At 68.8% G+C, this 57,671-nt stretch carries 53 protein-coding genes (2 of these 53 cut by a window edge); 38 read left to right on the top strand and 15 right to left on the bottom strand.

Features of this window, described 5'->3' with window-relative positions:
* Window positions 1-90, top strand: partial view of an ATP-dependent Clp protease ATP-binding subunit ClpX gene (gene clpX, locus H5393_RS13605; protein ID WP_182767112.1) — the 3' end only. It extends 1,191 nt beyond the left edge of the window; 90 of the gene's 1,281 nt are visible here — the last part of the coding sequence; the start codon falls outside the window, past its left edge; it ends in the stop codon at window positions 88-90.
* Window positions 91-143: 53 nt separating this feature from the next.
* Entirely contained in the window at window positions 144-3,371 is a 3,228-nt protein-coding gene (locus H5393_RS13600) for a S41 family peptidase (RefSeq protein ID WP_182767111.1), read from the top strand.
* A gap of 62 nt (window positions 3,372-3,433) precedes the next feature.
* Here the strand turns inward: H5393_RS13600 and valS are convergent, their stop codons facing one another.
* Together valS and H5393_RS13590 are read right to left on the bottom strand one after the other, a co-directional pair.
* Window positions 3,434-5,992 (bottom strand): valine--tRNA ligase, encoded by a 2,559-nt coding sequence (valS, locus tag H5393_RS13595; protein ID WP_182767110.1) that lies wholly within the window; start codon window positions 5,990-5,992, stop codon window positions 3,434-3,436.
* Between the two features lie 109 nt (window positions 5,993-6,101).
* Window positions 6,102-6,905 carry a thioredoxin domain-containing protein gene (locus tag H5393_RS13590; protein ID WP_182767109.1) on the bottom strand — a complete coding sequence of 268 codons (804 nt, stop codon included), beginning with the start codon at window positions 6,903-6,905 and terminating at the stop codon, window positions 6,102-6,104.
* 159 nt (window positions 6,906-7,064) lie between these two features.
* On the opposite strand from H5393_RS13590, the gene H5393_RS13585 reads away from it, so the two are divergent.
* The 5 genes from H5393_RS13585 to H5393_RS13565 are packed head-to-tail and all read left to right on the top strand — an operon-like array spanning window position 7,065 to window position 12,208.
* Complete coding sequence (locus H5393_RS13585; RefSeq protein ID WP_182767108.1) at window positions 7,065-8,399, top strand: folylpolyglutamate synthase/dihydrofolate synthase family protein; 1,335 nt, start codon at window positions 7,065-7,067, stop codon at window positions 8,397-8,399.
* Entirely contained in the window at window positions 8,396-8,749 is a 354-nt protein-coding gene (locus H5393_RS13580) for a DUF4233 domain-containing protein (protein ID WP_182767107.1), read from the top strand. Before H5393_RS13585 ends, H5393_RS13580 begins: the two co-directional genes overlap by 4 nt.
* The gene (gene ndk, locus H5393_RS13575) at window positions 8,746-9,153 is read left to right on the top strand and encodes a nucleoside-diphosphate kinase (RefSeq protein ID WP_182767106.1); all 408 of its coding nucleotides are present in this window, start codon (window positions 8,746-8,748) and stop codon (window positions 9,151-9,153) included. Before H5393_RS13580 ends, ndk begins: the two co-directional genes overlap by 4 nt.
* 28 nt (window positions 9,154-9,181) lie before the next feature.
* Window positions 9,182-10,216, top strand: a complete 1,035-nt coding sequence (locus H5393_RS14950; RefSeq protein ID WP_182767105.1) for a CPBP family intramembrane glutamic endopeptidase — start codon at window positions 9,182-9,184, stop codon at window positions 10,214-10,216.
* A 45-nt stretch (window positions 10,217-10,261) separates the two neighbouring features.
* The gene (locus tag H5393_RS13565; RefSeq protein WP_182767125.1) at window positions 10,262-12,208 is read left to right on the top strand and encodes a TIGR03960 family B12-binding radical SAM protein; all 1,947 of its coding nucleotides are present in this window, start codon (window positions 10,262-10,264) and stop codon (window positions 12,206-12,208) included.
* 33 nt (window positions 12,209-12,241) lie between these two features.
* On the opposite strand, the gene H5393_RS13560 is transcribed toward H5393_RS13565, so the two are convergent.
* Window positions 12,242-13,000, bottom strand: a complete 759-nt coding sequence (locus H5393_RS13560) for an alpha/beta fold hydrolase (protein WP_182767104.1) — start codon at window positions 12,998-13,000, stop codon at window positions 12,242-12,244.
* Between the two features lie 61 nt (window positions 13,001-13,061).
* On the opposite strand from H5393_RS13560, the gene H5393_RS13555 reads away from it, so the two are divergent.
* Complete coding sequence (locus tag H5393_RS13555) at window positions 13,062-14,564, top strand: DUF1846 domain-containing protein (protein ID WP_370585997.1); 1,503 nt, start codon at window positions 13,062-13,064, stop codon at window positions 14,562-14,564.
* Between the two features lie 14 nt (window positions 14,565-14,578).
* On the opposite strand, the gene H5393_RS13550 is transcribed toward H5393_RS13555, so the two are convergent.
* The 6 genes from H5393_RS13550 to H5393_RS13525 all read right to left on the bottom strand — a co-directional run bounded on the left by H5393_RS13550 (window position 14,579) and on the right by H5393_RS13525 (window position 20,922).
* Window positions 14,579-15,406: a glycosyltransferase family 2 protein gene (locus tag H5393_RS13550; protein ID WP_182767124.1), complete on the bottom strand. Its 828-nt coding sequence runs from the start codon at window positions 15,404-15,406 to the stop codon at window positions 14,579-14,581.
* Window positions 15,406-16,380, bottom strand: coding sequence for a glycosyltransferase (locus H5393_RS13545; RefSeq protein WP_182767102.1), 975 nt, complete (start codon window positions 16,378-16,380; stop codon window positions 15,406-15,408). Before H5393_RS13545 ends, H5393_RS13550 begins: the two co-directional genes overlap by 1 nt.
* Window positions 16,377-17,420 carry a glycosyltransferase gene (locus tag H5393_RS13540; RefSeq protein WP_182767101.1) on the bottom strand — a complete coding sequence of 348 codons (1,044 nt, stop codon included), beginning with the start codon at window positions 17,418-17,420 and terminating at the stop codon, window positions 16,377-16,379. The genes H5393_RS13545 and H5393_RS13540 overlap by 4 nt, the downstream gene beginning before the upstream one ends.
* Window positions 17,417-18,457, bottom strand: a complete 1,041-nt coding sequence (locus H5393_RS13535; RefSeq protein ID WP_182767100.1) for a glycosyltransferase family 1 protein — start codon at window positions 18,455-18,457, stop codon at window positions 17,417-17,419. The genes H5393_RS13540 and H5393_RS13535 overlap by 4 nt, the downstream gene beginning before the upstream one ends.
* Before the next feature lie 72 nt (window positions 18,458-18,529).
* On the bottom strand, window positions 18,530-19,717 hold the full coding sequence (locus tag H5393_RS13530) for an MFS transporter (protein WP_182767099.1): 1,188 nt from the start codon (window positions 19,715-19,717) through the stop codon (window positions 18,530-18,532).
* A complete protein-coding gene (locus tag H5393_RS13525) occupies window positions 19,714-20,922 on the bottom strand; it encodes an AGE family epimerase/isomerase (RefSeq protein ID WP_182767098.1) in 1,209 nt (402 codons plus the stop codon). Before H5393_RS13525 ends, H5393_RS13530 begins: the two co-directional genes overlap by 4 nt.
* A 19-nt stretch (window positions 20,923-20,941) precedes the next feature.
* On the opposite strand from H5393_RS13525, the gene H5393_RS13520 reads away from it, so the two are divergent.
* From H5393_RS13520 to rpmB, 3 genes are all read left to right on the top strand, one after another.
* Window positions 20,942-21,646 (top strand): TIGR03936 family radical SAM-associated protein, encoded by a 705-nt coding sequence (locus H5393_RS13520; RefSeq protein ID WP_182767097.1) that lies wholly within the window; start codon window positions 20,942-20,944, stop codon window positions 21,644-21,646.
* Between the two features lie 202 nt (window positions 21,647-21,848).
* Complete coding sequence (locus H5393_RS13515; RefSeq protein ID WP_220488434.1) at window positions 21,849-24,854, top strand: Rne/Rng family ribonuclease; 3,006 nt, start codon at window positions 21,849-21,851, stop codon at window positions 24,852-24,854.
* Between the two features lie 167 nt (window positions 24,855-25,021).
* The gene (rpmB, locus tag H5393_RS13510) at window positions 25,022-25,207 is read left to right on the top strand and encodes a 50S ribosomal protein L28 (protein WP_076062379.1); all 186 of its coding nucleotides are present in this window, start codon (window positions 25,022-25,024) and stop codon (window positions 25,205-25,207) included.
* Between the two features lie 49 nt (window positions 25,208-25,256).
* Here rpmB and H5393_RS13505 read toward each other — a convergent pair whose 3' ends face one another.
* A complete protein-coding gene (locus H5393_RS13505) occupies window positions 25,257-26,456 on the bottom strand; it encodes an MFS transporter (RefSeq protein WP_220488433.1) in 1,200 nt (399 codons plus the stop codon).
* A gap of 38 nt (window positions 26,457-26,494) precedes the next feature.
* Here H5393_RS13505 and H5393_RS13500 point away from each other — a divergent pair, with 38 nt between their 5' ends.
* From H5393_RS13500 to ftsY, 10 genes are all read left to right on the top strand, one after another.
* Window positions 26,495-28,711, top strand: a complete 2,217-nt coding sequence (locus tag H5393_RS13500) for an ATP-dependent DNA helicase RecG (RefSeq protein ID WP_182767096.1) — start codon at window positions 26,495-26,497, stop codon at window positions 28,709-28,711.
* Window positions 28,708-29,283: a 16S rRNA (guanine(966)-N(2))-methyltransferase RsmD gene (gene rsmD / locus H5393_RS13495; RefSeq protein WP_182767095.1), complete on the top strand. Its 576-nt coding sequence runs from the start codon at window positions 28,708-28,710 to the stop codon at window positions 29,281-29,283. The genes H5393_RS13500 and rsmD overlap by 4 nt, the downstream gene beginning before the upstream one ends.
* 30 nt (window positions 29,284-29,313) lie before the next feature.
* Window positions 29,314-29,787, top strand: a complete 474-nt coding sequence (coaD, locus tag H5393_RS13490; protein ID WP_182767094.1) for a pantetheine-phosphate adenylyltransferase — start codon at window positions 29,314-29,316, stop codon at window positions 29,785-29,787.
* 81 nt (window positions 29,788-29,868) lie between these two features.
* The gene (locus H5393_RS13485; RefSeq protein WP_182767093.1) at window positions 29,869-30,417 is read left to right on the top strand and encodes a YceD family protein; all 549 of its coding nucleotides are present in this window, start codon (window positions 29,869-29,871) and stop codon (window positions 30,415-30,417) included.
* A 26-nt stretch (window positions 30,418-30,443) separates the two neighbouring features.
* Window positions 30,444-30,635 (top strand): 50S ribosomal protein L32, encoded by a 192-nt coding sequence (gene rpmF / locus H5393_RS13480; RefSeq protein WP_182767092.1) that lies wholly within the window; start codon window positions 30,444-30,446, stop codon window positions 30,633-30,635.
* 23 nt (window positions 30,636-30,658) lie between these two features.
* On the top strand, window positions 30,659-31,336 hold the full coding sequence (rnc, locus tag H5393_RS13475; protein WP_182767091.1) for a ribonuclease III: 678 nt from the start codon (window positions 30,659-30,661) through the stop codon (window positions 31,334-31,336).
* The gene (mutM, locus tag H5393_RS13470; protein WP_182767090.1) at window positions 31,329-32,168 is read left to right on the top strand and encodes a bifunctional DNA-formamidopyrimidine glycosylase/DNA-(apurinic or apyrimidinic site) lyase; all 840 of its coding nucleotides are present in this window, start codon (window positions 31,329-31,331) and stop codon (window positions 32,166-32,168) included. The genes rnc and mutM overlap by 8 nt, the downstream gene beginning before the upstream one ends.
* The gene (locus tag H5393_RS13465; RefSeq protein WP_182767089.1) at window positions 32,165-32,737 is read left to right on the top strand and encodes a GtrA family protein; all 573 of its coding nucleotides are present in this window, start codon (window positions 32,165-32,167) and stop codon (window positions 32,735-32,737) included. Before mutM ends, H5393_RS13465 begins: the two co-directional genes overlap by 4 nt.
* A 1-nt stretch (window position 32,738) precedes the next feature.
* Complete coding sequence (gene smc, locus H5393_RS13460) at window positions 32,739-36,299, top strand: chromosome segregation protein SMC (protein ID WP_182767088.1); 3,561 nt, start codon at window positions 32,739-32,741, stop codon at window positions 36,297-36,299.
* A 58-nt stretch (window positions 36,300-36,357) separates the two neighbouring features.
* Window positions 36,358-37,521 carry a signal recognition particle-docking protein FtsY gene (ftsY, locus tag H5393_RS13455; protein WP_182767087.1) on the top strand — a complete coding sequence of 388 codons (1,164 nt, stop codon included), beginning with the start codon at window positions 36,358-36,360 and terminating at the stop codon, window positions 37,519-37,521.
* Here the strand turns inward: ftsY and H5393_RS13450 are convergent, their stop codons facing one another.
* The 3 genes from H5393_RS13450 to H5393_RS13440 form a co-directional block, all read right to left on the bottom strand.
* Entirely contained in the window at window positions 37,522-38,940 is a 1,419-nt protein-coding gene (locus H5393_RS13450; RefSeq protein ID WP_182767086.1) for an NAD(P)(+) transhydrogenase (Re/Si-specific) subunit beta, read from the bottom strand.
* Between the two features lies 1 nt (window position 38,941).
* A complete protein-coding gene (locus H5393_RS13445) occupies window positions 38,942-40,477 on the bottom strand; it encodes a Re/Si-specific NAD(P)(+) transhydrogenase subunit alpha (protein ID WP_182767085.1) in 1,536 nt (511 codons plus the stop codon).
* A 118-nt stretch (window positions 40,478-40,595) separates the two neighbouring features.
* The gene (locus H5393_RS13440) at window positions 40,596-42,737 is read right to left on the bottom strand and encodes a RecQ family ATP-dependent DNA helicase (RefSeq protein WP_182767084.1); all 2,142 of its coding nucleotides are present in this window, start codon (window positions 42,735-42,737) and stop codon (window positions 40,596-40,598) included.
* 138 nt (window positions 42,738-42,875) lie between these two features.
* Here H5393_RS13440 and ffh point away from each other — a divergent pair, with 138 nt between their 5' ends.
* Together ffh and H5393_RS13430 are read left to right on the top strand one after the other, a co-directional pair.
* On the top strand, window positions 42,876-44,429 hold the full coding sequence (ffh, locus tag H5393_RS13435) for a signal recognition particle protein (protein WP_182767083.1): 1,554 nt from the start codon (window positions 42,876-42,878) through the stop codon (window positions 44,427-44,429).
* Window positions 44,430-44,463: 34 nt separating this feature from the next.
* Entirely contained in the window at window positions 44,464-45,537 is a 1,074-nt protein-coding gene (locus H5393_RS13430) for an amidohydrolase family protein (RefSeq protein ID WP_370585996.1), read from the top strand.
* Here H5393_RS13430 and H5393_RS13425 read toward each other — a convergent pair.
* Window positions 45,530-46,462, bottom strand: a complete 933-nt coding sequence (locus tag H5393_RS13425; RefSeq protein WP_182767082.1) for a hypothetical protein — start codon at window positions 46,460-46,462, stop codon at window positions 45,530-45,532. The two genes, H5393_RS13430 and H5393_RS13425, sit on opposite strands and share 8 nt — an antisense overlap.
* Before the next feature lie 109 nt (window positions 46,463-46,571).
* Here H5393_RS13425 and H5393_RS13420 point away from each other — a divergent pair, with 109 nt between their 5' ends.
* The gene (locus H5393_RS13420; protein WP_182767081.1) at window positions 46,572-47,783 is read left to right on the top strand and encodes a S49 family peptidase; all 1,212 of its coding nucleotides are present in this window, start codon (window positions 46,572-46,574) and stop codon (window positions 47,781-47,783) included.
* Here the strand turns inward: H5393_RS13420 and H5393_RS13415 are convergent.
* Window positions 47,780-48,127 (bottom strand): metallopeptidase family protein, encoded by a 348-nt coding sequence (locus tag H5393_RS13415; protein WP_370585995.1) that lies wholly within the window; start codon window positions 48,125-48,127, stop codon window positions 47,780-47,782. The genes H5393_RS13420 and H5393_RS13415 overlap by 4 nt on opposite strands.
* A gap of 271 nt (window positions 48,128-48,398) precedes the next feature.
* Between H5393_RS13415 and H5393_RS14350 the strand changes: the two genes are divergently transcribed.
* The 14 genes from H5393_RS14350 to H5393_RS13350 all read left to right on the top strand — a co-directional run.
* Window positions 48,399-48,548 (top strand): hypothetical protein, encoded by a 150-nt coding sequence (locus H5393_RS14350; protein ID WP_220488431.1) that lies wholly within the window; start codon window positions 48,399-48,401, stop codon window positions 48,546-48,548.
* 21 nt (window positions 48,549-48,569) lie between these two features.
* Complete coding sequence (locus tag H5393_RS13410) at window positions 48,570-49,109, top strand: FAD-dependent oxidoreductase (protein ID WP_220488430.1); 540 nt, start codon at window positions 48,570-48,572, stop codon at window positions 49,107-49,109.
* A gap of 214 nt (window positions 49,110-49,323) precedes the next feature.
* Window positions 49,324-49,812, top strand: a complete 489-nt coding sequence (gene rpsP / locus H5393_RS13405) for a 30S ribosomal protein S16 (protein WP_182767080.1) — start codon at window positions 49,324-49,326, stop codon at window positions 49,810-49,812.
* Window positions 49,813-49,814: 2 nt separating this feature from the next.
* Window positions 49,815-50,063, top strand: a complete 249-nt coding sequence (locus tag H5393_RS13400) for an RNA-binding protein (protein ID WP_076062339.1) — start codon at window positions 49,815-49,817, stop codon at window positions 50,061-50,063.
* A gap of 77 nt (window positions 50,064-50,140) precedes the next feature.
* Window positions 50,141-50,659, top strand: a complete 519-nt coding sequence (gene rimM / locus H5393_RS13395) for a ribosome maturation factor RimM (RefSeq protein ID WP_182767079.1) — start codon at window positions 50,141-50,143, stop codon at window positions 50,657-50,659.
* Complete coding sequence (gene trmD / locus H5393_RS13390; protein WP_182767078.1) at window positions 50,656-51,354, top strand: tRNA (guanosine(37)-N1)-methyltransferase TrmD; 699 nt, start codon at window positions 50,656-50,658, stop codon at window positions 51,352-51,354. Before rimM ends, trmD begins: the two co-directional genes overlap by 4 nt.
* 174 nt (window positions 51,355-51,528) lie before the next feature.
* On the top strand, window positions 51,529-52,206 hold the full coding sequence (locus H5393_RS13385) for a succinate dehydrogenase cytochrome b subunit (protein ID WP_370585998.1): 678 nt from the start codon (window positions 51,529-51,531) through the stop codon (window positions 52,204-52,206).
* Window positions 52,207-52,229: 23 nt separating this feature from the next.
* The gene (locus H5393_RS13380; RefSeq protein WP_182767118.1) at window positions 52,230-54,248 is read left to right on the top strand and encodes a fumarate reductase/succinate dehydrogenase flavoprotein subunit; all 2,019 of its coding nucleotides are present in this window, start codon (window positions 52,230-52,232) and stop codon (window positions 54,246-54,248) included.
* On the top strand, window positions 54,245-55,000 hold the full coding sequence (locus H5393_RS13375; RefSeq protein ID WP_182767077.1) for a succinate dehydrogenase/fumarate reductase iron-sulfur subunit: 756 nt from the start codon (window positions 54,245-54,247) through the stop codon (window positions 54,998-55,000). The genes H5393_RS13380 and H5393_RS13375 overlap by 4 nt, the downstream gene beginning before the upstream one ends.
* A gap of 224 nt (window positions 55,001-55,224) precedes the next feature.
* Window positions 55,225-55,572, top strand: coding sequence for a 50S ribosomal protein L19 (gene rplS / locus H5393_RS13370; protein WP_182767076.1), 348 nt, complete (start codon window positions 55,225-55,227; stop codon window positions 55,570-55,572).
* Between the two features lie 122 nt (window positions 55,573-55,694).
* A complete protein-coding gene (gene lepB, locus H5393_RS13365; RefSeq protein ID WP_370585994.1) occupies window positions 55,695-56,504 on the top strand; it encodes a signal peptidase I in 810 nt (269 codons plus the stop codon).
* A complete protein-coding gene (locus tag H5393_RS13360) occupies window positions 56,504-57,154 on the top strand; it encodes a ribonuclease HII (protein WP_182767075.1) in 651 nt (216 codons plus the stop codon). Before lepB ends, H5393_RS13360 begins: the two co-directional genes overlap by 1 nt.
* Window positions 57,155-57,166: 12 nt before the next feature.
* Window positions 57,167-57,481, top strand: a complete 315-nt coding sequence (locus tag H5393_RS13355) for a DUF2469 domain-containing protein (protein ID WP_182764331.1) — start codon at window positions 57,167-57,169, stop codon at window positions 57,479-57,481.
* Between the two features lie 90 nt (window positions 57,482-57,571).
* Window positions 57,572-57,671 carry the beginning of a YraN family protein gene (locus H5393_RS13350; RefSeq protein WP_182764330.1) on the top strand. It continues 269 nt past the right edge of the window, so 100 of the gene's 369 nt are visible here — the first part of the coding sequence; it begins with the start codon at window positions 57,572-57,574; its stop codon lies off the right edge, out of view.

Below are 57,671 nucleotides of genomic sequence, written 5' to 3'. Positions count from 1 at the left end.
ATCGTGACCCGGGAGTCGGTGCTCGGCGAGGAGTCGCCCACGCTCGTCCCGCGTGCCAAGGTCGCGCGTCGTCGGGATCTCTCGGCCTGATCGGCTGCCGCGGAAGCTCTGAAGGATTCCGCGGGGCCAGTAAGGTTGGGCGGGTGAGCCGAGGTTATCGACGTTTCCCGCACCTGCATCAGGACGAGGTCGTCTTCGTCGCAGACGACGACCTGTGGTTGGGGCCGCTTTCGGGCGGCCGCGCCGCACGCATCACCGTGGCGGAAGGCACGCCCCGCAGCCCACGGTTCGCCCCGGACGGGTCGAAGGTCGCCTACGCGGCAACGACCCACGGCCGGTGGGACGCCTACGTCGTCGACCTCGACGGCGGCACCCGCAGGCTCACCTGGCTGGGGACGCGCAGGCTGGTCATCTCAGGGTGGCTGGATGACCAGCACGTCCTCCTCAGCTCGGACCACGAGGGACTCCACCGGGTAGACACCTACCTGTATTCGCTGTCGCTCGACGGTGAGCTGACCCGGTTGCCCTGGGGCGGCGCCACCTCGGCGACCGTGCACAGCAGCGGCAGGGTGGCCGTCGCGTCCATCAACCACCGGGATCCCTCGGGATGGAAGCGCTACCGCGGCGGCATGGCCGCGCGTCTCCACATCGGCGACGGTCAGGGCGACTGGATCCGGGTCCTGCCGGAGGTCGAGGCCGGGCTGCACCACCCCACGTGGGTGGGCGACCGCCTCGTCTTCACCTCGGATCTGGGCGACGCGCCGGACGTGCAGGCCCAGGTGTGGTCGGTGGACCTGAACGGCATGGACCTGCGCAACCACACCGCCCACACCGCTGAGGAGGGTTACGTCCGCGACGCCACCAGCGACGGTCAGGGCGTCGTCTACCACTCGCGCGGCCAACTCTTCCACCTGGCCAGCCTGAAGGCCGAGCCCCAACTGATCGAACTGACCACCGGCATCGGGGCACCGTCGCCGGTGCAGGTGCATCCCACTGACAGGCTCGAGGCGATCGTGCCGGACAACGGCGGCGACGGGTCGCTGCTGGAGTGGCGGGGCGCCGCCTACTACCTCACGCACCGCGGCGGTCCTGCCCGGGCCCTCGCGGACAACGCCGGCGTCCGGGTCAGGGAGCCGCGCTTCCTCGACCACAAGGGCGGCAAGGCGGTGTGGGTGACCGACGCGGAGGGCGAGGACGCCCTCGAGATCCGCCTGCTGGAGGGCGGCGACAAGGCCCGCCGCATCGGAGCGGGCCGCCTCGGCCGCGTCATGACGCTCGAGCCCAATGAGCAGGGCACCCGGATCGCCGTCGGCAGCCACGACGGCACGGTCCACCTCGTCGACGTGGCGCGCGGCAACGTCAAGGAGATCGGCCGGTCCACCGTCGGCGAGGCATCCGGCTTCGCCTGGTCTCCGGACGGCCGCTACCTCGTGTGGCGCAACGCCATCGCGCAGGAGGGCATGCTCGGGCAGCTCGTCGGTTACGACGTCACGGAGAAGCGCACGTTCACCCTGACCAGGGGCCAGTTCAACGACTTCTCGCCGGTGTTCACCGCCGACGGCAAGTACCTCGTGTTCCTGTCGAGCCGCACCATCGACCCCACCTACGACGAACTGACGTTCGACCTCTCCTTCACCAACACCGTGCGTCCGTGGCTGGTGCCACTGAGCGCGGCAGAGCCAGCCCCGTTCGGCCCGTCGCCGGACGGCTGGGCCATCAGCGAAGCCGATGAGGACGACGAGAAGGACGACGACTCCGGGAAGTCGGGCAAGGAAGGCAAGAAGGGCAAGGACGGCAAGGAGTCCGAGCAGGTCTCGGTCGTCTTCGACGTCGGGGGAGTGGAGGACCGGATGGTCCCCTTCCCCGTACCGTCGGGCCGCTACGTGCACCTCCAGGCGACGAAACACGGGTTCGTGTGGCAGTCGCTTCGCTCCGTCGGCGAACTCGGTGCGCTGCGCGCGGGGGTCGAGGGCGAGGTCAAGGATGTCGTCGAGCATTTCTCCCTGAAGACCCGCAAGGTCACCACGGTGGTCGAGGGGTGCGACGGCGCCGGTGTCAGCGGCGACGGCGAGCGTCTGGTCGTCCGCAACGGCGACGAGGTCTGGGTACAGAGTGCCGAGCAGGCCCCCGGCGACGACGAGGACGCCCGGGTCGCCGTCGATCTCGGCCGGCTGCGCCGCGAGATCGATCCCCGCGCCGAGTGGCGGCAGATGTTCGAGGAGAACTCCCGCCTGATGCGCGACCACTTCTGGCGCCCGGATTTCGACGGCACGGACTGGTCTGCCGCGGTGGCGCGCTACCGGCCGCTGCTCGACGTCGTGGCCACGCACGACGACCTCCTGGACGTGCTGTGGGAGACCGTCGGCGAGCTCAACACCTCGCACGCCTATGTGTCGCCTCCTGACGACGACGGTCCCTCTGTCGGCTACCTGGGCGCCACCTTCACCCGCAACGCCAAGGGCGAGGTGGTCATCGCCGACATCCTGCCCGGCGAAACGTCGGACCCCACGGCGCGCTCGCCGCTAAGGGCGGCCGGTGTCGCCGCCGAGCCGGGCGACGTCATCGTCGCCGTCGACGGCAGGCCCACCGCCGACGCGCCGCACATCGGAGCGCTCCTCCAGGGCGCGGCGGAGAAGGTCGTCGAGTTGACGTTGGCCAGGGGGCGCCAGAAGCGCCGGGTCGCCGTCGTACCCACGAGCAACGAGTCGCCGCTGCGCTACCACCAGTGGGTGACCAGCCGCGTGGAGTATGTGCGGGAACGCTCCGGCGGACGCATCGGTTACGTGCACGTACCGGACATGGTGGCCCGCGGCTGGGCGGAGTTCCACCGGCTCATCGACGCCGCGATGGCGTGTGACGGGGTGGTGGTGGACGTGCGCTTCAACGGCGGCGGCCACACCTCAGAACTGGTCATCGAGCGGCTGACGCGCCGGGCCATCGGCTGGGTCGGCGCCCGTCACCACGACGGCGCGAGCACCTACCCCAGCCAGGCCGCGCGCGGCCCCGTGGTGTTCCTCACCAACCCGTTCGCCGGCTCGGACGGCGACATCGTGACCGCCGCCGCGCAGAACCTGGGCCTCGGTCCGGTCGTGGGCGAGCGCAGCTGGGGCGGCGTGGTCGGCATTGACGGCCGGTTCACCCTGGTGGACGGCACCGAGGTGACGCAGCCGCGCTACTGGATCGCGTTCGACCAGCACGGCTTCGGGCTGGAGAACCACGGCGTCGACCCGGACATCGTGGTGGAGGTGGGGCCGGCGGATTGGGAGTCCGACGGCGACAAGCAGCTCGACGCGGCAGTGGATGAGGCGTTGCTGCGCCTGAACGGCACTCCGGCAGCGGTGGCGCCGAGCTTCCCGCCGCCGCGCTTCTGAGCGGGTGAGAGGAAGGCCTCGGAGTCGTGGGACTCCGAGGCCTTCGTCGTTTCAGGGAACTATCACCCGGCGACGGGCGCCAGCTCGATGTCGGCGACGATGTGCTGGCCGTCCTCGACCCACTCCACGTCGCCCACCAGACGGCCCACGGCGCGCAGGTCCGGCTCGATGGTCTTCAACCGCTCGACGGAGCCGGCCGGCCCGCGGAAGACGGCCTTCGCCACCTCTGCCCGCATGGAGACCTTCGCGTTGGACTTCGCGCCGCGGATGGCGATGAGCGCTTCCGCGAGATCTGCCAGCAGCGCGGCGTCGCCGTCGATGGACAACTCCTCCGCGGTGGGCCAGGCGGAGCGGTGCACGGACGAGTCGTTGGTCCAGCGCCACACCTCTTCCGCCACGAACGGCAGGAAGGGTGCGAACAGGCGCACCTGCACGCTCAGCGCGATGGCCAGCGCGGCCTGCGCCGACTTCTTGCCCTCGTCGCTGCCGGTGTAGGCGCGTTCCTTGACCAGTTCCAGGTAGTCGTCGCAGAAAGACCAGAAGAACGTCTCCGTGGCCTCGAGCGCGCCGCTGTAGTCGTAGTCCTCGAACTCCTCAGTGGCCTTCTCCACGACGACGGCCAGGCCGCGTAGCAGAGCCTTGTCCACCGGGTTCGTCACGGCGTCCAGCGTGGCGGGCGCGTCCTGCATCGACAGCACGAACTTGCCGGCGTTGAGGATCTTCATCGCGAGTCGACGGCCCACCTTCATCTGGGTCTCGTCGAACGGTGAATCCTGACCGGGACGGGCCATGGCGGCGCGCCAACGCACCGCGTCGGAGCCGTACTTGACGAGGATGTCGGTGGGCACCACCACGTTGCCCTTCGACTTCGACATCTTCTTGCGGTCCGGGTCCACGACGAAGCCTGAGATGGTGGCGCGCTTCCAGGGGAGCGTGCCGTTCTCGAAGTGCGCGCGCACCACGCGGCTGAACAGCCAGGTGCGGATGATGTCGTGGGCCTGGGGGGCCATGTCCATGGGGAACGTGAGGTTGAACAGCTCCTCATCGCGCTCCCAGCCCGTGGCCAGGTGCGGGGTGAGCGACGACGTGGCCCAGGTGTCCATCACGTCGGGGTCCGCCATGAAGCCGCCGGGCTGGTTGCGCTGCTCCTCGGAGAAGCCCTCTGGGGTGTCGGTCATGGGGTCGATGGGCAGCGAGGCCTCGTCCGCCACGAGGGGGCTCTCGTACCGCGGCTCACCGTCGGCGTCCAGCTCGTACCAGACGGGGAACGGCACGCCGAAGAAGCGCTGGCGCGAGATGAGCCAGTCGCCGTTGAGGCCCGAGACCCAGTTGTCGTAGCGGTGCAACATGTGCTCGGGGGTCCACTCGAGGGCCCGGCCGCGCTCCAGGAGGGTGGCCTTGAGTTCCTCGTCGCGGCCGCCGTTGGTGATGTACCACTGGCGGGTGGCCACGATCTCGAGGGGCTTGTCGCCCTTCTCGTAGAAGTTGGCCATGCGCGTGGTGGGTTTGGGGTCCTCCAGCATGTCGCCCTGCTCGCGCAGCTGGGCGACGGTGGCCTCGCGGGCGGAGAAGGCGGTCTTGCCCGCCAGCCCTTCATAGGCCTCCGTGTTGACGATCCACTCCGGCGTCTCGGCCTGGAAACGGCCGTCGCGGCCGATGACGGTGCGGGTGGGCAGGTTCAGCTCACGCCACCACAGCACGTCGGTGAGGTCGCCGAAGGTACAGCACATGGCGATGCCGGCGCCCTTGTCGGGCTCGGCCGCCGAGTGGGCCAGCACCGGGATCTCGACGCCGAAGATGGGCGAGGTCACCGTCGTGCCGAAGAGGTCCTGGTAGCGCTCGTCGTCCGGGTGGGCGATGAGGGCGCAGACCGACACGATGAGTTCAGGCCTCGTCGTCTCGATCCACACCGGCTCGCCGTCCGGCTTGTGGAAGGCGACGCGGTGGTAGTGGCCGGGGTACTCGCGGGCCTCTAGCTCGGCCTGCGCGACGGCCGTCTGGAACGTCACGTCCCAGAGGGTGGGCGCATGGTCGAGGTAGGCCTCGCCACGGGCGTGGTTGCGCAGGAACGCGCGCTGCGCCACAGACTGGGACTCGGGCGAGATAGTGGTGTAGAGCGTGTTCCAATCCACCGACAGGCCGAGCTGCTTCCACAGGTCCTCGAAGACCTGTTCGTCCACCTGCGTCAGTTCCTGGCACAGCTCGATGAAGTTGCGGCGGCTGATCGGGATCTGCCGCTTCGGGTCCGGCTTCGCGGGCGGCTGGAAGTCGGCGTCGTAGGGCATCGACGGGTCGCAGCGCACGCCGTAGAAGTTCTGCACCCGGCGCTCGGTGGGCAGGCCGTTGTCGTCCCAGCCCATGGGGTAGAAGACTTCTTTCCCCCGCATCCGCTGGTAGCGCGCGATGGTGTCGGTGTGGGTGTAGCTGAAGACGTGTCCCACGTGCAGCGAGCCTGAGACGGTCGGCGGGGGAGTGTCGATGCTGAACACCGCGTCGCGCGACGACGGCCGACGGAAGGCGTAGGTGCCCTCCGTCTGCCATACCTCGCCCCACTTGGCCTCCAGTCCTTCGAGGACGGGCTTGTCGGGCAGGGCACCCTTGGGCGCGGTGGTATCAGTCATGCGCTCGATCTTAGCGAGATTCGCCACGGGTGCCGATCCGGGGAAGGACCGCAAACGGCAGCAGCCCGGACGCTGGACGTCCGGGCCGCTGGTGTCTGTGGTGAGGCGATCAGCGCTGGTAGGGCTCGGGCTTGATGTCGATCTCCTTGCCGCCCTCTTCCCAGGCGGCGGTCACGGCGCTGAGGAAGCCCTCGGCGGTGGGCTCGATGGAGCCGAGGTCCAGGCGCTGGCCGGAGACGACGTAGGCCGGGGTCGCGTCGACGGCGTCGTCGCGGAACTTCTGGTCCGCGTCGTCGACGAACTCCTGGAACGAGCGGGAGTTGTACAGCTCGACGTAGCGGGTCAGGTCTTCACCGGTGATGCCCGCGGCCTGGGGGATGTCGTTGCGGAGCACCTGGTCCGTGTAGCCGGTGTCCTGGAAGTCGAACGCGACACGGTGGAAGTCCTCGAACGCACCCACCTCTGCTGCAGCGGCGGCCGCCACAGCGGTGCGGGACGAGGGGCCGTCCTCGCGGGCCTGATCCAGGAAGTGGGCGGTGCGGATCTCGGTGGTGATGGAGCCATCGGCGACCAGCTGCTCCACGATCGGGCCGAGGGTTGCGTGGGCGCTGGCACACGCGGGGCACTGGTAGTCCTCCCACAGCACGAGGTGCGGCTTGTCCGCGCTGGGGGCATTGCCTTCGAGCGGGATGCCGTAGCCCTCGGTAGCGGCGGGCGGCGTCAGCTGTTCTTCTGCCACCGAGGTGCGGTTGCCGATGGCCTGCACGTTGACGATGGCGAGCACCACGACGACCACCAGGGCCGCCAGGCCGAAACCGAACCCCATGATGCGCTTGTTGCGCTTGTTGCGTTCGTCCATCTCCTGAGCCTGCCGCAGCGCGGCGCGCTTGCTGAGGTTCGAGTTGTTGGCCATGTCGGTGCTCCTTCAGAAATCCAGTGCGGGGCTGCGGGCACCGTGGAGTGCTGCGCGTTCGGAAGTAATGATAACCAGCGCACCCAAGGTGGTTGAATCAGTTACTACACACTGCGGAATCCTACTGGGCGGTGCCCGGCCGAGTAGGCTGGCCCCACCATGACTGAAACCTCACACGCCGCGTTGACGGCGGCCCTGACCAGCCGTTGGCCCGAGCACCGGGTGGCGCCCAGCCTGACCAGGGTCGCCGCACTGATGGACCTCCTCGGTGAACCGCAGCGGGCCTATCCCGTCATCCAGGTGGCCGGCACCAACGGCAAGGGCAGCACCGCCATCATGATCGAGACGCTGCTGCGTTCCGCGGGCCTGCGCACCGGGCGGTTCTCCAGCCCGCACCTGTCGGACGTGCGCGAGCGCATCGTGATCGACGGCGAACCCATCAGCGAGGAACGCTTCGCTGAGGTGTGGGCGGACATCGAACCCTACGTCGGCATGGTCGACGAGCAGCAGCTCGACGGCGTGGCCATGACGTTCTTCGAGGTCATCACCGGCATGGCGTACGCGGCGTTCGCCGATGCCCCCGTCGATGTCGCGGTGATGGAGGTGGGCCTGGGCGGGAGCTGGGACGCCACGTCGGTGGCCGACGCGTCGGTCGCCGTGGTCACGCCCATCGGCATGGACCACACCCACATCCTGGGCAACACGCTGACGGAGATCGCGGGGGAGAAGGCCGGCATCATCAAGCCCGGCGGCACCGCCGTGTTCGCCGGTCAGGCGCCCGAGGCCGCCAAGGTGCTGCTGGCCGCCGCCGTCGAGGCCGGCGCGTCGATGAAGGCCGAGGGTCCGGATTTCGGCCTGCTGGAGCGCGGCCTCGCCGTGGGCGGCCAGTTGCTGCGCATCGAGAGCGTCGGCGGCCCCGTGGCTGATGTCTTCCTGCCTCTCTACGGGGAGCACATGGCGCGCAACGCGGTGCTTGCGGTGGCTGCGGTCGAGGCGTTCCTGGGCGGCAAGCCGCTCAACCCGGAGATCATCGTCGAGGGGCTGGGCGCCGTCGAGGCCCCGGCGCGCCTGGAACTGGTGCGCACCTCGCCGCCGATCGTGATCGACACCGCCCACAACACGCAGGCCGCCCGCGCCACCATCGACGCGGTGGAGGAGAGCTTCGACTTCGCTCCCACCATCGGTGTCGTGGCCATGATGCAGGACAAGGACGCCGCGGAGGTGCTCGAGATCTTCGCGGAGAAGATGGACCAGGTGGTGATCACCCAGGTCTCCTCGACCCCCCGGGCCAGGGGCGTCGACGACCTCGCCGCCGTCGCCGAAACCGTCTGGGAGACCAGCAAGGTGCACCGCGCCGCCAGCATGCGTGAGGCGCTGGACCTGGCTGTCATGTTGGCAGACACCGCCAGCGTCCAGGCCGGTGTGCTCGTCGCGGGGTCCGTCATCGCTGCAGGCGAGGCCCGCGACCTGTTGAAGAAGAAGGACGCCCGGTGACGCTCTCGCCCGACAACCCCATGCGCAGCGCGGCCATGTCGGTGCTGCTCTTCGAGGTGATCATCATCTGGTTGGCCTACATCGGCATGATCCAGGTCTCGGGCATCGATCTCGCGGTCGCGGCCGTCTGGAGCGCCGTGGCCACGCTCCTGTGCATCGGCGGCCTCGCCGGTCTGCGGAAGCGCTGGGGCTATCTCGTGGGATGGGCCGCCCAGGCCGTCCTCATCGGATTGGGCGTTCTCACCCCGTGGATGTACGCCATGGGTATCATCTTCGCGTTGATCTGGGCGACGTGTGTGATCCTCGGCAAGAGGATTGAGGCCCACCGGCATGGAGGTAACCCACAGTGAGCGAAAAGACGCTCGTCATCATCAAACCCGACGTGGTGGAGGCCGGTAACGCAGGCAGGGTACTGGCCCGCTACGAGGAGGCCGGGCTCTCCATCGTCGCGATGGAACTGCGCACCATCGACGGTGCGTTCGCGGACCGGCACTACGAGGAGCACCTCGCGCGGGACTTCTACCCGAACCTGCGCACCTTCATGACCAGCGGCCCCATGATCCCGCTCGTCCTGTGCGGGCCGGACTGCATCTCCCAGGTGCGTGAACTCAACGGGGCCACAGACCCGGCGAAGGCCGAACCGGGCACCATCCGCGCGGATTTCGGCGACAGCGGCCCGCGCAACGCGGTGCACGCCTCTGATTCGGCTGAGTCCGCGGCGCGTGAGATCGCGCTCTGGTTCCCGGCCCTCTGACCCGTAACCCCGAGGTTAGGGTGGGGCTGTGAGCCAGCTTCCCCCGCCCGAACGACAGCCGTCCCCCCAGTGGGGGCCACCCCAGCAGTGGGCGCCGCCGCTGCCTGAGCAGCGACGCGACGTGCCGTTCCCTGCGCCGACGTGGACCCCGGCCCCGCCGTCGATGCCGACGACGCCGGTCGGGTACCACCAGTTCTGGCGCGCGCCGGGGATCGCCCCGTGGCGCCCCCTCGTCGTGGTGCTCATCCTGGCGGTGGCGTTCTTCGGCTTCGCTGTGCTCGCCACGCTGGCCGCCGTGGGCGTCGAGGTGGCCACCGGGGCGGTGGACCCGGACGACCTCATGGGGATGCTCGAGGAGGGCCGTGTCACGCCGGGCCTGGTGCTGGCCAACAGCATCGCCATCGGCCTGTTGCTGCCATTCGCGCTGCTGACCGGCCACCTCGTGAAACAACGCCCCGGCTTCCTGCATTCAGTGGTCGGACGGGTGCGGTGGGGTTGGTTCTGGATCTGCGTCGCCGCGTCGCTGGTGGTGCTCGGGCTCAACATGGGCATCGAACTCTCACTGACGGGGACCGCGGACCTGGAGCTGCAGATCCGGCCACACACCTGGTGGCTGCTCATCGGGCTGATGCTGGTGACGCCGTTCCAGGCAGCGGCAGAGGAGTACCTGCTGCGGGGCGTGGTCTTCCGCACCGTGGGCTCCTGGTTCCGGCCGCCCGTCGTGGGCTTCATCGTCGGCACCGTCCTGAACTCGGCGCTGTTCATGGTGATGCACGGCGCAGCAGACCCGTGGCTCAACGTCTTCTACTTCAGCCTGGGTGCCCTGTTGAGCTGGCTGACGTGGCGCACCGGTGGGCTGGAGGCGGCGGCCGCCGTCCACATCGTCAACAACATGATCGGCTTCTCCATCGTGCCGTTCCAGGACGTCAGCGGCCTGTTCGATCGCTCCGTCGGCGCGGGCGGCCCCGTGATCCTGTGGCAGCTGACCGCCTCGGTGATCCTCGTGGTGCTGCTGGACGTGTTGGCGCGGCGACGTCGACTCGCGACGCTCGGCCGGGGCTAGGCCAAAGTGCACCCCGCAGATATCCTTGACCACGCTATGACTACGATGCCCACTCTGCCCACGCACTCGGTGTTCGACCGCCTCGAGCCGTTGCTGGCGAGCGTCAGCAAGCCCATCCAGTACGTGGGCGGTGAACACAACTCCGTCGTGAAGGACTGGGACAGCGTCAGCGTGCGCTGGTGCCTCTCCTACCCGGACGCCTACGAGGTGGGCCAGCCCAACCAGGGCGTGGCCATCCTCTACGAGATCCTCAACGAACGCGACTGGATCCTCGCGGAGCGCACCTACTCCGTCTGGCCGGACATGGAGAAGGTGCTGCGCGACAACCACATCCCGCAGTTCACGCTCGACGCCCACCGCCCCGTCGGCATGTTCGACCTGCTGGGCGTCTCGTTCTCCACGGAGCTGGGTTACACGAACCTGCTCAACCTCATCGACCTGTCGGGCCTGACGCTGCACGCCGATCAGCGCGGTGAGCATGAGCCGCTCGTCGTCGCCGGCGGGCACGCGGCGTTCAACCCGGAACCCATCGCGGACTTCATCGACGTCGCGGTGCTCGGCGACGGCGAGGAGGCCTCGCTGCACATCTCCGACATCGTGCGGGAATGGAAGGCCGAGGGCCGCGAAGGCGGCCGCGACGGGCTGCTGCTGCGCCTGGCCATGACGGGCGCGTTCTACGTGCCGCGGTTCTACGACGTCGACTACCTCGACGACGGGCGCATCCAACGTGTCGCCCCGAACCGGCCCGAGGTGCCGTTCCAGGTGCGCAAGCACACGCTCATGGATCTCGACGCGTGGCCCTATCCCAAGAAGCCCATCGTCCCCATGGCGGAGACGGTTCACGAGCGCTACTCCGTGGAGATCTTCCGCGGCTGCACCAGGGGCTGCCGCTTCTGCCAGGCCGGCATGATCACGCGCCCCGTCCGCGAACGCAGCATCGAGACCATCGGCGCCATGGTGGAGGGCGGCCTCAAGGCCACCGGCCTGGAGGAGATCGGGCTGCTGTCGCTGTCGTCGGCGGACCACTCCGAGATCGCCGAAGTCACCCGCCAGCTGGCGGACCGGTACGAGGGCAGCAACGTCTCGCTCTCGCTCCCATCCACCCGCGTGGACGCGTTCAATATCGACCTCGCCAACGAACTCTCGCGCAACGGTCGCCGCTCCGGCCTCACGTTCGCCCCCGAGGGCGGCTCGGAGCGCATGCGCAAGGTGATCAACAAGATGGTCAGCGAGGAGGACCTGATCAACACGGTCGCCGCCGCCTTCTCCTCCGGCTGGCGCCAGGTCAAGCTCTATTTCATGTGCGGGCTGCCCACGGAGACCGACGAGGACGTGCTGGCCATCGCAGACCTCGCGCGCCGCGTCATCGAGACCGGCCGCCGGGCCTCCGGCACCAGGGACATCCGCTGCACCGTCTCGATCGGTGGCTTCGTACCGAAGGCCCACACGCCCTTCCAGTGGGCCGGTCAGGCGAGCTCCGAGACCATCAACAGCCGGCTGATGCTCCTCAAGGAGACCATCAAGCAGGACCGCAACTACGGCCGCGCAATCGGTCTTCGCTACCACGAGGGTGAGCCCGGCGTGGTCGAGGGGCTGCTGTCGCGCGGCGACCGCCGCATCGGGCGCGTCATCGAGCGCGTCTGGCGCGAGGGCGGCAAGTTCGACGGTTGGAGCGAGCACTTCTCCTACGAGCGCTGGGTCTCCTCGGCCAACGAGGAGCTGGCGAAATTCGGCATCGACCTGGAGTGGTACACCCAGCGGGAACGCAGCTACGAAGAGGTGCTCCCGTGGGACCACCTGGACGCCGGCCTGGACCGTGACTGGCTCTGGGAGGACTGGCAGGACGCGCTGGACGGCCGCGAGGTCGAGGACTGCCGCTGGACCCCGTGCTTCGACTGCGGCGTGTGCCCGCAGCTGGACACCGAGATCCAGATCGGCCCCACCGGCAAGGTGCTGCTCCCGCTCACCGTCGCCAAGCCCAACCTGGCCTGACCCCCGGCGACCCGCCCCGGGCCGTCGGGTGGCTCAGCGCTCGTGCAGGAACGCTTCCACGAGCTCGTAGAAGACATCGGGACGGTCGCGGCGGATACAGTGCCCGGCACCCGGTACCTCGACGACGCGCACCAGATCGTTGTGGACCTTCGCGGGGTCAGGGGCCATCTCGCCATTGACGGGCACCAGGATCAGCGTCGGCACGCTCAGCCCGGTGAACATCTCCTCCCAGGCGGTGTCGCCCAGGTAGAGACCACGTCGAAGGTATTCACGGTCGACGCGAGCCTTGGATTCCGCCCACGGTTTCAACTCGGTGTCTGTCCACGGCGTCTCCTGCAGCATGCGGGTGACCTCGCCGTCTGGGTCCTCCGTGACCGTCTCCACGAAGGCGAGCTGCTGGCGGGCGAACTCCCGCTCCGCCGCATCCCAGTGCGGGGCGGGCTTGGCCGGGTCCTCCAGCACGAGGCGGCGCACGAGTTCCGGATACTCCTGCGCGACACGAGCGGCGACCAGCCCTCCGAGCGAGTGCCCCACGAGGAACACCGGCCGGCCCAGCTCGCGCAGCACCTCCGTCACGTCGTCGCGCAGCACTTGGGGGACCCGGCCCAACTCCTCGTCGGTGAAGCGGGGGGAGTGGCCGTGCCCGCGCTGGTCGACGGCGAGGATCCGGAAGTCTGATTCCCAGCGGGCGACGGCATCCGGCCAGCAGGTGCCGTCGTCGGTCAGGCCGTGGACGAGGACGAGCGGTGGGCCTGTGGGGTCGCCGTATTCGTGGACGTTGAGCTGCGCCATGACAGGAATCTACCCCCTCCGGTCAGGGCTGAGAGGTCCACAGCGTGTAGGCTGGCGGTCCGTGGCTCAGAGCATTCGTAAACCCGGATTCGACCGTCAGAAGTACCTCGACCTCCAATCGGAGCACATCGACCAGCGACGCAAGCGCTTCGGCGGAAAGCTCTACCTCGAGTTCGGCGGCAAGCTCTTCGACGACCACCACGCGGCACGGGTCCTACCTGGCTTCACCCCCGACAACAAGATCGCGATGCTCAGCACCATCGCCGATGAGGTCGAGATCGTCATGGTCATCTCCTCCCACGACCTCATCCGCAACAAGGTGCGCGCCGACATCGGCATCACTTACGAGGCCGACGTGCTGCGGCTCATCGACGAGTTCCGCACCCACGGGCTCTACGTCGGCTCCGTCGTCATCACGCAGATGGCCGACGACCACCGCCAGGCCCGTAACTTCAAGCGCAAGCTGGAGCGGCTGGGTATCAAGGTGTACCGCCACTACCCGATCAAGGGCTATCCCAACGACATCCCGCTGATCGTGAGCGAGAACGGCTACGGCCGCAACGAGTACATCGAGACCACCCGCGACGTCGTCGTGGTCACCGCCCCGGGCCCGGGCAGCGGCAAGATGGCCACCTGCCTCTCGCAGCTCTACCACGACCACAAGCGCGGCATCGCCTCCGGCTACGCCAAGTACGAGACCTTCCCCATCTGGAACCTGCCCCTCGACCACCCGGTCAACATGGCCTACGAGGCGGCCACGGCAGACCTCGACGACGTCAACATGATCGACCCCTTCCACCTCGCCGCGTACGGCGAGCAGGTCGTCAACTACAACCGCGACGTCGAATCCTTCCCGGTGCTGAAGCTCCTCTTCGAGCAGTTGACGGGAGAGAGCCCCTACCAGTCACCCACGGACATGGGCGTCAACATGGCGGGCATCTGCATCTCCGACGACGCGGTGTGCCGGGAGGCCTCGAAGCAGGAGGTGCTGCGGCGCTATTTCAAGGCGCTCGTGGCCGAACGCCGCGACGAGTCTGAACCCCACCAGTCGGACCGCATCGCCCTGATCATGTCCACCCTCGGCATCACCCGCGACGATCGCCCCGTCGTCGGGCCGGCGCTCGAATTGGAGAAGCGCACCAAGGGCCCGGCCGCCGCCATCCAGCTTCCCGATGGCACCATCGTCACGGGCAAGACCTCGGCGCTGCTCGGGGCCAGTTCCGCCATGCTGCTCAATGCGCTGAAGATGCTCGCCGGCCTCCCAGATGAGGTGCGCCTCCTTGACCCGGAGACCATCGAGCCCATCCAGACCCTCAAGACCCGCCACCTGGGCAGCGCCAACCCGCGCCTCCATACCGACGAGGTGCTCATCGCGTTGTCCGTCGGCGCCCGCTTCGACGAGAACGCACGCCGGGCGCTGGCCGAACTGCAGCAGCTGCGCGGCTGCGACGTGCACGCCTCCGTCATCCTCGGCCCGGTGGACGAGTCCATCTTCCGGAACCTCGGGGTGCATGTCACCTGCGAGCCGGTCTACCAGAGCAAGAAGCTGTACAAGAAGGGCTGACGGCTGGGGCGCGCTCAGGGCGAAGCAGGCGCCCAGCCTTCGGCTGTCCGGAGCAGGTGGCCGGACTGCTCCATCGCCTCAAGCCAGCCCGGCATGGGGTACTCGCCCCAGAGGGAATGGAACAGGTTCGCGTTGCGGGCGATCGCAGCCGCGTGCTCGACGGGTGGGCTGCTCGACGGGTGCCACTGGTGGAACGCCCCGGCCCCGCGGATCCACCACAGGTGGCCTCCGGCCGCGGCCAGCCGCCGGCCGAAGTCGGTGTCCTCGCCGCCGTAGCCCACGTAGCGCTCGTCGAAACCGCCGATGCGGTGCCAGTCGGTGATGCTGGTGGCGATGTTGAGCGACCACAACAGGTTCACATCGGCCGCCAGCAGGTCGTCGGTCTCCGGCACCGTCCGGGCGGGATGGTCGCGCCCGACCTCCGCGAGCCGTTCGACGGTGTGGTCGTCCCCGCTGAGTCCCTCCGGGAGGTACCTCACCCGTCCGGTCACCACTGAGGGGCCGGGCTGCGTGGCGGCGTCCAGCAGACGGGAGGTGTAGTCGGCCACGAATCCCGGTTCCGGAAGGCAGTCCACATCCAGCAGCGCCACCATCGTCGCCCCCGCCTCCTCTGCTGCGGCCACCCCGCGGTTGCGGGCGCCGGCCAGGGGTAGTTCGCCGTCGGCCGGCAACTCGACGAGCACCGTCCGCTCCCTGTCGCCGATCAGGCCTGCGATGGCGGGGTCGCCCATCGCCACCACGACATGGACGAGGGGCCGGGGATCGAGCGCATCGATCCAGCGCAGCTGACGGGTGAGGTGGTCGTGGCGTCCGTGCGCGATGGTGACGATGGCGAGCTCCATCACGGGACCTCGTCCGCGAGCGCGGCTATCGCCGCGGCGGCCCGGGCGGCGCCGTCGCGGGTGGTCCAGCGGTGCCAACCGCAGGACCCTGCGGCCTCGTCGAGCAGCCCCGGCCACTCACGGGCACCCGGCCACTGCGGCAGGGCGACGCAGCACCGCAGGCTCCGCAACGCCTCGACGGTGCCCAGTTGCTCGTCGAACGGCCTGGGCTGGGCGACCACCACCGCGGGGCGACCGGCCGCGGCCACCTCCGCCACGGCGTTCTGCCCGGCATGCGTGACGACGACGTCTGCCCACTCGAGGTCCGCCCAGACGTCTGGGGAGCCCGCCCGTCCCGGGCTGCGGACCTTCCACTCCCAGCCGGGGGTGGCCGCCTCTGCGGCGCGGAGGTCGTCGTCGGTCACGCCGGTGCCGCCGGCGCCCCACACCACCAGCACTCGGCGTCGGCTGCGGGTCAGGGGCGGCGGCACACGGTCGTCGAAGCGGGAGATGGCGCCGACGTACCGGGTCTTCCGGCGCCACCGGAGGGGCCATGTGGGTTCCGGCGCGCTCTCGGGCCAGGGTGCGATCAGCAGGGAGGCCGAATCGTAGGCGGCCTCATGCGGGCGGTCCCTGCGGTCGCCTCGCATGCCCATGACCACGGTGCGTACCCCCATGAGGCGGGACAGGAGCGCCACCTCCGCCGAGACGTCCACGACCATCACGGACACGTCGCCGCGGAGCCGCTCGGCGATCAGCGCCAGCCGCTCGCGGTGCCCGGCGTGGTCGAGCGGAGCCCAGTGGAACACGCCGCCGGCCGTCGGGTCCGCAGGTTCATCCGTGATGTCCCAGGGGAGCTGTACCCACGCTCCGGGCCAGCCCTCGGGGATGGGCATGGATCCGAAGCCCAGTACCTCGCGCCCGAGTTGGCGTGCGATCTGGGTGCCTCGCGTGGCGTGCCCCAACCCCTGGTGATGCACGTACCAACCGATCATGTGAGCTCCTCGTACAGGGCGACGTAGTGGTCGACCATGGCGTCGAGGCCGCAGGCCACCTCGGCATGGCGGCGCACCTCCGCGCGGTCCATTCCGATCACCCGGGCCAGGGCGACGGCCGCCTCCTCCGGGCTCGCCGACGGGTCGACGCACTCCCCACCCGGCGGGCGCACGATCTCCGGCAACCCGCCGCGGGCCAGTGCCAGCACCGGCGTGCCGCACGCCATGGCCTCGGCTGCCACCAACCCGTAGGGCTCGTCCCATTCGGGGGTGACCAGGCACGCGGCCGACGATCCGACGAGCGTGGGCAGCGCGTCGGGCCCGAGGTGGCCCTCGTAGCTGACGTCGTCGCCCAGGAGCGGCTGGAGCGCGGAGCGGAAGTACGCCACGTCGACGATGGGGCCGGCGATCCGCAGCCGACGCCCCAGGTGGCGCGCGATCAGGACGGCGCGGTGGGGAGCCTTCTCCGGGGCGATCCGCCCGGTCCACACGAGATCGTCGCCGCCGGGGCCCGGCAGCCAGACGGAGAGGTCGATGCCGTTGTGGATGACCTGAGCGGCGGTGAACCCGGACCATCGCTCGGACACCCAGCGCGACACCGCCACAGTCCTGGCCCGTGGCGTGAGGCGCAGGGCCGGTTCGAGCCAGGGATGCGGTGGGGTGTGCAGCGTCGTGATGAGGGGCTGGGGGATCGAATCGGACAACACGATCGGCAGGTAGTGCAGCGAGTTGTTGTGCACGACGTCGATGTCGGGGCGACCCGCGAGCGTGCGCAGCGCGTGGGCGTAGGCGATCGTGGCAGTGACCTGCGACTCCGGTGGCATGGCGATGTCGCCGCGCGCGTCGTCGCTGAGGGCGAACCGGGCGACGGGGAGTTCCTCGCAGTCCAGCGTCAGGTCGCTGCCCGGTCCCGCGAACAGCACGACCTCGACGCCACGCTCCCGAAGCCCCTTCGCCAGGTGCCAGGTGAACGATTCCAGGCCGCCTGCGAACGGGGCTGAGATGGGGAACCGGTCGTTGGCGAGGATCGCGACCTTCACGTTCGCACGCGGGCCATGGCCCGCCGGTAGATGTCTGCATGGCAGCCCGCGAGGAACTGTCGCTCCGCGTGGCGCTCGTCCGGATCCGCCCGCCAGGGTGCGGCATCCGGTAGCGCGTCCAGTGCCGCGGCGATGTCGGCGACGCTGGGGCCGTCGTCGCCCACGCGGTAACCGAAGATGCCGGGATGCTGGTCGTGGTAGTGGCCCAGGAGCGGCGCCAGGACGTGGGTGCCGACGTCGTAGCAGGCCTCCAACCACCCGGAATGGGTGCCGAACCGGTAGGGGAGCACTGACAGGTCCAGGCTGAGGAAGTAGTCCCAGAGCTCGTCGTCGGAGTAGTAGTCGTGCACGTGGACCGTGACACCATCCTTCCCCATCAGCCCCTTCAGGTGGGCGGCCACCTCAGCGTCGTGGTGGTACTCGCCGGGGGTCATGACGTCGGTGTGGACGTCGATCACCAGCTCCATCTTGCGGGCCGGCACCTCCCGCTCGAGGATGGCGAGGATGGGCAGCGGGTCGATGGAGGCGCGCAGGCTCTTGAGATGGACCCCGATGCGGGGCCGGGCGTGCTGCTGCCTGGGGCGATGCAGCGTGTCCGGGTCCACGACGTGGGGATGCGGCAGCACCGTCGCCTCGCGGTCCCACCGCCGGCGGATCTCCTGCGCGGCCCCCGCGGTGAGCGTGATCAGCTCCGCTGCGGCCGGGATCAGCACATCGAGCGCTTCGTCGTGCGCCAGACGGTCGAGGTGGTGCGGGTTGCGCAGGTCATGGACCGTGTAGACCAGCGGCTTGTCGTTGCGGTCGAGCGCCTCGAGGACGTCGGTCAGGTCCCGTGTGGAGAGGGCGTCGAAGCCGAAGTGGATGTGGAACACATCGAAGCTCTCAGCATTCTGGTCAATCCACTGGGGCGAGAGCAGGGCCGAGGGCCACGCCTTCCCGCCCGGATCTGGGAGCCGCACGACGTCGTGGCCGTTGCAGGGGTCAGCGAGATGCCTGACGTATACGTGCCCCTCAGGTACAGATGCGACTCTGATCAAATCGATCCCCTTCGTCAACGCCGTGCCCCTATTGGAGCGCTTGCCGAGCCGGGCGCGCCACCCCCTTGGGGGTTAGTGCGGACGGTGGAGCTGGTCCTCGATGATCCGGGGCTGGCAGGCGTACAGACCGGCGATGGTCATCGGGACGGCCAACCCCAGCTGCAGCATGATGGGAGGGGTCCATGAGTCGAACAACGTGTAGAGGATGCCGAAGCTGAGCGGGCCGAGGGTGGCGATGGTGTAGCCCACTGACTGGGCGAAGCCGCTGAGCGCAGCCGTGGCCGCTGGGGAATGTGCCCGGGTGCCGAACAGCGCCAGGACCAGCGGGAACGACGCAGTGCCCAGGGCCATGGCGATGGACCAGAAGACGGGCGCGGCGAGCGGCGCGTTCAGCAGCCCGAGGTAGCCGGTGATGAGGAAGGCCATCAGGCACAGGAAGAGGGCGCTGGGGTTGCGCGTGCGGGCTACGTAGGCCGGGATGACGAAGGCCGGGACGATCCCGACGCCGGTGGCGATGCCGAGCATGTAGCCCGCCGTCGTCTGGTCCATGCCGGCCGTGCGGAAGATGGTGGGCAGCCAGCCGAACACCGAGTAGGCCTGCGCCGACTGGACGCCGAACATGATGGCGAGCGCCCAGCCCAGCCTGGTACGCGAAATGGCCGCGAGCGTGATGTCGCGCTCGCCGCCCTTCTTCGGCCGCCCGGCGGCGATCGCGAGCGGCAGCCAGCACAGCAGGGAGGCGAAGGCGATGACCACACCGGCCGCGAGGGAGGCGCGCCAGCCCCCGAAGGCATGGGCCATGGGGACGGTGGCGGTGCTGGCCAGCGTCACGCCGATGGTCAGGGTGAGGGAGTACAGGGCCGTGGCCGTCCCCACCTGGTGGGGGTAGTGCCGGCGCACCAGCGAGGGCAGCAGCACGTTCGCCTGCGCCATGCCCGCCAGCGCCAGGGTGGAGAACGCCAGGAATGCTGCCGAGTCATCGACCAGCAGCCGGCCCGCCTGCCCCACGATCAGTGCGATGAGCGCGACCAGGATCGAGCGGTGCGCCCCGATACGGCGGGCGATCCAGGGGGCCATGGCGCCGAAGATCGCGAAGCAGAGGGTGGGAAGCGACGTGAGCAGACCGGCGGTGAAGCCGTCGAGGCCGATGTCGCGGCTGATCTCGGTCAGGACCGGTCCGACGGAGACCGCGACCGGGCGCAGATTGAACGCCAGAGCCAGCAGCGCGATCAGCGGCCACCAGCGGCGGAGCGCGCTCAAACGAGCTGCCTCTGGGCCAACGACATGGCCATCTGCGGTGCAAGGGGGAGACGGGGGATCAGCGTCGCCTGGAGGGCGTGGTAGATGTCCGGTTTGCCGGGCCATACCGACGTGGCGACGCGGAGCCCGCCGTCGAGCTGATGGTGCCAGGAGCCGTGCTCGGGGTCGATGAAGTGCTCGGCCACATGGTCCCACCAGCGTGCGTAGTCCGCGGCGTAGCGCTTGTCGCCGGTGCGGTGGAACAGGGCGGCCGCCGCACCGATGGCTTCGGCAGCGACCCAGTGCAGCCGGTCCGTCGTGACGGGGGTGCCGTCCCACCCTGTGGTGTAGACGAAGCCCTCGGCCCCGTCGCGGCCCCAGCCGTCCGTGACCGCCCGGTCGTAGAGGTGCTGGGCGGCGTCGAGCCAGGTGCCGTCGGTGTTGTTCGTGGCCGCCTCGAGGTGGAGGAACAGGCGGGCCCATTCGAGCCCGTGGCCGATGGTGGCGCCGTAGGGCCGGAACCGGTCCTCGGGCTGTGCCTCGTTGTACTCGAGCTGCGGCTGCCAGGTGTCGTCATAGTGCTCCGGCAGGCGCCAGTCGTGGACGGCGGCCTGGTGGCGGGCGAAGGAGGCGATCCGCTCGGCCCGTTCCAGCCAACGCTGGTCCCAGGTGGCGTCGGCGGCGGCGAGCATGGCCTCCACGGTGTGCATGTTGGCGTTGATCCCGCGGTAGGGATCCACCGACGACCAGTCCGGCTCGGCGGCATCTGCCACCATGCCGTGCGCCTCGTCCCAGAAGCGTTCGTCGAGGACGGCCAGGGCGTCGTCGAGCAGTTCGCGCCCCCCGGGTAGTCCGGCGACGGAGGCGGAGGAGCCGGCCAGCACCACGAACGCGTGGTCGTAGGCCTGCTTGCCGCCGTCCTTGGCGGAGGTGTGGAACCATCCGCCGTGCCGCGCGTCATGGAGGGCGCCGGTGAGCCCGCTCATCGCGCGGATGGCGAGGGGCCGCGAACCGGGGACCCCCATCAGGTGGCCGAGCGAGTACACGTGCACCATGCGGCAGGTCACCCAGGTCTCGATGGGTCTCGTCGGGTCCGGGACGCCCCGGGCGTCCAGGTAGGCCGCGCCCTGTCCGGCGACCGGCGCGGCGGACCCGAACACCAGGAGCCGCTCGGTTTCGTGCTGCAGCCAGGCACGATGAGTGGGGGCGGTCAGCCAGTCAGTCATGGCGCATACACTACGCCCCATGAGTACTCGCCAACCGCCTGTACAGCAGCCGCCACCGGAGCAGAAACTGCGCCTGCGCTACGCCAAGCGCGGCCCCGCGCGTTTCACGTCCCACCGCGACTTCGGGCGCGCACTGGAGCGGGCCATCCGCAGGGCGGAGCTCCCCATGGCGTACTCGTCCGGTTTCAACCCGCACCCGCGCATCTCCTACGCCAGCCCGTCGCCCACCTCCGCGTCGTCTGAGGCGGAGTACGTGGAACTCGGCCTCAGCGAGGCCTGTGATCCGGCGAAAGTGGTCGGGGCGCTCAACAATGTACTGCCCCAGGGCTTCGAGATGCTCGACGCCGCGGTGGCCGTCAAGGAGTCGCTCGGCGACCTCCTCCAAGCCTCGGACTGGGAGATCCGGCTCAGCTGCGACCCAGATGTGCTGAGCGCCGCCGTGGCGGAGCTGCTCAGCCGCGAGCACCTCACCGTCGAGCGCATGACCAAACGCGGCATGCGGGCCTTCGACGTACGGGAGGCCATCATCACGCTCGAGGTCGTCGACCCCGCCGTGCTGCGCCTGCGCTCCCACATCGGCACGCCGCTGGTGCGGCCGGACGACGTGGTGGCCGCGCTGCGCACCATCGACGAGACCATCCCCAATGAGATGTTGCTCAACCGGCTCAGCCAGGGTCCGCTCAACGAGGGCGACATAGGGGACCCGCTGCGTCCGCACAACTGACGACACGCACACCCGGTGCGACGGTTTTTCGTGATGTGTGGAACAATGAGCGAAGGTCATGGCGCCGCCCGGTGCCACCCTGAGGCAGTGAGACTGCACCGCGGCACAATTCTTCCGCGACTGCTCGCCGGCTTCAGAGGATCACAGTCTTACGGCACAGTCCGCTGTGCCCGGTCCGCGCCTAGTGCGCGTAAGGAGCCGCATGCTCACATCAGAGAACAATGATCAAGTGACGCCGGACAGCGCCACCCCCGCCCCAACGCAGCGCCGCCGTCGCGCCGCCTCCCGCCCCGCTGGTGCCCCCACAGTCGCCGCGGAAGTGCAGGTCGAGGCCCCGGCCGCCGCCCCCCTGAGCACTCCCGCCCAGAGCACCACCCGCCGGGCCACTCCTGATGCCACCCCCGCCCCGGCCGCTTCCGAGCCGGCCGCTGACGCGGCCGTCCCCGAGGCACCGAGCGAAGCCCCCGCCGAGGATCTGGCGCCCAAGCGTCGCCGCGCCTCGACGAAGCCCGCCACGCGCACCACCACCACGCGTCGCCGCAAGGTCGACGTGGAGCCGAAGGCCGAGAGCAGCGAGCCGGCGGAGTCGCCCCGGGCCGAGGCTGCCCAGCCCGAGGCGCAGGCCGCCGCCCCCGCCGCCGAGAAGCGCCCCACCCGTCGCCGCGCCACGCGCAGCACCGCGGCCGCCGCCCCCTCAGAGGCCCAGGGCTCGCCCGCCGAGACCACCACCGAAGCCGTCGAGTCCGCACCCGAGCCCCAGCCCGTACAGGCCGAGGCCCCGGCACCCGTCGAGGCGCCGGCCGAGTCGGCCCAGCCCGCCCGTCGTCGGCGCGCCACCCGCAAGGCGGCAGCCCCCGAAGCTGTGCCCAGCTCGGAGGCCGCCCCCAGCACGGAGGCTGCCGACACGCCTGAGGCAGCCGCCGAGCCCGAGCCTCAGCGCGAGCCCGCCGCCCTGGGCCGTGGACGTCAGTCACGCGCCCTCGGTCGCCGCGGTGAGGCGCGCGCGATCGAGAGCGCCCCGGCCCCTGAGGTCGCGGAAGAGGCTGAGGCGCCCCAGGAGGAAGCTGCTGCTCCCCGTGAGGAGACTCCCCGCGAAGAGGCTGCGCCCAGGGGGCGCCGTCGTCGGGTGAGCCGCCCGGCCGCAGCGCCTGAGCGTCGCGGCACCGCCGCAGATCCCGACGAGGACCCCATCGCAGCGGCGCTCCGTGCGGCCGAGGAGATCGCAGAGGCCCGCAAGGCCGTGCTGAGCGACCCCTTCATGACCGCCGCCGCCCGCGACGCGCAGCTCGCCGCCCTGGCCGGCGCGATCGCGGCAGATTCGGCACAGGCCGAAACCGCCGCCGAAGAGGCCGAGGACGAGGACGACGAGGAAACCGTCGACGCCGACATTGACACGGACGAGTCCGAGTCCGAGTCCGAGTCCGAGACCCAGGACGACGAAAGCTCCGACGACGATTCCGACGAGGAATCCGATGAAGACTCGGCGGACGACGACCGTCCCACGCGTCGCCGCCGTCGCCGGGGTGGCCGTCGCCGCCGTCGTGGTGGCCGCGCTGATTCGGAGGGCGACGACGACTCGTCCGACGAGTCGGACGACGATGACACTGACGCCGCTGATTCGGACGAGCATGCGGACAGCCCGGAGTCTGCCGACGATGCCGACGGCGAAGGCGTTACAGTGCGCCGTCGTCGCCGCCGTCGCCGTCGCAACGGAGAATCCTCCGGTGAGGGCGGCCACGACGACGAGGTCACCGGCATCGAGGGCTCGACGCGCATGGAGGCCAAGCGGCAGCGCCGCAAGGAGTCCCGCGCCGCTGGCCGTCGCCGCGCCCCCATCCTCAGCGAGGCTGAGTTCCTGGCCCGCCGCGAACAGGTGGACCGCAAGCTCGTGATCCGCCAGTCGGAGGACTACACGCAGCTGGCCGTCGTCGAAGACGGCATCCTCGTGGAGCACTACGTGGACAAGGCCTCGGCCGCGTCGCTCATCGGCAACGTCTACGTCGGCAAGGTCCAGAACGTCCTGCCCAGCATGGAGGCCGCGTTCATCGACATCGGCCGTGGCCGCAACGCCGTGCTCTACGCCGGCGAGGTGGACTGGGATGCCTTCCAGGTCAGCGGCGAGAACCGTAAGGTCGAGAACGTCCTGAAGTCCGGCCAGTCCGTTCTGGTGCAGGTCACCAAGGATCCGGTCGGAGCGAAGGGTGCGCGCCTCACCGGCCACATCTCCCTGCCGGGCCGCTACATCGTCTACTCGCCAGGTGGACACCTCTCCGGCATCTCGCGGAAGCTGCCGGACACCGAGCGCAACCGCCTGCGCGGCATCCTCAGCTCGCTGATCTCCGACAACGAGTCGGTCATCGTGCGCACCGCCGCCGAGGGCATTCCGGAGGACGAGCTCGTCCGCGACGTGAACCGCCTGAAGGCGCAGTGGGAGGTCATCGAGAAGGCGTCCAAGAAGGGCGGTGCCCCGCAGGCGCTGTATTCGGAGCCGGACCTGACGCTGCGGATCGTGCGTGACCTCTTCACTGAAGACTTCGGCCAGCTCATCGTCCAGGGCGACGGTGGCCCGGAGGACTCCTACGACGCCATCGCGGCCTACGTGTCACACGTGGCCCCGCACCTGGCTGAGCGCCTCGAGCGCTTCGAGGTCGGGGATGACGGCAAGGACATCTTCGCGAAGTTCAAGATTGACGAGCAGATCGCCAAGGCGCTCGACCGCAAGGTCTTCCTCCCATCGGGTGGTTCGCTCGTCATCGACCGCACCGAGGCCATGACGGTCATCGACGTGAACACCGGCCGCTTCACCGGCGCCGGGGGCAACCTCGAGGCCACGGTCACCAGCAACAACCTGGAGGCTGCGGAAGAGATCGTGCGCCAACTCCGGCTGCGTGACCTGGGCGGCATGATCGTCATCGACTTCATCGACATGGTGTTGCCCAGCAACCGCGACCTCCTGCTGCGCAGGCTGGTCGAGTGCCTGAGCCGTGACCGGACCCGCCACCAGGTTTCGGAGGTCACCAGCCTCGGCCTGGTGCAGCTCACGCGCAAGCGCATCGGCACCGGTCTGCAGGAAGCCTTCACCGAGCCGTGCGAGCATTGCGACGGCTCCGGGTACCACCGCTTCGAAGACCCGGTGGATTCGCAGGCGCCGTCCGACGGTGGCGAGCGCAAGGGCGGCAACCGCCGACGCGGCGGCCGCGGCCGCTGATCAGGGCCATGTAGGGGCGGGTGCCGATGAGCACCCGCCCCTTTCCCATTCCCGCGCGGGACGGCAGGGCTGAACCGCTCCCCGGTTTGGCGATTCTGTCCGCAACGGGTTAACATTGTGCGGTTGCCTTTTTGAGGTACCCCTAACGAACCAACAAGGAGATTCCAGTGGCTGCCAAGTGTGAAGTTTGCGCCAAGGGACCCGGCTTCGGTCACAACAAGCCCTGGTCGAAGAAGAAGACCAACCGTCGCTGGAACCCGAACATTCAGCGCGTCCGCGCCACCGTCAATGGTGCCGCTATGCGCGTCAACGTCTGCACCTCCTGCCTGAAGGCCGGCAAGGTCGCGCGCTGAGCTGAGACATTCAGACAACCGGCGGTCCGCTGAGCGGGCCGCCGGTTTTCTATTGCCTCCGCCTGCCGGGCAGCCCGATGACGCGTGCCCACGCGGCCATCCACGCGGCGCCGGCCCCGGCCACCGCCGCGACGCTGAACATCGCCACCGGCAGGGATGCCGCCGCGAGCAGCCCGGAGATCAGGAGCGGCCCACCGAGTGCCCCGCCCTGGCTGAACATCGCCCAGATGCTCAGGAACTTCGCGCGGCCCCTCGCCGGGGAGAGATCCGCGCCGATCGTCATGTTGATGCCGGCGCCCAGTCCGTTGCCGACGCTCATCACGACCACCGCCGCGACGAAGCCGAACGACGTGGGCCACAGCGCCGTGAGCGCGAAGCCGGAGCCGTAGACGACCAGGCACACCACCAGGGTGAAGGCCCTGCCCATCGCATCCTTGACGTAGCCCCCCGGCATCATCAACAGCAGTTCGATGCCGGAGCCCAGCGCGACGACGAACGAGATCTGCGCCTCGTTCCAGCCGAGGTGGACACCCCACAGGGCGATGAGGATGGGTTGCGCGATGCGCGCCACGGTCAGGGTGGTCATCGCGATGCCGGCCAGGCTCACGGCCGCCCACCGCACCCCGACGGTGGCCTCGGCTTGTTCGTGCGCCGCCCGGTTGCGCCGGACCTGGGCGTCGAAGTCGCGGTTGAGCTTCTTGATGTACAACATGCCGGTGGCCACCACCGCCATGACGGCGCCCAGGACGAAGACGGACCACAGGGGGAGCCACAGCAGCAGGAGAGCCCCGCACAGCGGGCCGACGAGGTTGCCGGCCCTCATGGTGCCGCCCAGCGCCGTCATGGCGAGGCCACGCTGGGCCTCCGGGACCGTCTCCGCCAGTACCGCCTGGCGCGCCAAGTTCCACGCGACGGCGGCGGGCGTCTGCAATACGAGCGCGCCCACGAACAGCGCCAGGGAGAACGACGACGGGTAGGCCAGCGCCACCACGCTGAGGCCGAAGAGGACCGCCGAGGAGATCGTGGCCAGCGTCATGGCCTTCTTGTCGCCCACCTTGTCGATGACGGCCCCCACCGGCACGGTGACGATGAGCGCGACGGCGCCGAAAAGTGCCATGGTGGCGCTGGCGAACGACTCCGAAGCGCCGAGCTGGAGCAGGGCCAGCACCATGACGGGCAGCATGGCCCCCGCGCCGACCGCGAACAGGAAGGACGGCATGAGGACCGGCCAGAAGATCAGGCGGTACATGATGGCCGATCGTACTGTCCGCGGCGCTCGGTAGGGTTATGCGCATGTGGCGCACCACCATCTACCGCGAACTGAACCGACGTCTCGGAGACGTGGTCGGTGGGCCCACGGCCAAGGAATTCGCCAAGCTGGGCATCCACGCCGTCGACGACCTGCTGCGGCACGTGCCGCGCCGGTACCTGGCCGGCTCAGAGATGTCAGACTTCTCCGGCCTGCGCGTCGGCGAGGACGCGGCGCTGGTGGCCCAGGTCAAGGGGGCCGCCAAGGCCGAATCCAACGGGCAGTTCCGCGTCAACGCCGTCATCACGGACGGGCAGACGGATGTGGACGTCACGTTCTTCGCCCCGCGTGTGAAGAACAACACGTCCTACGGCCGCGCCAGCAACATGGCGGACTGGTGGGTGAAGGAATTGCTCTCCGGAGACAGGCGCGGCATCTTCATCGGCAGGGTCGGCGTCTTCCGTGACCAACTGCAGCTGACGCACCCGGAGTTCGTGATGCTGGACGGCGCCGCCGTGCGCAATCCCAAGACCGAGAAGCAGCAGAACCGCGCCGCCATGAGCCGTGCGGTGCAGCGCTCCACGCTGGTGGGCCTCTACCCGGCGCACGGCAAGCTGCCCACGTGGGTGATCGCGGAAGCCATCCAGATGGCCCTGCCCGCCGTCGCCGGCGACACGCTGCCCCCGTGGGTGGTGCAGGAGGCCGGTGTGCTGCCGTTCCAGGAGGCGCTCACCGCCGTCCACGAGCCGACGGACAGGCAGCAGGCGGAGGTGGGCAAGGCGCGGCTCAAGTTTGACGAGGCCTTCGGCATCCAGTTGGCCATGGCGCACCGTCGCGCCCAGTACGCCGGGGAACTGGCCACACCCCGCCCCCGGCGGGTGGGTGGGCTGCTGGACGCGTTCGACGAGCGGCTGCCGTTCACGCTGACGAAGGGTCAGCTCGCCATCGGCGAGCAGGTCTTCGACGAGCTGGCGCGCCCTGCCCCCATGAACCGCCTGCTGCAGGGCGAGGTGGGCTCAGGCAAGACGCTGGTGGCGCTGCGCGCCATGCTCGCGGTGGTGGATTCCGGCGGCCAGGCGGTACTGCTCGCCCCCACGGAGGTGCTCGCCAAGCAGCACTTCCAGACCATCACGCGCTTCATGGGAGACCTGGGCCAGGGCCGCTCCCTGGGTGCCCATCCCGAGGCGACGGGCGTGGTGCTGCTCACCGGTTCCCGCTCGACGCAGGCCAAGAGGGAGGCCCTCAACGCCATCGTCACGGGCGAGGCGGGCATCGTCGTCGGCACGCACGCCCTGCTGTCGGATCCCGTCGAGTTCTTCGACCTGGGCCTGGTGGTGGTGGATGAACAGCACCGCTTCGGCGTCGAGCAGCGGGCGGCGCTGTCCGCCAAGGCGGAACACAAGCCGCACACCCTGGTGATGACCGCCACCCCCATCCCGCGTTCCATCGCCATGACGGTCTTCGGTGACCTCGAGACCAGCGAACTGCGCGAACGGCCCGCGGGACGCGCGGAGGTGCAGACGGTCTTCGTCGACACCCACCGCAGCCCCACCTGGGTCACGCGCGCCTGGGAGCGGGTGCGCGAGGAGGTCGGCCAGGGGCGCCAGGCCTTCGTCGTGTGCCCGGCGATCACGGCGAAGGAGGGGGAGGGGCTCACCGCCGTGGAGGAACTCGCTCCGCTGCTGGCCTCCGGGCCGCTCGAAGGCCTCCGGATCGGCGTCGTGCACGGCAAGCAACACGTGCAGGACCGCGATGCGGCGATGGCCGCGTTCGCGGCGGGCAGCCTCGACGTGCTGGTGGCCACCACCGTCATCGAGGTGGGGGTGGACGTGCCCAACGCCACCGTCATGGTGATCATGGACGCGGACCGCTACGGCCTCTCCCAGCTGCATCAGCTCCGCGGCCGCATCGGCCGGGGCGGCCACGCGGGCCTGTGCCTACTGCTGGCGGCCATCGGCGACAACCTGGACGCCCACACGCGGCTCACCGCGCTGACCACCACCACAGACGGTTTCGAGCTGGCAGAACTGGATCTGCGGCTGCGCCGCGAGGGTGACGTGCTGGGCGCTGCCCAGTCCGGAGCCGGTTCGCTGAAGTTGTTGCGCGCGTTGGATGATGCGGAGGTCATCACGCGCGCCAGGAAACTGGCCGAGAAGGTCCTGGCGGACCCGCGGTCAGGCACAGACCCGTTGCTGGCAGACCTCATGGCCAAGGCCGAAGAGGTGGCCGCAGCCGAGTGGATGGAGAAGACGTGAGCAGGATCATCGCAGGCCGGGCGAAGGGCCGCCGTCTGGAGACGCCGAAGGGCGACAACACGCGGCCCACCACGGACCGCACCCGGGAGGGCCTGTTCTCCTCGCTGGTCAACTGGTTCGACACCGTGGACCACGACGCCTCGGAGCACCTCAGCGGATGCTCGGTCCTCGACCTGTTCGCGGGCTCGGGGGCCATCGGTCTCGAGGCCGCCAGCCGGGGCGCGCACCCCGTCGTGCTGGTGGAAGCGGACAGGGCGACGGCGGCGCTGATCTCGGCCAACGCCCGCGCCATCCGGGTGGAGGCGGACGTGCGGGCCGCCAAGGCGCAGACGTTCGCCGACGGCACGGACCGGTCGTTCGACGTGGTGATCATGGACCCGCCCTACGGCGTGACCACCGATGAAGTTGAAAAGCTGTTGGCCAGCCTCGCCCGGGGTGTCGTCGCGGAGCGTGGGCTCGTCGTGGTGGAGCGGTCCAAACGCGATCGGGCGCCCGTCTGGCCGCCGGCCTTCACGGAGACGTGGGAGAAGCGCTACGGCGAGACGGTCCTCTACTACGGCTCGGTCGACTGAGCCGCGCGGCCGGGCCGCTAGGGTTGCGGGATGAAGGTTCTGTGCCCCGGCTCGTTCGACCCCATCACGGTGGGGCACCTCGACATCATCGGCCGTGCTCAGGCACTGTTCGGCGAGGTGGTGGTGGCCATCGGCAACAATTCGTCGAAGAAGTACCTGTTCTCGTTCGACGAGCGGGTGGCGCTGGTCGAGGGTGCCACCACGAACCTGGAGGGGATCACCGTCGAAGCGATGGAAGGGCTGCTCGTCGACTTCTGCCGCGAGCGGAGGATCGGGGCAGTGGTCAAGGGCATCAGGTTCGGTGCAGACTTCGATTTCGAGTTGCAGCAGGCCCACATGAACTACGACATGGGGGACCTCGACACCATCCTCCTGCCTGCCGCGCGTGACCACGTCACGATGTCGTCGACGATCATCCGGCAGGTCCACAACCTGGGCGGCGATGTGTCGAGGTACGTGCCGGCGAACGTGGCCGCAGCGCTCCAGACCAGACGCGCACGGTGATTTGGCCGGAGCCTGGAGATTCGGTAGAGTTGGCAGTCGGTCATGACGAGGTCATGGACGGTTAGGCGAAGGGAATCCGACGTGTCACCGGTACAGCAGCACCCCGATCGTCGCTCACACCTTGTTCTCGAGGTGCATGAGCTTGGTCGGAGCGCGGGCTCCACGAAGGTGATCCACGAGACGGTTCCGGCGCCTGCCGACCTTGGCATCGAAGTGATCAGAGTGCCACAGGGCTCCGATATCGAGCTTGATCTCAAGCTCGAAGCGGTGGTCGAAGGCATCCTGGTGACGGGAACCGCAACCGTGCAACTGCACGGCCAATGCGCCCGCTGCCTGGATGACATCGAGGACGAAGCGTCCTTCGATATGCAGGAACTCTTCTTCTATCCCGGCCGCGAGGTCGATGAGGACGAGAGCGTCGTGGTCGACGAAACGATCGACCTGGACGAAACCCTGCGCGACGCTGTGGTGCTCGAATTGCCGTTCACGCCACTGTGCAGCGAAGATTGTCTCGGGCTCTGCCCCGATTGCGGTTTCAACCGCAACGACGATCCCGCTCACAGCCACGGGGAGAAGATTGATCCCCGCTGGGAGAACCTCTCTGGACTGCGCGGCGAGAGCAACAACTGACTTTGCTGAGAATCTAGGAGAAGATCATGGCAGTTCCGAAGCGGAAGATGTCGCGCAGCAACACCCGTTCGCGCCGTGCGCAGTGGAAGACGAGCGTTGTGCCCACGGTTGTGTGCGCCAACCCCGCCTGCCGTGAGCCGCACCTGCAGCACACCGCGTGCCCCGCTTGTGGCCAGTACGGTCCCCGCGGCGAGCGCCGCCAGGTCGTCGAGGCCTGAGCGGGCTCTCCCCGAGCCAGGGGATGAGCAGGCTTGAAGACCAGCTGAAGGAGCTGGGCGTCGAGGTTGACGCCCAGCTCTTTGAGTTGTCTTTTACGCACCGCAGCTTCGCCTACGAGAACGCCCTGCCCTCGAATGAGCGGCTGGAGTTCCTGGGCGACGCGGTCCTGCAGATCGTGGTGACCGAGCACATCGTGCGTAGCTACCCCGAGCTGGCCGAGGGCCACCTCGCGAAACTGCGCGCTTCCGTCGTGAGCTCCGCACCGTTGGCAGAACTGGCCCGTTCCCTTGGACTGGGTGAGCACCTGCGGTTGGGGAAGGGCGAGATCGCCACGCGCGGCCAGGAGAAGACCTCCATCCTGGCGGACACGATGGAGGCCGTCATCGGCGCCATCCACCTCTCTGCAGGCCCGGACGCCTCCGCACGGTTCATCCACCACAACTTCGATCCCCTGATCGCCTCCTCCGCGCACTCCGGTGACTACGCGGACTACAAGACGGTCCTCCAGGAACTCACCGCCGCCAACGGCTGGGGCCTGCCCCGGTACGTCGTGAGCGGCATCGGCCCGGACCACCAGCGCACGTTCACCGCAGTGGTGCACGTGCAGGAACGCGCCGTGGGTGAGGGGACGGCTCCCAGCAAGAAGCGCGCTGAACAGATCGCCGCGCGGCTCGCCGTGGCGGAGCTGACCAGTGCCTGAGCTGCCAGAGGTGGAGGTGGTCCGCCTGGGCCTCCACCGCCACGCCGCCGGCCGCACGATCACGGACGTGACAGTCCACCACCCGCGTCCGGTGCGTTACCACGCGGTGGGTCCGGAAGGGTTCCGTGCGGACCTGGCCGGGCGTCGGATCGACGAGATCCGGCGGAGGGGAAAGTACCTGTGGGCCGTGCTCGGTGAGGACGCCCTGGTGGCGCACCTCGGGATGAGCGGCCAGTTCCGCTTCAACTCCCCGGGCGACGGACTCGTGCGCAACACCCGCGTCGTGTTCCACCTGGACGACGACACCGAACTGAGGTTCGTCGACCAGCGCATGTTCGGTGGCCTGGACCTCCGTCCCGGACTGGCCGCGTGCCCCGTGCCGCACATCGCCCTGGACCCGTTCGACCCAGACTTCGACGACCGCGCCGTCGCCGCCCGCATGCGGGCCAGACGCACGACGGTGAAGCGGGCGCTCCTGGACCAGTCACTGATCAGCGGCGTGGGCAACATCTACGCCGACGAGGCCCTGTGGCGGACCCGCGTCCACTTCGACACCCCGACGCCGGATCTGGGCCCGCGGAAGGCGGTGGAGCTGATCCGGGCCGCGGGCGAGGTCATGGCGGAGGCGCTCGAGCAGGGCGGCACGTCGTTCGACAGCCTCTATGTGAACGTCAACGGTGAATCCGGCTACTTCTCCCGCTCCCTCAACGCCTATGGTCGGGAAGGCCAACCGTGCCACCGCTGCGGCCGCCCCATCGTGCGGCGGGTCTTCATGAACCGCAGCTCCTACCTCTGCCCGGCCTGCCAGCGGGCCCCGAAAGGACGTCAGTGAACGATTCTCAGAAAGCGCGCTACCGCAGGTCGCTCGGGCAGTTCCTGAAGTTCGGCATCGTCGGCGGCTCCGGCGTGCTCGTCAACATGGTGGTGGCCGTGGTGATGAACCGGCTCAACGGCGGCTCCCAGAACGCCCAGGACATCGTCTGGTCCATCCCGGCCAGCGAGTTCAACCTGCGTTTCACCGCGGTCGTCTGGATCGTGGCGTTCCTGGTGGCCAACCTCTACAACTTCCAGCTGAATCGGTGGTGGACATTCAAGAGCACCAAGCACGCCACCTGGTGGGCCGAGTTCTGGCCCTTCCTCGCCGTCGGTTCCGTTGCGGCCGCGGTGGGCCTGGTGATCAAGATCCTGCTCACGAACCCCTCCAGCCCGGTTTACCTCCCGGAGCCCTACTTCCACGAGGAACGCGGCCTCAACTCCCGAGAATACTGGGCACAGCTGATCGCGATCATGCTCACCATGCCCATCAACTTCATCGTGAACAAGGTCTGGACCTTCAGGGCGGTGCGCTCCTCTAAGCTGACGGTGGCAGAGGCTCCCGTCGAAGAGAGACCCACCGTCTGACATGTATCTCAAGAAACTCACCCTGCGTGGGTTCAAGTCCTTCGCGTCCGCGACGACGCTGGTCTTCGAACCCGGCATCACCTGCGTGGTCGGGCCCAACGGGTCCGGCAAGTCGAACGTCGTCGACGCCCTCAGCTGGGTGATGGGTGAGCAGGGTGCCAAGACGCTGCGCGGCGGCAAGATGGAGGACGTCATCTTCGCCGGCACCGCCAAGCGTGCCCCGCTGGGCCGGGCTGAGGTGGAGCTCACCATCGACAACACCGACGGGGCGCTGCCCATCGAGTACGCCGAGGTCACCATCACCCGAACGATGTTCCGCTCGGGTGGTTCAGAGTACGCGATCAACGGCACGCCTGCCCGGCTCCTGGACGTCCAGGAGTTGCTCAGCGACTCGGGCATCGGCCGGGAGATGCATGTCATCGTCGGCCAGGGGCAGCTCGACGCCATTCTGCAGGCCACCCCGGAGTCGCGGCGCGGCTTCATCGAGGAGGCCGCCGGAGTCCTGAAGCACCGCAAGCGCAAGGAGAAGGCGCTGCGGAAGCTCGAGTCGACCAACGCCAACCTCGAGCGCCTCCAGGACCTGGTGGGCGAACTCCAACGCCAGCTGAAGCCGCTCGGCCGGCAGGCGCAGGCCGCGCGCAAGGCAGCGGTCATCCAGGCCGAACTGCGTGACGCGAAGGCCAGGTTGTTGGCTGACGACCTGTCCAGCGCGCAGGCCAAACTGAAGGCCGAACTGGCAGACGAGGCGGCCGCCGAGGAGGCCAAGGCGCGCGCCGAGCAGGCCGTGGCAGAGGCCCAGGCCTCAGAGGAAGCCGCCGAGCGCCGGCTCCGGGCCGCAGCGACCGACTTTGATGCCGCGCAGGAGCAGTGGTACGCGCTGGCCGGCCTGCGCGAACGCGTCACCACGACCATCTCGATCTCGGCAGAGCGCATGCGCGCCGGCGAGAACCAGCCCACGCTCGACGTCGGCGGGCGCGACCCCGAAGCGCTCGAGGCCGAGGCGGCAGACATCCGCGTCAAGGAGCAGGGGCTGCGCCGCGAGGTGGAGGCGGCCAACAGCGCCCTGACGGACGCGACGCTGCGCCGCAACGGCGCCGAGCAGGAACATTCGGCCGCCGAGCAGGCCTACAGCTCCGCGCTGCGGGCGATCGCGGACCGGCGCGAGGGGCTGGCCCGGCTGACGGGGCGCGTGAACTCGATCAAGTCGCGGTTGGAGGCCTCCGACGAGGAGATCGCCCGGCTCGACAACCGCCGGGGAGAGGCGCTGCACCGCGCCGAAGAGGCTGCGGCGAAGTTCCACCACACTGAATCTTCCCTGGCGGGGCTGGGCGCCTCCGAGTCGGACCTCGATGCCGACTACGAGAAGGCCGCGGCCGCGCTGGAAGCGCTCGAGGCCGACGGTGCTGCACTGAAGGCGCGGGAAGCGGACGTGGGCAGGCGGCGGGCCGGGCTGAACGCGCGCGTGGACGCGCTGCGGCTGCTGACCCAGCGCAAGGACGGCTCGGCGGATCTACTCGGGGCCGGCCGCGACGACGTGGTGGGCCGCCTGAGCGACCTGCTCACCGTCACGTCCGGCTGGGAGGCCGCCGTGTCGGCGGCGCTGCGCGGGCTGGCGGAGGCCGTCGTCGTACAGGGCCTCGACGGGGCGATGGCATCGTCGAGACACATGGCTGACAAGGACCTCGGACGGGCGCCCCTCATAGTGGCGGACCGTTCCCCGAACCCGCCAGCGCCCGCTCGGGCGAAGGCCGCGACGGGTACCTCCCTGCTGAGCGTCGTCGAGGCGCCGGAATCGCTCTCGGGTGCCCTTGACCGACTCCTCGGCGACACCGTTGCCGTCGAAACGGCTGAGGAGGCAGCGCAGCTCGTGGGGGAGCACCCCCACGTCAGCGCCGTGACCAGGGCCGGCGACTTCTTCTCGTCCTGGTTGGTCGAGGGCGGCACCGCGGCGGCGCCGTCGCTGCTCGAGGTGCAGGCCGAACTCACCGAGGCCGAGAACGCCCTGGCCGCCGCCGGGCACGAATCGGACCGCCTGAAGTTCGCTGCTGATGAGTTGGAAGAGAAGCTCGTCGCCGCGCGGCGCGCCGAGGCGGACGCGCTGGCGGCCCTGCACGATTCGGATGCCCAGCTCGCCGCTGTCGCCGATCAACTGGGCTCCTTCCGCCAATCGCAGGCCGCGGCCATGAAGGAGGCCGAGCGGCTCGCAGAGGCGATCGAGACGGCGCGCTCCTCCCGCGCGCGCGACGAACAGCAACTCACTGAGCTGACAGACCGGCTGGAGGCCGCGTCGACCGAAGAGGACGTCACGGAGCCGGACCCGGCGGAACGCGACGAGAAGGCCAGCGAGGCCCGTCGTGCCCGACAGGCCGAGATGGACGCGCGGCTGGCCCTGCGCTCCGTCGAGGAACAGGTCAAGGCAATCTCCGGCCGGGCTGAGTCGCTGCTGCGCGCAGCACAGCATGAGCGACAGTCGCGCGCGAAGGCCAGGCAGCGGGCGGAGCACCTGCGTCGCGAGGGGGAGATCGCCCGCGTGGTCAACGACGCGGCCCTGATCCTCGCCGGGCGCGTGGAGGCCACCCGTCAGAAGGCCGCCGCCCAGCGCGACGCCGCGGACGCCGCCAGGCGCGAGGCCGAAGCCGGCACCACGCGGGCCAGGCATGCGTCCAAGGCCGCCTCCCAGCGCCTCGACGAGATCGTGCGCGGCGCTCACCGCGATGAAATGGTGCGGATCGAACACCGGATGCGCATCGAGCAACTCGAGGACCGCGCCCTGAGCGAACTCGGACTCGAGCCGGCGCAACTGGTGACGGAGTACGGGCCGGACCAACCGGTGCCCGTGATCACCCGCCCTGACGGCACGGCGTTGGGCGACGACGAGGAGCAGCCTGAGCCGGTGCCCTACGACAGGGATCAGCAGACCTCCCGGCTCCGGGCCGCTGAGCGGAACCTGGCCGTGCTGGGCCGGGTGAACCCACTGGCGCTCGAGGAGTTCGACGCCATGACGGCCCGCCACCAGTTCCTCGCGGAACAGCTCGAGGACCTGCGCCAGACCCGCACGGACCTGATCGACATCGTCGCCGAGGTCGACAAGCGGGTCCAAGAGGTCTTCGAGGCCGCCTACCGCGACGTGGAGGAGAGCTTCGACAAGGTCTTCGCCCGCCTGTTCCCGGGTGGCGAGGGCAAGCTCGTGCTCACGGATCCCGGCAACTGGCTGACCACCGGCGTCGACGTCGAGGCCCGGCCAGCGGGCAAGCAGGTGAAGCGCCTCTCGCTCCTGTCCGGTGGTGAACGCTCGCTGGTCGCCGTGGCCTTCCTCGTGTCGCTGTTCATCGCCCGTCCCAGCCCCTTCTACATCCTCGACGAGGTGGAGGCGGCGCTCGACGACGCCAACCTCGGCCGGCTCCTGGGCATCTACGAGGAGCTCCGGGCGTCGTCGCAGCTCATCGTCATCACACACCAGAAGCGCACCATGGAGATCGCGGATTCGCTGTACGGCGTGACGATGCGCGGCGACGGCATCTCGACGGTCGTCTCGCAGCGACTCGCCGAAGAAGCCGGCTGAGCCCCCGCTCCCCGCAGCCGCCCGCAGCGGGGACGCGCGTGCCCAGTAGGATGAGCGCGTGGATTGGTTTTTCTGGGTAATCATCGGGATCATCGGCCTCGCGATCGTGGTCGCGGGCATCATCATCACCGTCGACGGACGCAGGCAGCGCCGGCTCGAGGCCGAGACCCGGGCGGAGATCGAACCAACTGATCTTGAACCGCCGGTCGTCGCGCCCGAGGAGGTCGTGGTCGAACCGGCGCCCCCGGTGGTCACCCCTGAACCAGTGGTGGTCGAGCCCGGCATCGAGGCGCCAGAAGCGCCGGCGACGCGCTGGGCGCGGCTGCGCAGGCGGCTCTCCTCCAGCAACAACGCCCTGGCCCGCGCATTGGGGGACCTCCTCAGTGCGGACCGGATCGACGAAGAGGTGTGGGACGACTTCGAGACCACTCTGATCACCTCGGACCTGGGCGTCGGCCCCACCACTGAACTGACGGAGGCGCTCCGCAGGGAGCTCGCCCTCGACGGCGTGGCAGACCCCGTCCGCGCGAAGAACGTGCTGCGCACCGAGCTCCTCAAGCTGGTCGACCCCACGCTCGACCGGTCGCTGAACCTCACCCCCGCCAACGACGGTGATCCTGCCGTCGTCCTGGTCGTCGGCGTCAACGGCACCGGCAAGACCACCACCGTCGGCAAGCTGGCCCGCGTGCTGGTGGCCGAGGACAAGTCCGTGGTCCTGGGGGCGGCGGACACTTTCCGTGCAGCGGCGGCCGAGCAGCTCTCGACGTGGGGCGAGCGCGTCGGCGTCGAGACCGTGCGCTCCGACGAGGGTGCCGATCCGGCGTCCGTCGCGTTCGACGCCGTCGACAAGGGCGCCCGCGACGGCGTGGACGTGGTGATCATCGACACGGCCGGCCGGCTCCACACCAAGACCGGGCTCATGGACGAACTGGGCAAGGTCAAGCGCGTCATCGAGAAGAAGGCCCTCGTCACGGAGGTGCTGCTCGTGCTCGACGCCACCACCGGTCAGAACGGCATGGCCCAGGCCCGCATCTTCGCCGAGGTGGTCAACGTGACCGGCATCGTGCTGACCAAGCTGGACGGCTCTGCCAAGGGCGGCATCGTCATCCAGGTGCAGCGCGAACTCGGCGTGCCCGTCAAGCTCGTGGGGCTGGGTGAGGGTGTCGACGACCTCGCGCCGTTCGACCCCGAGAACTTCGTCCAGGGCATCCTGGGCGAGTGATCAGACGCGGGCTCCGATGGCCGCGACGAGGGCATCGGAGCTCACCTTGGCGTCGCCCAGCAACATGGTGGCGTTGTCCTCGAAGAACAGCGGGTTCTCCACCCCGGAGTAGCCGGGGGCCATCGAGCGCTTGAAGACGATCACCCTGTCGGCCTCCCACACCCGCAGCACCGGCATGCCACTGATGGGCGTGCCCGGCTCCATGGCGGCGGGGTTCACGGTGTCGTTGGCGCCGATCACCAGCACCACGTCGGTCTCGTGGAAGTCGTCGTTGATCTCGTCCATCTCCAGCACGATGTCGTACGGGACGTGCGCCTCGGCCAGCAGCACGTTCATGTGCCCCGGCAGGCGACCGGCCACAGGGTGGATTGCGAAGCGCACCTGGGCGCCGTTGCTGATCAGCCGCTTGGCCAGTTCGGCGACAGGGTGCTGGGCCTGCGCGACAGCCATGCCGTACCCGGGGGCGATGACCACCCGGCGCGCATCGGTGAGCCAGCCCGCCACCTCGTCGACGTTGGTGATGGCGGCCTGCTTCGGGTTCCCGTCGGCGTCCAGGATCGCGACCGCTGCGCCCGAGGAGTCGCCTGTACCGAACCCGCCGAGCAGCACATTGGTGATGGAGCGGTTCATGCCGCGGGCCATCACGACGGACAGGATGATGCCGGAGAGACCGACGATGGTGCCGGCGACGATCAGCAGGTCAGAGCCCACCGCGAAGCCCGATAGCGCCCCGGCCCAGCCGGAGAACGAGTTGAGGAAGCTGACGACCACGGGCATGTCCGCGCCGCCGATGGCGAGCACCATGATGATGCCGAAGGCGTAGCCCAGGAGGTGGGCGATGATGAGCGCCCACAGGTTGGGGCTGATGAGGTGCCAGGCCAGGGAACCGATCAGGCCCAGCACCAGCAGGCCTACGACGAGGTTCTTGGCGGGCAGCGCGGTGGGCTTCGAGGTGATCTTCCCGTTGAGTTTGCCCCAGGCGACGATCGAGCCCGAGAACGTCAGCGAGCCGACGAACACGGCGGCCCATACCTCGACGCCGTGCACGATCTGGTCCGTCAGCGCGGGGTAGCTCTCGACGCCTAGGGCGGCGTTGATACCCACGAACGCGGACGCCTGACCGCCGAAGGCGTTGAACAGCGCGACCAGGCCGGGAAGGCCCGTCATGGCGACCCTGGCCGAGTACAGCAGCCCGACGGCAAAGGCGATCACCAGCGCGATCACCAGCAGCGCGAAACCCAGGAGGTTCCACTGGGCGGCGAACGTCCGGACCACGGTGGCGACGACCGCCAGCGTCATGCCGACGATGCCGTAGGCGTTGCCGGAGCGGGCGGTGGTCTGTTTCGCGAGCCCGACGATGCTGAGGATGAACAGCAGGGCGGCGGCGATGTAGCAGCCGAAGACGAAGGCGTCGAGCACCTCAGGCCTCCTTCGACGAAGAGAACAGGCCCAGCATCCGCTGGGTGATGGCGAAGCCGCCGACGCAGTTGATGCCGGCCAGGACGATGGCGACGAACGCGATCAGTTGGACGTACAACAGGGGCGACGTGAGCTGGGTGATGGACCCGACGATGGTGATGCCGGAGATGGCGTTCGACACGCTCATCAACGGGGTGTACAGCGCCGGCTGAACGCCCCAGACCACGTAGTAGCCCACCACGCAGGCGAGCCCGAAGACGAGGATGTGACTGAGGAAACCACCGGGGAGGAGGAGGGCCAGCAGGAGCCAGGCGGCCACCACGAGCATCAGGCGCCGGAACCGTGCCCACTGATCGGGTGGGGAGGCCTTGGTCACCTGGGCCGGCACCTGGGTCGCCGGGGTCCTCGCGGGGACTGCCGACACCTGGATGGGCGGCGGGGGGAACGTGATCTCCCCGTTGCGGGTGACGGTCATCTGGCGGTGCACCTCGTCATCGAAGTCGACGGTGAGTGCACCGTCGGCCTGCGGGGTGAGGAGTTTGAACAGGTTGACCAGGTTGGTGCCGTAGAGCTGGGACGCCTGGCCGGGGAGACGGGAGGCGAGGTCGGTCCAGCCAATGATCGTCACACCGCCGTCGGTGGTGTAGGTCTCGCCCGGGCGGGTCAGCTCGCAGTTGCCGCCGCCGGCCGCGGCGAGGTCGACGATCACGCTGCCGGGGCGCATGCTTGCCACCATGTCTGCGGTGATGAGCTTGGGGGAGGGGCGGCCAGGGATGGCCGCAGTGGTGATGATGATGTCGACAGTTCGGGCCTGCTCTGCGTACAGAGCGGCGGCCCTGTCGGCGTCGTCTGCGGAGGACTCCTGGGCGTACCCGTCCGCGGAGACCTGCTTGGCCGTGGCGATGTGCAGGAACCGCGCCCCCATGGATTCGACCTGCTCGGCCGTCTCCGGCCGCACGTCCGTCGCGAAGGTCTCGGCGCCCAGGCTGCGGGCCGCGCCCACGGCCGCGAGCCCGGCGACACCAGTGCCGATGACGAACACCTTGGCCGGCGGCACTTTGCCGGCGGCGGTCACCTGCCCGCCGAACATCCGGCCGAACGCGTGGCCGGCCTCTATCACGGCGCGGTAGCCGGCGATGTTGGCCATCGAGGAGAGGGCGTCGAGCGACTGGGCGCGTGAGATGCGCGGCACCATGTCCATGCTGAGCGCCGTCACTCCCCGCTCCGCGAGGGCCTCCGTCAGCGACGAATCGGTGCGGGGATGCAGGAACCCGACGAGCGTCTGGCCCGGCCGCAGGAGGGCGGTCTGTTCCGGAGTGGGGGCGCCGACCATGGCGATGACGTCGCTCTGCCACACCGCCTCGGTGGACACCACCTGAGCGCCCGCCGCGGCGAAGGCGTGGTCCGGGAACGACGCGCGTGCGCCCGCCCCGGCCTCCACCGCCACCTCGTACCCGAGACGTGCCAGATGGGCCACGGTGCTCGGCGTGGCGGCCACGCGCGCCTCCGGCGCCTCGTTGGGAATGCCGATCAACACCGCTGCCTCCTTTTTTGTCCTGACTTGCAGCGGACTCGCTTCTGGAAGGCTACTGGTGGAACCCGCGGCGCGGAAGGGCAGGGGCCCCTTTAGCGGGGGCCGACGACGACCCGGCGTGTCAGGCAACGCTGGCCAGCGCGAAGGGCAGCACCGAGCCGGCCCCGGCCCGGCGCAGCAACCGGCCGGCGACCGTCAGGGTCCAGCGCGAGTCCACCAGGTCGTCGATCAGCAGGACCGGTCCTCCAGCCGCCAGCGACTCCGCCATGGCAGCGGGCACGCGGAACCGGTGCCACACGTCCCGTACCCGGAAGGCGCTGTTGGTTGACCTGCTGAGTTCCTCAGCGCCGGGGTTCAGATCCACGGGCCCGAGCAACGTCAACCTCCCGGCGCGCGCGATGCCCGTGGCCAGCGACTCCACCAGTTGCGGGCGCGACAGGCTGGGCACCCACGCCACCGCGGTGGGCCGCTCCTGCCAGTTCCATTCCTTGAGCACCCGCAGGCAGGCGCCGGCCAGCTCCGCCGGCACCTCGCCGTCGAGGGGCTGCCCGTCAGGACCCGGTGCGAAGAGTTCGCGCAGGGCGTTGCCGTAGCCGAGGTCCGTCAGGCGGGCCACCACCCGCCCCTCGTCGAGGGTCTCGTTGCCGGACAGTTTGCCGCGCATCGTCTTTCCGTCCTCGTCCGTGACGCCCAATTGGTCCAGGCCGGAGGGCCACTGGCCCCGCGGCGCGATGGGCACGCCCACCTGATCGAGCGTCGAGCGCGCCTGCTCCGCCGCTTCGACGGTGACCTCCGTGGGATACCAGGGCCCGGCGCACGTGTCGCACCGGCCACACCTTGCGGACGTGGGGTCGTCGAGCTCCGAGGTGAGGAACTCCATCCGGCAGGATCCTTCGGGCAGGTGCTGGTACTCCACCATGGCCTGCTGCTCCGCAACCCGCGCCGCCGCGATCCGGTCGTAGCGTTCCTGGTCGTAGACCCAGGGCCGGCCGGTCGCCTCCCAACCGCCCTGCACCGCCTGCACGGCGCCGTCGACCGCAAGGACCTTCAGCAGCAGTTCCAGTTGGGAGCGGCGGATGTCGACACGGGCCTCGAGCGCCGGTGTGGAGAGCGGCCGGTTCTCGGCGCCGAGCGCCTCGAGGATGGCGCCGGCCTTGGTCTCCGTCGGCATCGCGTTGGTGGCGAAGTAGTGCCAGATCTCCCGGTCCTCCGTGCCGGGCAGGAGCAACACCTCCGCATGGTCCGTGGCACGGCCCGCGCGGCCCACCTGCTGGTAGTACGCAACCGGAGACGACGGTGCCCCCACATGCACGACGAACCCGAGGTCCGGCTTGTCGAAGCCCATCCCCAGCGCCGAGGTGGCGATCAGGGCCTTGACCTCGTTGTTCTTGAGCGCTTCTTCGGCCGCCACCCGGTCAGCCGGGTCCGTGCGACCGGTGTAGGCGAGCACCTGGTGCCCCGCAGCGCGGAGGGCCGCAGCCGTGTCCTCCGCAGCGGAGACCGTCAGACAGTAGACGATGCCGCTGCCCGGAAGGTCCCCCAGGTGCTGCGTCAGCCAGGCCAGCCGGCGCCAGGACGTGCCCACGTCGAGCACCCCGAGGCGCAGCGATTCGCGTGCCAGGGCGCCGCGCAGCGTGAAGACCTCGTGTCCTCCTGCGGCCATCTGCTCGGCAACGTCCTCGACGACGCGCTGGTTGGCCGTGGCCGTGGTGGCCAGGACGGGCACACCGTCGGGGAGTTCTGCGATGAGGGTGCGCAGCCGGCGGTAATCCGGCCTGAAATCATGGCCCCAGTCGCTGATGCAGTGCGCCTCATCGATCACCAGGAGGCCGGTGCGGGCCATCAGCCGGGGGAGCTGCTCGGCGCGGAAGCGGGGGTTGACGAGGCGCTCCGGCGACACGAACAGCACGTCGACCGAGTCCTCAGCGAGGCGTTCCTCGATCTGGCCCCAGTCTGTGACGTTGGAGGAGTTGATGGCCACCGCGCGCACGCCGGCACGCTCGGCCGCCGCCTCCTGGTCCCGCATGAGCGCCAGCAGGGGAGAGATGATCAGCGCCGGGCCGTGGCCTGCCCTCCTCCTCATCAGGGCGGCGATGAAGTACACCGCAGACTTGCCCCAACCGGTGCGTTGCACCACCAGCGCCCGGCGCCCGTGCTCAGTGAGAGCTTCAATGGCCTCGCGCTGGCCCGGGTGGAACTGCGCGTCCGGCCGGCCGGTGAGTTGCTGGAGGATGCCGAGTGCTTCGTCGCTCATGCCCACCATGGAAGCACGACCGTCGGACAGGCCCCAACGTTATCCACAGCAGCGCCCGGTCTGACCGCATCCGCCGCCGTGGATCAGGGTCGGGGCACCGTTGGGTATCCTGATTCAGTTGCCTCCAACCGTAGAAGGATTGACTCAGTGTTTGACACTCTGCAGGACCGGCTCGCGTCGGTGTTCAAGGGGCTGCGCGCCAAGGGCCGACTGACCGAGGCCGACATCGACGCCACGATGCGCGAGATCCGCATCGCGCTGCTCGAGGCCGACGTCAACCTCGGCGTCGTCAAGGAGTTCGTCGCAGCGGTCAAGACCCGCGCCCTGGAAGTTGAACTGTCCAAGGCCCTGAACCCTTCGCAGCAGATCATCAAGATCGTCAACGAGGAACTGGTCTCCATCCTCGGCGGGGAGGCGCGCACGATCCGCTTCGCGAAGCGGCCGCCCACCGTCATCATGCTCGCCGGCCTCCAGGGCGCCGGCAAGACCACGCTCGCGGGCAAGCTCGCCCGCTGGCTGAAGTCGGAGAAGCACACCCCGCTGTTGGTGGCGGCTGACCTCCAGCGGCCGAACGCCGTGCAGCAGCTCCAGATCGTCGGCGAGCGCGCGGGAGTGCACGTCTACGCCCCGGAGCCCGGCAACGGAGTCGGTGACCCCATCGCGGTCGCCCGGGGCTCCATCGCCCACGCCGAGGCCAAGCTCTACGACGTCGTCATCGTCGACACGGCGGGCCGCCTCGGCATCGACGCAGAGCTGATGCAGCAGGCCGCGGACATCAAGGCCGCCGTCAACCCGCACGAGACCCTGTTCGTTGTCGACGCGATGATCGGCCAGGACGCCGTCAACACCGCCAAGGCGTTCGACGAGGGCGTCGGGGTCGACGGTGTGGTGCTCACCAAGCTCGACGGGGACGCCCGCGGTGGCGCCGCGCTCTCGGTCGCCCGCGTGCTGGGCAAGCCCATCATGTTCGCCTCCAACGGCGAGTCGCTGGCAGATTTCGACATGTTCCACCCGGACAGGATGGCCTCGCGCATCCTCGGGATGGGTGACGTCCTCACGCTCATCGAGCAGGCGGAGAAGACGTTCGACGCCGAAGAGTCGCGTGCTGCGGCTGAGAAGCTGATGAGCAGGAACCAGTTCGGTCTGCAGGACTTCCTCTCGCAGATGCAGCAGCTGCGCAAGATGGGCCCCATGTCGAAGATTCTCGGCATGCTGCCGGGCGCCGGGCAGTTCAAGCAGGCCATCAACGAGATCGACGAGAAGGAGATCGACCGCATCGAGGCGATCATTTTCTCCATGACGCCGAAGGAACGAGACGACGTGGCCATCCTCAACGGCTCGCGCCGGGCCCGGATCGCCCGCGGCGCGGGCGTGGAGGTCTCCGACGTCAACAAGCTGGTCAACCGCTTCGTCGAGGCCCGCAAGATGATGGAATCCATGGCCGGCGGCAAGTTCCCGGGTATGGGCGGGATGCCCGGCATGGGCGGCATGGGCGGCATGCCGGGGATGCCCGGTGGCCGCAAGCCGCAGAAGCAGCAGAACCAGAAGGGTAAGAAGGGTCGCCGCGGCACCGCACGCCCCGCCGGGTCGAACCGCCCGGCGACCCAGCCCGCCGCACCGCAGATCCCGCAGACCATCGACGACTTCCAGCTCCCGCCGGAACTGCAGAAGATGTTCAACGAGAACAAGCCGAAGTTCTGATTCTCGAGCCTGAGGCCAGCCAGAGGAGCGACCCGTGACCCAGCCCCTGCACATCCATGGCACGTTCCTCCCTGAGGAGGAGCCCCGCGACCTCTGGATCGTCGACGGCGTCCTCACCGACGAACCGGTGCGCGACGCCACCATGCTCGCCCGGAACGCTTTCATCGTGCCCGGCTACGTGGACGCCCACTGCCACATCGGGCTGGGCGTCGAAGGCGCGGTCAGCCCGGAGACGGCCCGCCGGCAGGCGACGGAGGACCTGCGCTCCGGCACGATGCTCGTGCGCGACGCGGGGTCTCCGTCGGATACCCGGTGGGTGCACGGCGAGCACGACCTGCCCCGGCTGATCCGCTCCGGCCGCCACATCGCCCGCCCCCGGCGCTACATCCGCTACCTCGGCGTCGAGGTGGAGCCGGACCAGCTCGTCGAACAGGTGCGGCACGAGGCCCGCTCCGGCGAGGGCTGGATCAAGCTCGTCGGCGACTGGATCGAGCGCGGCGTGGGAGACCTCGCGCCGCTCTGGCCGGCGGACATCGCGCAGCAGGCCATCGACGCCGCCCATGCGGAGGGCGCTCGCGTGACCGCCCACTGCTTCGGCGAGCAGGCCGTCCATGAGCTCGTTGCCGCCGGCATCGACTGCATCGAGCACGGCACCGGCCTCAGCGACGAGGGCATCGAGCAGATGGCCGGCCTGGGCACGGCTCTGGTGCCGACCATGATCAATCTGGAGAACTTCCCGATGTACGCCGCTCCGGCACAGGAGAAGTTTCCCAGCTACTACGCCCACATGCACGACCTCCACGCGCGCCGCAAGCAGACCATCGGCAAGGCAATCGAGGCCGGGGTGCCGGTGTTCGCCGGCACCGACGCGGGCACCGTCGTCGAACACGGTCGCATCCGCGACGAGATCGACGCCCTCGCAGAGGTGGGGGGCCGCGCGTTCGCCATGGCCGCCGCCAGTTGGGCGGCCCGCGAATGGCTGGGCGCGGACGGCCTCGAGGTGGGGGCCAGCGCAGACCTCATCGTGCTCGATGCGGACCCGCGCACCAGCGCCGAAACCATCCGTCAGCCGCTGGCGATGGTGCTGCGCGGAGTGGCCCTCAGCTGAAGCGCACCATGTTGTTGAACTGCCAGTCCGTCTTCTGCACGAACCGGCCGTTCTCCAACGCGATGAACGTCGACATCACGAACGAGCGGCACGCATTGCGACCGGTGAGCGCCGTGTCACACTCCGTGCGCCACTGCCGACTGTCGGCGGCGGACCAGCGCACGGTGTAACCCAGGGGGTTGCCCTTCCACAGCGAGCGCGGCGACGCGGCGTAGGTGAGGTTGTTGAACACCCAGCCGGTGGTCTGGACGTAACTGCCGCTGGCGTTCTGGATGGTGGTGGCCTTGATCTCGGTGCGGCAGCGCTTGGTTCGCGAGTAGGGTTCGCATCGGGTGCGCCACTCCCTGCCGTTCAGCAGGTGCATGCCGGGGGTGATGTAGACGTCCAGGCCTGCGGGTGCCGGCTGCGCGCCCACGCGGTAGACCACGGGCAGGCCCTGGTAGCTGGTGCCGAGCTGTGCCTGCAGCAGCGCGACTCCGGCGCTTTCCCCAGCCACCTGCAGGGACCGTTGCGTGAGGCCGGGGGTCGGGTAGATCGCCGCCAACGCCCCGCTGGTGAACGCCGCCGCGTACCGCTTCTCGAGCGCCGCCACGGCCGCCTCGACGGTGGCGTACGGTATCGCAACCGGGGTGAAGCCCACCGTGGTGGCGCCGGCTTTGCGCATCTTCTGGCGCAGATCCTCCTGCATGCTCGGCCAGGTCAGGACCGAACTGTCGAGGTAGGCCAGGTGCGCGGCCGACCCGTGGAGTTCCCATGCGTCGACCGAGCCCGGGAAAATCTGGTTCCACCCGCTGACGATGTCCAGCAGGTGCTGCCCGACCGAGGAGGTGGGGGTGGGGTAGTCGGCCTCAGCCACCGGGCCGGAACCTACGACCAGCGCGAGTGCACTCAGGATCACGGCTGCCCAACGGGTGACGATCTTCATCTGACTACTCCTGATCCGTGGCTCCACCACAGCCGGCGAGAGGTGTTCTTGAATCTACCGGACTGGCGCTCCACTAGGGTGGGCAAGGCTTATCAGGAGGCATCAGGCAGTGAACGACGACAGGCACAACTTTCCCCCACCCTCACCCCGCGAACGCGGCGCCGACATCCAGTCGCCCCATCTCACGCCCAGGCAGGGCCCGCAGGGGCCACCGCCCCTCCCGGTGGGTCCGTCCCCGGCGAAGGGGGCGTTCGCACGGGGCTTCGGCGGCGGGGTCGGGCTCGGCCTGGGTCTGGGCGGGATGCTGCTGGTGACCTCGCTGGTCACCACCCTCATGATGGTGGTGAGCCTCGCGGCGCTCGCCCCGTCAGCGGCGGGCTCCGCGAGCACCGGTCTGACCACGATGTGGGGGAGCGGTACCGACACGTTGCGCGCCGTCAACGTCTCCGGCGCCATCCTGTCCGACGCCTCCGACGGGGCGCTGCTCTCCGCGGGCACCTTCGGCAACGAGGTGGCTGCCCAGATCGACGAACTGACGGCGGAGGACGCCTCGGGGCTGGTGCTGCTGGTCAACACCCCCGGCGGCAGCATCGGTGGGTCGCGCGCCATCAGCGACGCCGTCGACCGCTACCAGGAGCGCACCGGCCACAAGGTACTCGTGCACGTCACCTCCATGTCTGCTTCCGGCGGCGTCTACGCCACGGCGTCGGCAGACGAGATCATCTCGGACCACGGCGCGCTCATCGGCTCCATCGGCGTGATCTTCGGCCCGTTCCGCCAGTACACCGACGTGGTGGCCACCACCGGCACCATCCTCGAATCCGGCGTCACGACCACCGGCGGCATCACCGAGGAATACCTGTCCGCGGGCAAGGGCAAGGACTTCGGCAACCCCTTCCGCCCCATCACGGAGGAGGAGAGGGCCCACTACCTGGCCGGCCTCGACGTCGAGTACGACAACTTCGTCTCCCACGTGGCCACGCATCGCGACATGCCGGCAGAGAAGATCACCGGACAGTTGGGGGCGTACCTGTTCGACCCGGAGACGGCGAAGGAACACGGCCTCATCGACGACATCATGGGCCGCGACGCCTTTTTCCGGCACGCGGCGGAGGCCGCCGGTCTGGACCCGGACAACACCCGCGTCGAAGCCACCCGCCAACCCACGGCGTGGGAAGCATTGCTGGGCGCCCAGCGGGCCTTCGGTGAGGCTCCCGCCGTCGGGCAGGGGCCAGGCGTGGTGCCGGCGGTGAGCCGCGCCCTGTGCGGCGGGGGACAGCCGCTGGCGTTCTCCGGCGAACTGGCCGCCGTCTGCGGCTAGCCCCAACCCAGCTCGTGGAGCGAGTCCTCTTCGATGCCGTGGTAGTGCCCCAACTCATGCACGAGCGTGATCCAGATCTCCTCGTAGAGATCCTCCTCCGTCTCGCAGAGGCGGGTCAGCGGGCCCTGGAACAGCACGATCCGGTCGGGTAGCTGACCGTAGCCGTAGGTCTCGCCACGGTCCGTCAGCGAGGTGCCTTCGTACCAGCCGAGCGTGTCCGAGCCGTCCTCAGGTTCGTCCTCGATCACGAACACGAGATTGTCCAGATGCTCCGTGAGACGCTCGGGCAACATCTCGAGCGCCTCCTCGACGAGCCCTTCGAACACATCCCCACTGATCTCCACGGACCCGATCCTATGCGCGCCCGCCCAGCCCGAGTGCGCACGCCCGGTGCTTGATGGCTTCCCGCTTCGGGAAGCCGAACACACCGATCGCGCGGGTCACGAGGCCTCCGATGTCGCCTTCATGGGACGGCGCTGGCCCTGACCAGTCGATCCTCGACCAGAGCCGCCGGGGGTGGGCAAGCCCCGCTCCCGGCGGTCTGCGTCCAGGGACATGTGCCCTGTTCACCGCATTCATCCCGGCATACTATGTGCCAAAGATCGGAGGCTTTTCATGGTCGAAAAGTTGAGGTTGCTGAGCAAGGAACTGGTTGCCGAGGGCACCATGGCCTTCCATTTCGAGAAGCCCGCGGATTTTCAGTTCCGCGCGGGTCAATACGGCGAATTCACTCTCCTTGATCCTCCGGAGACCGACGAGGAGTGAAACTCCCGCATCTTCTCGCTCGTGCAGGCGCCGCATGAGGGCGAGCTGGTCCTCGCCACGAGACTCCGGGACAGTGCCTTCAAGCGGGTGCTCAGGGAATCTCCCGTCGGCACCGAAGTGAAGTTCGACGGGCCCTGGGGTGACTTCAGGCTGCACAAGAAGGAGTCCACGCCGGCCGTCTTCCTCATCGGCGGCATCGGCGTGACGCCCGTGCGCAGCATCATCTCGCAGGCGACCCACGACCGGACCGGGCACCAGCTGCTGCTCATCCACGCGAACGAGGACGCCAGCGGGGCGCCGTTCGTCGCCGACTTCGAACGGTTCGCGGCCGAGAACCCCAACTTCACCTACGTCCAGACCCTCTCCACCCCGACTGAGGACTGGCCGGGGGAGGTGGGCCGGATCGACGACGCGATGCTGCGCCGCCACGTCGCAGACCTCGCCGCTCCCATCTACTACCTGTCGGGGCCGGCGGGTATGGTCAAGGCCATGCGCGGACTAGTCGTGGAAGCCGGCGCAGACGAAGACAACATCCGCACCGAGGAGTTCTCGGGTTACTGACCGCCCTCGCCGGGTGTGTGCGTCACGGGCACCTGGAACCGGTGTTTGGGCCAGAGGGATCGTTTCTGGCAGAATGGCGGATGCACCTCGTCGAGGCGTGCCCTCTCACGCGCCCGGCAGGACCCTTTGGTTTACGTGCAACGTGCCCCACACGTCGCGCGGCACCTTTCGACACAGCCTCCTAGAGGCAGATACAACAGGAGACCCCACACACGTGGCTACCAAGATTCGTCTGAAGCGTCTCGGCAAGATTCGCTCGCCCCACTACCGCATCATCGTGATCGACGAGCGCGCCAAGCGCGACGGTCAGGCCATCGAAGAGATCGGTCTGTACCACCCGAAGAACGAGCCCAGCCTCATCCGCGTTGATTCCGAGCGCGTGCAGTACTGGCTCGGTGTCGGTGCGCAGCCCACGGAGGCCGTGGTGGCCATCCTGAAGCGCACCGGTGACTGGCAGCAGTTCTCCGGCGACACCTCGCCGTCCGGCGTCCTGCCGCAGCGTGAGCCCCGTGACCGCGACGCCGCGTTCGCAGCCGCCCTCGCCGAGGATTCCGACGCTTCCGCGCCGGCCATCTCGAAGGCCAAGAAGAAGGCCGAAGAGGAGGCTGCCAAGAAGGCTGCTGCAGAAGCCGCCGCCGCTCAGGCCCCGGCCGCAGAGGCCACCCCGGCCGAAGATGCCGAGGCTCCCGCCGAAGAGGCCTGAGCATGCTTGCTGAAGCCCTGGAGCACCTCGTCGCTGGAATCGTGTCGAATCCTGACGACGTGACTGTCAAGGACAAGGATCTGCGCCGTGGTCGTCTGCTCGAGGTGCGTGTGCACCCCGACGACGTGGGCAAGGTGATCGGCCGTCAGGGCCGCACCGCCCAGGCCCTGCGCACCGTGGTCGGTGCGCTGGCGGGCAAAGAGAGCGTCCGTGTCGACTTCGTCGATGTGGACCGGCCCAGCCGCCGCTGACAGCAGCCTCACAAGCCGAGCAATGCCCCGGGACTTGACGAAAGTCCCGGGGCATCGCCTATCTAGGACATGAAGACATGAGTGAGATTGAAGTCATCGTCGGCCGCGTCGGCCGCGCGCACGGCCTCCGCGGCGAGGTGTTCATCGACGTGCGCACGGACGAGCCGGCGCGCCGGTTCATCGCGGGTGGCACGCTGCAGATGGGGGACGAGCGCCGCCCGGTGAAGCTTGCATCCGTCCGCTGGAACCGCGGCAGGCTGCTCGTCGGCTTCGCGGACGCCCCGGACCGCACCGCCGTCGAGAAGCTCACCGGGGAACTGCTCTACGACCGGGTCGCGGAGTCGGAGCTTCCCAGCGAGCCCGAGGAGTTCTTCGACCGGCACCTGGTCGGCCTTGTCGTGCGTGACCACACGGGCGCGGAACGCGGCACCGTGACGGAGGTGCTGCACCTCCCGGCGCAGGACGTGCTGCAGTTGGACGTCGACCGTGAAGAGCGGCTGGTCCCGTTCGTCGAGGCGCTGGTGCCCACCGTCGAGGTAGAGGCGGGCTACATCCAACTGGCCGACGTGCCGGGCCTGTTGGAGGACATCGAATGAGGCTCGACTACGTCACGATCTTCCCGGACTACTTCGCACCGCTCCAGCTCTCACTGGTCGGCAAGGCCATCGACAGCGGCATCATCGACGTGGCCGTGCACGACCTGCGCACCTGGACCCATGACCGGCACCACACCGTCGACGACACGCCGTACGGCGGCGGTGCTGGCATGGTGATGAAGCCCGAGCCCTGGGGGGAGGCCTTCGACGCGCTGGAGGAATCAGATCCCCGGCCCATGACCGTCATCGTGACCACCCCGACAGGCAGGCCGTTCACGCAGGCGCTGGCCTACGAACTCACTGCCAGGGAGCGGCTGGTGTTCGCCTGCGGCCGCTACGAGGGGATCGACCAGCGCGTCATCGACCACTGCACCGAACGCTACGAGGTCATCGAGGTGAGCCTGGGCGACTACGTGCTCAACGGGGGAGAGGTGGCCGCCCTCGCCGTCACCGAGGCCGTGGTGCGCCTCCTGCCGGGCGTCGTGGGTAACCCCGAGTCGCTCGTCGAGGAATCCCACTCCGCCGAGCACCAGTTGCTCGAGTACCCGAACTACACCAAGCCCCCGCTCTGGCGTGGCCGCGAGGTGCCGGAGATCCTGTTCAGTGGACACCATGCGAATATCGCGAAATGGCGGCTGGAGCAGGCCACCGAACGGACCCGGGAGCGGCGCCCGGACCTCCTCCACGAGGGCTGACAACCACCTGGTCCCCGTCAGCGAATTTAGCGAGCTGAAACGCACGTAAATAGTGCATGAGGACGGGCTGTCGGTTAACCTGCCCCCTTGGCCCACAACGTGATTCACGTTGGCTAGAGTGTCGCCGTGGCAACAAATCTCACCATTCATCAACGTGCGAGGCGAAGCACGGTCGTGAAGAAGGTCATCATGGCGGTGACCGGTCTCATCATGATCGCCTTCCTCCTAGTGCACATGTACGGCAACCTGAAGATGTTCTACACGGCGGACAACTTCCATGCCTTCGACTACTACGCAGAATGGCTCAAGGGCAAGACGCCCGATGGCGGCATCCTGTACCCGATCATGCCCGCCGGTACCTTCATCTGGGTGTTCCGCTTCGCCCTGGTGCTCTCGGTCGTACTGCACATCTGGTCGGCGGCTGCGCTGTCCGCCAAGACCCTCGCGCAGCGTGGCGACAAGTACGTGACCTCGAAGAAGAAGGTCCAGACCTACTCGTCGCGCACTATGCGCTGGGGTGGCGTCATCATCGCGGCCTTCCTGATCTTCCACCTCCTCCAGTTCACGATCGTCCCCGGCTCCCTCGGCGCCGGTGGCAGCGGCGAACACCCCCACGAGATGGTGCTGGCCAGCTTCAGCCTGTGGTGGATGGTCGTCATCTACGGCATCTGCATGGTCCTCATCGTCATGCACATCCGTCATGGCTTCTGGAGCGCCTTTGCGACGCTCGGCGGCAACCCCAGTGCCAAGTCGCGCCAGTGGCTGAACATCCTGTCCGTCATCGTCGCCGCTGTCCTGTTCATCGGCTTCATGGTCATGCCGATCGCCGTTCTGATGGGAGTCATCTCGTGACCGAGACCACTGCAACCGCTCCTGTGGAGACCGCGCCCGCCGTCACCACGCCTGCGGCCACGGACTTCTGGACCGTCGGCCAGGACATCTCCGACGCGAAGGCGCCCCAGGGCGTCTCCATCGACGAGGTCTGGAAGACCCGCCAGTTCCAGGCCCGCCTGGTCAACCCGGCCAACCGCCGCAAGCTCAGCGTCATCATCGTCGGCACCGGCCTGGCGGGTGGGGCAGCCGCCGCCACGCTGGGCGAGGCCGGCTACAACGTGCTGAACTTCTGCTACCAGGACAGCCCGCGTCGGGCCCATTCGATCGCCGCCCAGGGCGGCATCAACGCGGCCAAGAACTACCGCAACGACAACGACTCGACGCACCGCCTGTTCTACGACACGGTCAAGGGCGGCGACTACCGCGCCCGTGAGACCAACGTCTACCGCCTCGCCGAGGTGTCGGCGAACATCATCGACCAGTGCGTCGCTCAGGGCGTGCCCTTCGCCCGCGAATACGGCGGCCTGCTGGACACCCGTTCCTTCGGTGGCGTTCAGGTGCAGCGCACCTTTTACGCGCGTGGCCAGACGGGCCAGCAGCTCCTGATCGGCGTCTACCAGCAGCTGGAACGCCAGATCGCGGCCGGCACGGTCAAGATGTACGCCCGCCACGAGATGATCGAACTGATCGTGGTGGACGGCCGCGCCCGCGGCATCGTCACCCGCAACATGATCAACGGCAAGATCGAAGCCTGGACTGCGGACGCAGTCGTGCTCGGCACCGGTGGCTACGGCAACGTCTTCTTCCTCTCCACCAACGCGATGGGCTGCAACGTCACGGCGACGTGGCGCGCGCACCGCAAGGGTGCCTACTTCGGCAACCCCTGCTACACGCAGATCCACCCCACCTGCATCCCGGTGCACGGTGAGACCCAGTCGAAGCTCACACTCATGTCCGAGTCGCTGCGCAACGACGGCCGCATCTGGGTGCCCAAGCGCGCTGAAGACTGCGGCAAGGATCCCCGCGAAATCGCCGAGGAGGATCGCGACTACTACCTGGAGCGCATCTACCCGGCGTTCGGCAACCTGGTGCCGCGCGACATCGCGTCCCGGCAGGCCAAGAACATGTGCGACGAGGGTCGCGGCGTCGGCCCCGCGGTCGCCGAGCGTGACTCCGAGGGCAACGAGCGGCACATGCGTCGCGGTGTCTACCTCGACTTCTCGGATGCCATCAACCGCCTGGGTCAGAAGGCCGTCGAAACCAAGTACGGCAACCTCTTCGACATGTACGCCCAGATCACCGGCGAGAACCCGTACGAGACTCCGATGCGTATCTACCCTGCGGTGCACTACACGATGGGTGGCCTGTGGGTGGACTACGACCTCCAGTCGTCGATCACCGGCCTGTATGTCACCGGCGAGGCGAACTTCTCGGACCACGGCGCCAACCGCCTGGGCGCCTCGGCCCTCATGCAGGGCCTGGCCGACGGCTACTTCGTGCTGCCGAACACCATCAACGACTACCTGGCTGATGCTCCGTTCGACAAGGTCGACCTGGATCACCCGGCGGTCATCGAAGCCGTCGGGTCCGCCCGCGGCCGCATCGAGAAGTTGCTGAGCATCCAGGGCACCCGCTCGGTCGACTCCTTCCACAAGGAACTCGGCCACATCATGTGGGAGTACTGCGGCATGGAGCGCACCGAGGAGGGCCTCACGAAGGCCATCGGCCTCATCCGTGCGCTGCGTGAGGAATTCTGGACCAACGTCCGCGTGACGGGCGTCAACGAGGACTTCAACCAGGCCCTCGAGCGCGCCGGCCGCGTGGCCGACTTCATGGAACTCGGCGAACTGATGTGTGTCGACGCGCTGCACCGTCGCGAATCGTGTGGCGGTCACTTCCGCGCCGAGTCGCAGACGGAGGACGGCGAGGCCATGCGCAACGACGACGAGTACCTCTATGTCGGCGCCTGGGAGTGGGGCGGCGAGGGCGGCAAGCCCGTGCTGCACCGCGAGCCTCTCGTCTACAAGGCAATCGAACTGAAGCAACGGAGTTACAAGTGAAGCTCAAGCTACGTATCTGGCGCCAGGCCGGCCCACAGGCTGCCGGCAAGATGGTCGAGTACGACCTGGATGGCGTGTCCGAGGACATGTCGTTCCTGGAGATGCTTGACCTTCTCAACGAGCAGCTCACGCAGCGCAACGAAGAGCCGGTGGCCTTCGACCACGACTGCCGCGAGGGTATCTGCGGCATGTGTGGCGTCGTCATCAACGGCATCGCGCACGGCGGTAGCGAGTTCCGCACCACCACCTGCCAGCTGCACATGCGTTCCTTCGAAGACGGCGCGACGATCGACATCGAGCCTTGGCGCGCCGGAGCCTTCCCGGTGATCAAGGACCTCGCCGTCGATCGCACCGCCTTCGACCGCATCATCGCCGCCGGCGGCTTCATCTCGTCGAACACCGGTTCGGCGCCGGACGCCCACGCGACCCCGGCACCGAAGCGCGAAGCAGATCTGGCCTTCGACAACGCCACCTGCATCGGCTGCGGCGCCTGCGTCGCGGCCTGCCCGAACAGCTCCGCCATGCTGTTCACCTCGTCGAAGATCACGCATCTGGCGATGCTGCCCCAGGGCCAGCCAGAGCGGTACCGCCGCGTGAAGTCCATGGTGGCCCAGCACGACGAGGAAGGCTTCGGCAACTGCACCAACATCGGTGAGTGCGCCGCCGTCTGCCCGAAGGGCATCCCGCTCGAGTCCATCTCCCAGCTGAACCGCGACCTCATCAAGTCGATGTTCATGGGCGACGGCAAGTAGTCATCTGCCACACACGGGAGGGGCGGCGCTTCGGCGTCGCCCCTCCCGCGTTTGTGGGACCGCCCCGATTTCCGACGGTGCGCGCAAGGTGCCATAATGAATAGCCGTTGCCCACACCTGGGCAGCCCCAGCAATGCCAGCTCCTGCCACGGGGGGATCGTCTGCGCGTCTGCCGGGCCAGACAACACCGCGGTGACCTGTGGCACTGACGGAAAGGTTTGAACATGACCAACCCCCTGATCCACGAGGTCAACAAGGCGTCGCTGCGCGATGACATCCCGCAGTTCCGCGCCGGAGACTCCGTCAAGGTGCACGTGCGCGTCGTTGAAGGCAGCCGCTCCCGTATCCAGGTGTTCGCCGGCGTCGTCATCGCCCGCAACGCCGGTGGTGTGCAGGAGGCGTTCACCGTCCGCAAGGTGAGCTTCGGTGTCGGTGTGGAGCGTACGTTCCCGCTGCACTCTCCCATCATCGAGAAGATCGAGGTCGAGCGTCGCGGTGACGTTCGTCGCGCCAAGCTGTACTACCTCCGCAGCCTGCGCGGCAAGGCCGCCAAGATCCGCGAGAAGCGTTGATCACTGCTCCTGAGAGCTGCATGAACCGCCGGGCCTGTGCCCGGCGGTTCTGCGTTATCGACGTCTGTGGGCGGCGGTATGCTCAGATGAGCGACCCCGCCTGACCTCTAAGGACTGAATTCGTGGCATCCACCACCGAGCCCACCGAACCGTTCGCAGTCGGGGCATCCCAGACACCGGCAGAGCACGTCGAGCCCGCGCCGCCGGGCCTCGGCCGTCGCCTGCTCGGCTGGTTGGGGGAAGGCGTCCTGATCATCGTCGGGGCGGTCGTCATCGCCACGTTGCTTCGCACGTTCGTCGGGCAGATGTTCGTCATCCCCTCGGGATCCATGGAGAACACGCTCCAGGTCAATGACCGGGTGCTGGTGGCCAAGTTCGGCGGGTTCCAGCGCGGCGACGTCGTCGTCTTCGAGGACCCGGGCAACTGGCTGCCGCCCAGCACGCCCACGGACAACCCCGTCAAGAAGTCGCTCGAATTCATCGGGGTGCTGCCCAACTCTGGCACCGAGCACCTCATCAAGCGCGTCATCGGCATGCCGGGGGACCACGTCCGCACCACGGACGACGGCTTCCTGGAGGTCAACGGCCACAAGCTGGAGGAGTCGGCGTACCTGTACGCCGCCAACGGCGTCCAAGTGGCTCCGTTCACCGTCCCGTTCGACATCATCGTGCCGAAGGACCGCGTCTTCGTGATGGGAGACCACCGCAACGCCTCGAACGACTCTCGTTGCCGCCTGGGCGACGTGTCGCAGGTGCGGGGGGAGCGCGCCTTCGTGCCCGTGAGCAAGGTGGTGGGCTCGTCAGTGGCCATTGTCGCCCCGCTGCAGAGGCTCTCCACCTTCACCGTGCCGGAGACCTATGCGAGCGTGCCGGCGCCTGCGGCCCCCGCACCGGAGAAGCCGGACCTCATCCGGGTGGAGCCCGGCTGCTGATGATCCGGCCGGGTCGGGGCCCCTACGGGTATGAACGAGCGTTGGTACGCGCCGGGTTGGGTCCGGTCGCGGGTGCCGACGAGGCCGGGCGTGGCGCATCGGCCGGCCCCCTCGTCGCCGCCGCGGTCATCCTCAACCCGGACAAGCCCATCAAGGGCCTGGACGACTCCAAGGTCCTCACCGCCGCAGCCCGGGAGCGGCTCTACGACGAGATCGTCAACCGTGCGGTTGCCGTTGCCTGGTCGCTGGTGGAGCCGGCGGAATGCGATGAGTTGGGCATGCACCAAGCGGACCTGCACGGTCTTCGCCGAGCGGTGGGGCGCCTGGAGGTGGCGGCCGGGTTCGTGCTGACCGACGGCTTCCCCGTGGACGGCCTCGGCGTGCCCGGGCTGGCGATGTGGAAGGGCGACAAGGTGGCGGCCTGCGTGTCCGCCGCGTCCATCGTCGCAAAGGTCACCAGAGACCGCATCATGACCGAATACGACGCCACCTACCCCAGCTATGGATTCGCCATCCACAAGGGCTACAACACCAAGGTGCACCAGAGCGCCCTGCAGGAGCACGGCCCTTCACCCATCCACCGCTGGTGCTTCGAGAACGTCCGGCTCAGTGCCAGGCGGGCAGATGTTACCGCGGCCGAATCAAGCTAGAGTTGAGCAACCATGAGTGCCGAGGATCTTGAACAGTACGAGAGCAAGCTCGAGCTTGACCTGTACCGCGAGTACAAGGACGTCGTGTCCATCTTCACCTACGCGGTGGAGACGGAGCGGCGGTTCTATCTGTGCAACGCGGTGGATCTCAAGGTGCGCACCGAAGGCGGTGACGTCTACTACGAGGTCTCCATGGGCGACGCGTGGGTGTGGGACATGTACCGCCCGGCCCGCTTCGTGAAGTCGGCGAAGGTGCTGACGTTCCGTGACGTGTCGATCGAGGAGATCGCGCACTCGGATCTCCAGGTGCCCGATAACGAGGACTGAGTCCTCGTGCAGCACCCGGTTCCCCGGAATCTGTGGACAACGGTGATCAACCACCCCCTCTGACCATAAATGGGTCCGAGGTGATGACCCATGAACCACAAACAGACATTCGGGCGTCTGGGAGAACAACGAGCAACGGACTACCTGCTGGAATGCGGCTGGCAGATCCTTGAGCGCAACTGGCGCTGCA

The sequence above is a fragment of the Tessaracoccus sp. MC1756 genome (genome assembly GCF_014164735.1).
Lineage (GTDB): Bacteria > Actinomycetota > Actinomycetes > Propionibacteriales > Propionibacteriaceae > Arachnia.
The sequence above is the reverse complement of the archived record's forward strand: the minus strand, read 5'-3'. Positions and strand labels throughout refer to the sequence as shown.

Bases quoted from the DNA above. Each gene is read 5' to 3' on its own strand.
- valS (WP_182767110.1), bottom strand. From the start codon at position 5,992: ATGACTGATACCACCGCGCCCAAGGGTGCCCTGCCCGACAAGCCCGTC.
- H5393_RS13590 (WP_182767109.1), bottom strand. From the start codon at position 6,905: ATGGCCAACAACTCGAACCTCAGCAAGCGCGCCGCGCTGCGGCAGGCT.
- H5393_RS13585 (WP_182767108.1), top strand. From the start codon at position 7,065: ATGACTGAAACCTCACACGCCGCGTTGACGGCGGCCCTGACCAGCCGT.
- H5393_RS13565 (WP_182767125.1), top strand. From the start codon at position 10,262: ATGCCCACTCTGCCCACGCACTCGGTGTTCGACCGCCTCGAGCCGTTG.
- H5393_RS13560 (WP_182767104.1), bottom strand. From the start codon at position 13,000: ATGGCGCAGCTCAACGTCCACGAATACGGCGACCCCACAGGCCCACCG.
- H5393_RS13550 (WP_182767124.1), bottom strand. From the start codon at position 15,406: ATGGAGCTCGCCATCGTCACCATCGCGCACGGACGCCACGACCACCTC.
- H5393_RS13545 (WP_182767102.1), bottom strand. From the start codon at position 16,380: ATGATCGGTTGGTACGTGCATCACCAGGGGTTGGGGCACGCCACGCGA.
- H5393_RS13525 (WP_182767098.1), bottom strand. From the start codon at position 20,922: ATGACTGACTGGCTGACCGCCCCCACTCATCGTGCCTGGCTGCAGCAC.
- H5393_RS13520 (WP_182767097.1), top strand. From the start codon at position 20,942: ATGAGTACTCGCCAACCGCCTGTACAGCAGCCGCCACCGGAGCAGAAA.
- H5393_RS13515 (WP_220488434.1), top strand. From the start codon at position 21,849: ATGCTCACATCAGAGAACAATGATCAAGTGACGCCGGACAGCGCCACC.
- H5393_RS13505 (WP_220488433.1), bottom strand. From the start codon at position 26,456: ATGTACCGCCTGATCTTCTGGCCGGTCCTCATGCCGTCCTTCCTGTTC.
- H5393_RS13500 (WP_182767096.1), top strand. From the start codon at position 26,495: ATGCGCATGTGGCGCACCACCATCTACCGCGAACTGAACCGACGTCTC.
- coaD (WP_182767094.1), top strand. From the start codon at position 29,314: ATGAAGGTTCTGTGCCCCGGCTCGTTCGACCCCATCACGGTGGGGCAC.
- rpmF (WP_182767092.1), top strand. From the start codon at position 30,444: ATGGCAGTTCCGAAGCGGAAGATGTCGCGCAGCAACACCCGTTCGCGC.
- rnc (WP_182767091.1), top strand. From the start codon at position 30,659: ATGAGCAGGCTTGAAGACCAGCTGAAGGAGCTGGGCGTCGAGGTTGAC.
- smc (WP_182767088.1), top strand. From the start codon at position 32,739: ATGTATCTCAAGAAACTCACCCTGCGTGGGTTCAAGTCCTTCGCGTCC.
- H5393_RS13440 (WP_182767084.1), bottom strand. From the start codon at position 42,737: ATGGTGGGCATGAGCGACGAAGCACTCGGCATCCTCCAGCAACTCACC.
- H5393_RS13425 (WP_182767082.1), bottom strand. From the start codon at position 46,462: ATGAAGATCGTCACCCGTTGGGCAGCCGTGATCCTGAGTGCACTCGCG.
- H5393_RS14350 (WP_220488431.1), top strand. From the start codon at position 48,399: ATGGTCGAAAAGTTGAGGTTGCTGAGCAAGGAACTGGTTGCCGAGGGC.
- H5393_RS13400 (WP_076062339.1), top strand. From the start codon at position 49,815: ATGCTTGCTGAAGCCCTGGAGCACCTCGTCGCTGGAATCGTGTCGAAT.
- rimM (WP_182767079.1), top strand. From the start codon at position 50,141: ATGAGTGAGATTGAAGTCATCGTCGGCCGCGTCGGCCGCGCGCACGGC.
- trmD (WP_182767078.1), top strand. From the start codon at position 50,656: ATGAGGCTCGACTACGTCACGATCTTCCCGGACTACTTCGCACCGCTC.
- rplS (WP_182767076.1), top strand. From the start codon at position 55,225: ATGACCAACCCCCTGATCCACGAGGTCAACAAGGCGTCGCTGCGCGAT.
- H5393_RS13360 (WP_182767075.1), top strand. From the start codon at position 56,504: ATGATCCGGCCGGGTCGGGGCCCCTACGGGTATGAACGAGCGTTGGTA.
- H5393_RS13355 (WP_182764331.1), top strand. From the start codon at position 57,167: ATGAGTGCCGAGGATCTTGAACAGTACGAGAGCAAGCTCGAGCTTGAC.